The sequence below is a fragment of the Nocardioides marmoraquaticus genome (assembly GCF_054777915.1).
Genome location: NZ_BAAHAA010000029.1, coordinates 1 through 43,875 on the forward strand (window position 1 = coordinate 1; position 43,875 = coordinate 43,875).

Annotated in this window: 41 protein-coding genes and 1 pseudogene; 34 read left to right on the forward strand and 8 right to left on the reverse strand. The window is 74.3% G+C overall.

The window, feature by feature from the left end; translation table 11 throughout:
- From ACYU8I_RS16850 to ACYU8I_RS16860, 3 genes are all read right to left on the reverse strand, one after another.
- On the reverse strand, positions 1 to 223 hold a 223-nt coding region (locus ACYU8I_RS16850; RefSeq protein WP_460843062.1), incomplete at its 3' end, for a hypothetical protein.
- Positions 220 to 1,377 carry a DUF58 domain-containing protein gene (locus tag ACYU8I_RS16855; protein ID WP_460843064.1) on the reverse strand — a complete coding sequence of 386 codons (1,158 nt, stop codon included), beginning with the start codon at positions 1,375 to 1,377 and terminating at the stop codon, positions 220 to 222. The genes ACYU8I_RS16850 and ACYU8I_RS16855, both read right to left, overlap by 4 nt.
- Positions 1,378 to 1,384: 7 nt before the next feature.
- Positions 1,385 to 2,365: an AAA family ATPase gene (locus ACYU8I_RS16860; RefSeq protein ID WP_460843143.1), complete on the reverse strand. Its 981-nt coding sequence runs from the start codon at positions 2,363 to 2,365 to the stop codon at positions 1,385 to 1,387.
- A 225-nt stretch (positions 2,366 to 2,590) separates the two neighbouring features.
- On the opposite strand from ACYU8I_RS16860, the gene mraZ reads away from it, so the two are divergent.
- The 19 genes from mraZ to ACYU8I_RS16955 all read left to right on the forward strand — a co-directional run bounded on the left by mraZ (position 2,591) and on the right by ACYU8I_RS16955 (position 21,778).
- Positions 2,591 to 3,019: a division/cell wall cluster transcriptional repressor MraZ gene (gene mraZ, locus ACYU8I_RS16865; protein ID WP_460843066.1), complete on the forward strand. Its 429-nt coding sequence runs from the start codon at positions 2,591 to 2,593 to the stop codon at positions 3,017 to 3,019.
- A gap of 257 nt (positions 3,020 to 3,276) precedes the next feature.
- Positions 3,277 to 3,444, forward strand: a complete 168-nt coding sequence (locus ACYU8I_RS16870; protein WP_460843068.1) for a hypothetical protein — start codon at positions 3,277 to 3,279, stop codon at positions 3,442 to 3,444.
- Between the two features lie 5 nt (positions 3,445 to 3,449).
- The gene (gene rsmH / locus ACYU8I_RS16875; RefSeq protein WP_460843070.1) at positions 3,450 to 4,418 is read left to right on the forward strand and encodes a 16S rRNA (cytosine(1402)-N(4))-methyltransferase RsmH; all 969 of its coding nucleotides are present in this window, start codon (positions 3,450 to 3,452) and stop codon (positions 4,416 to 4,418) included.
- Positions 4,415 to 4,975 (forward strand): hypothetical protein, encoded by a 561-nt coding sequence (locus tag ACYU8I_RS16880; RefSeq protein ID WP_460843073.1) that lies wholly within the window; start codon positions 4,415 to 4,417, stop codon positions 4,973 to 4,975. The genes rsmH and ACYU8I_RS16880 overlap by 4 nt, the downstream gene beginning before the upstream one ends.
- A gap of 95 nt (positions 4,976 to 5,070) precedes the next feature.
- Positions 5,071 to 6,921: a peptidoglycan D,D-transpeptidase FtsI family protein gene (locus tag ACYU8I_RS16885; RefSeq protein ID WP_460843075.1), complete on the forward strand. Its 1,851-nt coding sequence runs from the start codon at positions 5,071 to 5,073 to the stop codon at positions 6,919 to 6,921.
- Positions 6,922 to 6,930: 9 nt separating this feature from the next.
- Positions 6,931 to 8,469 carry a UDP-N-acetylmuramoyl-L-alanyl-D-glutamate--2,6-diaminopimelate ligase gene (locus tag ACYU8I_RS16890; protein ID WP_460843077.1) on the forward strand — a complete coding sequence of 513 codons (1,539 nt, stop codon included), beginning with the start codon at positions 6,931 to 6,933 and terminating at the stop codon, positions 8,467 to 8,469.
- On the forward strand, positions 8,466 to 9,908 hold the full coding sequence (locus tag ACYU8I_RS16895) for a UDP-N-acetylmuramoyl-tripeptide--D-alanyl-D-alanine ligase (protein ID WP_460843079.1): 1,443 nt from the start codon (positions 8,466 to 8,468) through the stop codon (positions 9,906 to 9,908). The genes ACYU8I_RS16890 and ACYU8I_RS16895 overlap by 4 nt, the downstream gene beginning before the upstream one ends.
- Positions 9,905 to 10,975 carry a phospho-N-acetylmuramoyl-pentapeptide-transferase gene (gene mraY / locus ACYU8I_RS16900; RefSeq protein ID WP_460843081.1) on the forward strand — a complete coding sequence of 357 codons (1,071 nt, stop codon included), beginning with the start codon at positions 9,905 to 9,907 and terminating at the stop codon, positions 10,973 to 10,975. The genes ACYU8I_RS16895 and mraY overlap by 4 nt, the downstream gene beginning before the upstream one ends.
- Positions 10,972 to 12,453, forward strand: a complete 1,482-nt coding sequence (murD, locus tag ACYU8I_RS16905; protein WP_460843083.1) for a UDP-N-acetylmuramoyl-L-alanine--D-glutamate ligase — start codon at positions 10,972 to 10,974, stop codon at positions 12,451 to 12,453. Before mraY ends, murD begins: the two co-directional genes overlap by 4 nt.
- 57 nt (positions 12,454 to 12,510) lie before the next feature.
- Positions 12,511 to 13,782 carry a putative lipid II flippase FtsW gene (gene ftsW / locus ACYU8I_RS16910; RefSeq protein ID WP_460843085.1) on the forward strand — a complete coding sequence of 424 codons (1,272 nt, stop codon included), beginning with the start codon at positions 12,511 to 12,513 and terminating at the stop codon, positions 13,780 to 13,782.
- Positions 13,779 to 14,888 carry an undecaprenyldiphospho-muramoylpentapeptide beta-N-acetylglucosaminyltransferase gene (gene murG, locus ACYU8I_RS16915; RefSeq protein ID WP_460843087.1) on the forward strand — a complete coding sequence of 370 codons (1,110 nt, stop codon included), beginning with the start codon at positions 13,779 to 13,781 and terminating at the stop codon, positions 14,886 to 14,888. The genes ftsW and murG overlap by 4 nt, the downstream gene beginning before the upstream one ends.
- A complete protein-coding gene (gene murC / locus ACYU8I_RS16920; RefSeq protein WP_460843089.1) occupies positions 14,885 to 16,315 on the forward strand; it encodes a UDP-N-acetylmuramate--L-alanine ligase in 1,431 nt (476 codons plus the stop codon). The genes murG and murC overlap by 4 nt, the downstream gene beginning before the upstream one ends.
- Positions 16,308 to 17,159 (forward strand): cell division protein FtsQ/DivIB, encoded by an 852-nt coding sequence (locus ACYU8I_RS16925; RefSeq protein WP_460843091.1) that lies wholly within the window; start codon positions 16,308 to 16,310, stop codon positions 17,157 to 17,159. The genes murC and ACYU8I_RS16925 overlap by 8 nt, the downstream gene beginning before the upstream one ends.
- Before the next feature lie 213 nt (positions 17,160 to 17,372).
- The gene (gene ftsZ / locus ACYU8I_RS16930; RefSeq protein WP_460843093.1) at positions 17,373 to 18,626 is read left to right on the forward strand and encodes a cell division protein FtsZ; all 1,254 of its coding nucleotides are present in this window, start codon (positions 17,373 to 17,375) and stop codon (positions 18,624 to 18,626) included.
- Between the two features lie 45 nt (positions 18,627 to 18,671).
- Positions 18,672 to 19,343 (forward strand): peptidoglycan editing factor PgeF, encoded by a 672-nt coding sequence (pgeF, locus tag ACYU8I_RS16935; RefSeq protein WP_460843145.1) that lies wholly within the window; start codon positions 18,672 to 18,674, stop codon positions 19,341 to 19,343.
- A complete protein-coding gene (locus ACYU8I_RS16940; RefSeq protein ID WP_460843095.1) occupies positions 19,340 to 20,050 on the forward strand; it encodes a YggS family pyridoxal phosphate-dependent enzyme in 711 nt (236 codons plus the stop codon). Before pgeF ends, ACYU8I_RS16940 begins: the two co-directional genes overlap by 4 nt.
- Before the next feature lie 79 nt (positions 20,051 to 20,129).
- Positions 20,130 to 20,639: a cell division protein SepF gene (locus tag ACYU8I_RS16945; protein WP_460843098.1), complete on the forward strand. Its 510-nt coding sequence runs from the start codon at positions 20,130 to 20,132 to the stop codon at positions 20,637 to 20,639.
- Between the two features lie 44 nt (positions 20,640 to 20,683).
- On the forward strand, positions 20,684 to 20,977 hold the full coding sequence (locus tag ACYU8I_RS16950; RefSeq protein WP_460843099.1) for a YggT family protein: 294 nt from the start codon (positions 20,684 to 20,686) through the stop codon (positions 20,975 to 20,977).
- A 54-nt stretch (positions 20,978 to 21,031) separates the two neighbouring features.
- The gene (locus tag ACYU8I_RS16955; RefSeq protein WP_460843101.1) at positions 21,032 to 21,778 is read left to right on the forward strand and encodes a DivIVA domain-containing protein; all 747 of its coding nucleotides are present in this window, start codon (positions 21,032 to 21,034) and stop codon (positions 21,776 to 21,778) included.
- Positions 21,779 to 21,853: 75 nt separating this feature from the next.
- On the opposite strand, the gene ileS is transcribed toward ACYU8I_RS16955, so the two are convergent.
- Positions 21,854 to 25,024, reverse strand: a complete 3,171-nt coding sequence (gene ileS, locus ACYU8I_RS16960; RefSeq protein ID WP_460843147.1) for an isoleucine--tRNA ligase — start codon at positions 25,022 to 25,024, stop codon at positions 21,854 to 21,856.
- A 500-nt stretch (positions 25,025 to 25,524) separates the two neighbouring features.
- Here ileS and ACYU8I_RS16965 point away from each other — a divergent pair, with 500 nt between their 5' ends.
- The 8 genes from ACYU8I_RS16965 to ACYU8I_RS17000 all read left to right on the forward strand — a co-directional run bounded on the left by ACYU8I_RS16965 (position 25,525) and on the right by ACYU8I_RS17000 (position 35,675).
- On the forward strand, positions 25,525 to 26,349 hold the full coding sequence (locus ACYU8I_RS16965) for a TraR/DksA family transcriptional regulator (protein WP_460843103.1): 825 nt from the start codon (positions 25,525 to 25,527) through the stop codon (positions 26,347 to 26,349).
- Between the two features lie 28 nt (positions 26,350 to 26,377).
- Positions 26,378 to 26,926, forward strand: a complete 549-nt coding sequence (lspA, locus tag ACYU8I_RS16970; protein WP_460843105.1) for a signal peptidase II — start codon at positions 26,378 to 26,380, stop codon at positions 26,924 to 26,926.
- Positions 26,923 to 27,858 carry an RluA family pseudouridine synthase gene (locus ACYU8I_RS16975; protein ID WP_460843107.1) on the forward strand — a complete coding sequence of 312 codons (936 nt, stop codon included), beginning with the start codon at positions 26,923 to 26,925 and terminating at the stop codon, positions 27,856 to 27,858. Before lspA ends, ACYU8I_RS16975 begins: the two co-directional genes overlap by 4 nt.
- Complete coding sequence (locus tag ACYU8I_RS16980) at positions 27,845 to 28,639, forward strand: GNAT family N-acetyltransferase (protein ID WP_460843109.1); 795 nt, start codon at positions 27,845 to 27,847, stop codon at positions 28,637 to 28,639. The genes ACYU8I_RS16975 and ACYU8I_RS16980 overlap by 14 nt, the downstream gene beginning before the upstream one ends.
- A 16-nt stretch (positions 28,640 to 28,655) precedes the next feature.
- Positions 28,656 to 29,867: an MFS transporter gene (locus ACYU8I_RS16985; RefSeq protein ID WP_460843111.1), complete on the forward strand. Its 1,212-nt coding sequence runs from the start codon at positions 28,656 to 28,658 to the stop codon at positions 29,865 to 29,867.
- A gap of 112 nt (positions 29,868 to 29,979) precedes the next feature.
- The gene (gene dnaE / locus ACYU8I_RS16990; protein WP_460843113.1) at positions 29,980 to 33,540 is read left to right on the forward strand and encodes a DNA polymerase III subunit alpha; all 3,561 of its coding nucleotides are present in this window, start codon (positions 29,980 to 29,982) and stop codon (positions 33,538 to 33,540) included.
- Positions 33,528 to 34,082: a hypothetical protein gene (locus ACYU8I_RS16995; protein WP_460843115.1), complete on the forward strand. Its 555-nt coding sequence runs from the start codon at positions 33,528 to 33,530 to the stop codon at positions 34,080 to 34,082. Before dnaE ends, ACYU8I_RS16995 begins: the two co-directional genes overlap by 13 nt.
- 42 nt (positions 34,083 to 34,124) lie before the next feature.
- On the forward strand, positions 34,125 to 35,675 hold the full coding sequence (locus ACYU8I_RS17000) for a DUF3352 domain-containing protein (RefSeq protein WP_460843117.1): 1,551 nt from the start codon (positions 34,125 to 34,127) through the stop codon (positions 35,673 to 35,675).
- 16 nt (positions 35,676 to 35,691) lie between these two features.
- On the opposite strand, the gene ACYU8I_RS17005 is transcribed toward ACYU8I_RS17000, so the two are convergent.
- The 3 genes from ACYU8I_RS17005 to ACYU8I_RS17015 are packed head-to-tail and all read right to left on the reverse strand — an operon-like array spanning position 35,692 to position 37,648.
- On the reverse strand, positions 35,692 to 36,462 hold the full coding sequence (locus ACYU8I_RS17005; RefSeq protein ID WP_460843119.1) for an SDR family oxidoreductase: 771 nt from the start codon (positions 36,460 to 36,462) through the stop codon (positions 35,692 to 35,694).
- A complete protein-coding gene (ybaK, locus tag ACYU8I_RS17010; protein ID WP_460843122.1) occupies positions 36,459 to 36,971 on the reverse strand; it encodes a Cys-tRNA(Pro) deacylase in 513 nt (170 codons plus the stop codon). The genes ACYU8I_RS17005 and ybaK overlap by 4 nt, the downstream gene beginning before the upstream one ends.
- Positions 36,972 to 36,982: 11 nt before the next feature.
- Complete coding sequence (locus ACYU8I_RS17015) at positions 36,983 to 37,648, reverse strand: LON peptidase substrate-binding domain-containing protein (RefSeq protein ID WP_460843125.1); 666 nt, start codon at positions 37,646 to 37,648, stop codon at positions 36,983 to 36,985.
- An 89-nt stretch (positions 37,649 to 37,737) separates the two neighbouring features.
- On the opposite strand from ACYU8I_RS17015, the gene ACYU8I_RS17020 reads away from it, so the two are divergent.
- Genes ACYU8I_RS17020 through hisF form a run of 7 tightly spaced genes read left to right on the forward strand, consistent with a single transcriptional unit; the run spans position 37,738 to position 43,543 of the window.
- Positions 37,738 to 38,352: a TetR/AcrR family transcriptional regulator gene (locus ACYU8I_RS17020; protein WP_460843127.1), complete on the forward strand. Its 615-nt coding sequence runs from the start codon at positions 37,738 to 37,740 to the stop codon at positions 38,350 to 38,352.
- A gap of 24 nt (positions 38,353 to 38,376) precedes the next feature.
- Entirely contained in the window at positions 38,377 to 39,672 is a 1,296-nt protein-coding gene (hisD, locus tag ACYU8I_RS17025; RefSeq protein WP_460843129.1) for a histidinol dehydrogenase, read from the forward strand.
- Positions 39,669 to 40,784 carry a histidinol-phosphate transaminase gene (locus tag ACYU8I_RS17030; protein WP_460843131.1) on the forward strand — a complete coding sequence of 372 codons (1,116 nt, stop codon included), beginning with the start codon at positions 39,669 to 39,671 and terminating at the stop codon, positions 40,782 to 40,784. The genes hisD and ACYU8I_RS17030 overlap by 4 nt, the downstream gene beginning before the upstream one ends.
- Complete coding sequence (hisB, locus tag ACYU8I_RS17035; RefSeq protein WP_460843134.1) at positions 40,781 to 41,389, forward strand: imidazoleglycerol-phosphate dehydratase HisB; 609 nt, start codon at positions 40,781 to 40,783, stop codon at positions 41,387 to 41,389. The genes ACYU8I_RS17030 and hisB overlap by 4 nt, the downstream gene beginning before the upstream one ends.
- Positions 41,390 to 41,391: 2 nt before the next feature.
- A complete protein-coding gene (gene hisH / locus ACYU8I_RS17040; protein WP_460843135.1) occupies positions 41,392 to 42,048 on the forward strand; it encodes an imidazole glycerol phosphate synthase subunit HisH in 657 nt (218 codons plus the stop codon).
- The gene (gene priA / locus ACYU8I_RS17045) at positions 42,045 to 42,785 is read left to right on the forward strand and encodes a bifunctional 1-(5-phosphoribosyl)-5-((5-phosphoribosylamino)methylideneamino)imidazole-4-carboxamide isomerase/phosphoribosylanthranilate isomerase PriA (protein WP_460843138.1); all 741 of its coding nucleotides are present in this window, start codon (positions 42,045 to 42,047) and stop codon (positions 42,783 to 42,785) included. Before hisH ends, priA begins: the two co-directional genes overlap by 4 nt.
- Positions 42,782 to 43,543, forward strand: coding sequence for an imidazole glycerol phosphate synthase subunit HisF (gene hisF, locus ACYU8I_RS17050; protein ID WP_460843140.1), 762 nt, complete (start codon positions 42,782 to 42,784; stop codon positions 43,541 to 43,543). Before priA ends, hisF begins: the two co-directional genes overlap by 4 nt.
- On the opposite strand, the pseudogene ACYU8I_RS17055 reads toward hisF, so the two are convergent.
- Positions 43,540 to 43,770: pseudogene (locus ACYU8I_RS17055) on the reverse strand (integrase core domain-containing protein); the annotation flags it as partial. The gene hisF and the pseudogene ACYU8I_RS17055 overlap by 4 nt on opposite strands.
- Positions 43,771 to 43,875: the final 105 nt, after the last annotated feature.

The window sequence follows — 43,875 nt, forward strand, 5'->3', positions numbered from 1 at the left end:
GCTGCGCGGCGGCGACCGCGACGGGCGCGATGCGCAGCCAGCGCAGGCCGGCGCCGAGGAGCACCACGAGGAGGCCGGTGAGCGCCGCGGGCCGCAGGTAGCCGCCGGGGTCGAGGGTCAGCCCGCCCCACGCGGCGGCGGCCGACCACGCCATCACCAGGCCGAGCAGGGCGCTGGTGAGCCGGGGCCGCCGCGGGGGGACGTCGACGACGGTCGCGCTCATCGGCCGAGCTCCTGCCACACCGGCGCGAGCGGCTCGGCCGGGGCACGGGTGCCGGCCTGCCAGCCGGCCCGGCGCAGGTGGCCGGTCAGCGCCTCGCTGTCGCCGTCGCCCAGGTCGTGCACCACGGCGTACGCCGCGTCGGCCGCGGCGCAGAGCCGGGTCACCCGCGTCCGGTCCTCGCCCTCGAGCCGGCCGAGCACCGCCGCGAGGAGGCCGCCGTGGTGGGTGGTGCCGACCCAGCCGAGGTCGAGGTGGTGCTCCGAGGAGGGCGCCACGAGGGCCAGCTGCTCGAGCAGGTCCTCGGTGCCGGGGTGCAGCCCGGCCGCGGTGGCGAGGTGGACGGCGTACCCCCGGGCGCCGAGGTGCCGCACCAGGGACGCGGTCGCGCTGACCGCGGCCTCGAAGGTGCCGCCTCGCCCCGACCGGTGGGAGAAGCGCCGGTCGTCGAGCAGCAGGGTGCAGCGCAGCTGCCAGTCCTGCTCCTCGCGACGCACCATCAGCGTGTCGGTGCGGGCGCTGGTGGGCCAGTGGATGCGACGCAGGTCGTCGCCGACGCGGTACTCCCGCGTCGTCACGTCGGGGCTGCCGCCGCCCAGGACCTCGCGTGCACGTTGGTCGCCGGTCCCGGCGAGCCGGCCGAGCAGGGGGATGGTGGGCAGCGGCTCGGTGCGGGGGGTCACGAGCAGGGAGTCAGGGGTGCCGAGGGTGGTCGTCGCCTCGACCATGCCGAGCGGGTCGCCCCGGCGCAGCTGCACCGGTCCGACCGGGTAGCGACCGCGACGGGAGGTGCGCACCACGTAGGTCATCCGCACCTGCTCGCCGGGGGAGAGGGGTGCCACCCAGAAGCGGCGCGCGGTCCCGAGCGCGGGGGGCACCTGGTCCTGCACGAGCAGCCCGGGCACCCGTGCGTCGCGCGCGTCGAGCACGAGGTCGACGGGCGCCGTCGCCCCGGCCTCGACGCGGCGGTCGCCCAGGTCGCGCACCACCCGGGGACGGGGGTCGCGCAGCCGCACCACGGCCCAGGCCGCGAGCGGGACCACGAGCACGAGCAGCCCGATGCGGACGAAGTCGTCCTGCCCCAGCTGGATGCCGCACAGCACCGCCGCCAGGCCGGCACCGAGGAAGCACCGCCCGCGCAGCGTCAGGGCCCCCACCTCGACCTCAGGCCCGGGCCGCGCCGTGCGGCACGGGCACGTCGCCGAGCAGCTGCTCGACGACGTCGGCGGGGTGCCGGCCGCGCGAGGTGGCGTCGATGGTCGGCAGCAGCCGGTGCACGAGCACGCGGGGCGCTAGCTCGCGCACGTCGTCGGGCAGGCAGTAGTCGCGACCGTCGAGCGCCGCCCAGGTGCGGGCGGCACGCACCAGCTGCAGGATCGAGCGGGGCGAGGCGCCCAGCCGGAGGTCGGGGGAGCGACGGGTCGCGGTGGCGATCCCGACGGCGTAGCGCTGGACCGGCTCGGAGACGTGCACCCGGCCGGTGACCTCGATGAGCTTGCGCACCTCGGCGCCGTCGGTGACCGGCTCGAGCTCGGCGATCGGGTTGACGCCCTCGCGCGCCGCCAGCATCGCGACCTCGGCCGCCTCGACCGGGTAGCCCATCGACAGCCGCATCATGAACCGGTCGCGCTGCGCCTCCGGCAGCGCGTAGGTGCCCTCCATCTCGAGCGGGTTCTGGGTGGCGATCACCATGAAGGGGGCCTCGAGCTCGTAGGTCGTGCCGTCGACGGTGACCTGCCCCTCCTCCATGCACTCGAGCATCGCGGCCTGGGTCTTCGGGCTGGCGCGGTTGATCTCGTCGCCCACCACGACGTTGGCGAAGATGCCGCCGGGGCGGAACTCGAAGACCCGGGTCACCTGGTTGAAGACCGAGACCCCGGTGACGTCTGAGGGCAGCAGGTCCGGGGTGAACTGGATCCGGCGCACCGTGCAGTCGACCGAGCGCGCGAGGGCCTTCGCGAGCACCGTCTTGCCGACGCCCGGCACGTCCTCGATCAGCAGGTGGCCGCCGGAGAGCAGCGCCACCAGCGCCGCCCGGACCGTCTCCGCCTTGCCCTCCACCACGGTGGCGACGTTGGCCTCGATCCGCTCGGCCACCGCCCTGACCTCGGTGATGTCGGCGGTCCTCCCACCGGAGCTGTCGATGTCCACCCGGCTGCCCTTCGCTCGCGTCCGTCGCCGACCAGTGAACAGCACCGGTCCAGCCCCGCCCCCGCTCCGGCGGCAGGGGCGTGGGGGAGCGGTGGGGCGCGCGGTGGTGCATCCGGGGTGCGCCGTGGTGCGAATGTGGTTGACGGTGGTGGATTGTGGAGTAAAGTGGAGCGCAGTGGAGGACCCAGACGGTTCTGGGGTGGTGAGGGGGAGCAGGCGATGTTCTCCGGCACCCACACCCCGAAGGTCGACGACAAGGGCCGGCTGTTCCTCCCGGCGAAGTTCCGTGAGGCGATGAAGGAGGGCCTGGTGATCACTCGTGGTCAGGACCGGGCGCTCGACGTCCGCACCGCGGCCGACTTCGACGAGTTCTCCGCCAAGTTCCGCACCGCCTCGCAGACCGACGCCCGCCTCCGCGCCTACGGCCGGATGCTCTTCGCGCTGGCCTCGGAGCAGGTGCCCGACAAGCAGGGCCGCATCAGTCTGACCCCCGAGCTCCGGGAGTACGCCGGCCTCGGCCGCGAGGCCGTGGTGCTCGGCGTCTACGACCGGATCGAGATCTGGGAGCCGTCGGCCTGGCAGCGCTACACCGCCGCCCAGGAGCAGGCGTTCGCCGACCTCTCCGAGGAGATCTTCCCCAGCTTCTGACCGACCAGCAGCACCCGCACGACAACTCCACACGGTGATCGCAGGGCCAGGCCCACGTCCGCTCCACGGCGGGACCCCTCCACGGCGAGGTCCTCCCAAGCCCCGCCCGGTCGTCTGACGCACCTTCCCCGGCGCCAGAAGACCCTTCCCCTCCACCCCGCCGGGGGCGGACGAGGACCTGGCCCTGCGAGCACCGCTCCACCGCGCACCACCCAGCACGCACCGCCCAGCACGCACCACTCACCCGGGGAGGACCGATGAGCGCCACGCCGATCGAGACCCCCGGAGTGCTCCCCGACGGGTGCACCCCGCGGCGGCGCGTGCGCCACGAGGCCCGCGACGCCGTCGCCGTCATGGCCTTCTCGGCCGTGGCCTCCAGCGGCATCGCCCTCCTGCTGACCCTCGTCGTGCGGGTCGGGGGCTGATCGGCGTGACCGGTCCGGTCCACGTGCCGGTGATGCTGGAGCGCTGCGTGGCGCTCCTGGCGCCCGCCCTGGCGCGCCCGGGGGCGACGTACCTCGACGCCACCCTCGGCCTCGGCGGCCACGCCGAGGCCGTCCTCGAGCGCTTCCCCGAGGTGCACGTCGTCGGCGTCGACCGCGACCCCCACGCGCTGGAGCGGGCCGGCGACCGGCTGGCCCCCCACGCCTCGCGCCTCACCCTGGTGCACGCGGTCTACGACGAGATCCCCGACGTCCTCGCCGACCTCGGGCTCGCCTCGCTCGACGGCGTGCTCTTCGACCTCGGTGTCTCCTCGATGCAGCTCGACCTGCGCGAGCGCGGCTTCGCCTACGCCGAGGACGCACCCCTCGACATGCGCATGGACGACACCACCGGCCCGACCGCCGCCGAGGTGCTCAACACCTACCCGGTCAAGGACCTCGCCCGCGTCCTGCGCACCTACGGCGAGGAGCGCTTCGCGCTGCCGATCGCGCGAGCGGTCGTGCGGGCCCGTGAGGCCGAGCCGTTCACGACGTCGGGACGCCTCGTCGAGCTGCTGCGCGACACCATCCCCGCCCCCGCGCGCCGCACCGGCGGCCACCCGGCCAAGCGCACCTTCCAGGCGCTGCGCATCGAGGTCAACGACGAGCTGGGGGTGCTGCGCCGGGCGCTGCCCCGCGCCGTCGACAGCCTCGGCGTGGGCGGCCGGATGGTGGTGCTCAGCTACCACTCCCTCGAGGACCGCCTCACCAAGCAGGTCGTCGTCGCCGGCACCACCTCCACGGTGCCGCCCGACCTGCCCGTGGTGCCGGCGGGCATGGAGCCGCCGCTGCGCTCCCTGGTCCGCGGTGCCGAGCAGGCCACCGCCGAGGAGATCGAAGCCAACCCGCGCGCCGCCTCGGTGCGGCTGCGCGCCGTCGAACGTGTCAGCACCACCCGGGGGGACCACGCCGCATGAGCATGAACCAGCCGATCCGCGTCATGACCGCCGCCGTCGAACGGGCGCGGCTCACCGTCGTCCCCGCCCGTTCGCTGGCCCGCAGCCAGGCCGCCCGCACCCCCTTCGCGGTGCTGGTCATCGCGCTGCTCGTCGCCGGGGTGGTGGGCCTGCTGATGTTCAACACCCACATGCAGCAGACGTCCTTCGCGGCGACGTCGCTGCAGCAGCGCGCCGACGCGCTCACCGCGAAGGAGCAGTCGCTCGCCCTCGAGCTCGACGACCTGCGCCAGCCGCAGCAGGTGGCCCAGGCCGCCCAGGCGCTCGGCATGGTCGCGCCGTCGGCCCCCGCCTTCCTGCGGATCTCCGACGGCCGGGTCCTCGGGGTGACCGAGCCCGCCACTGGCGCCGACAACCTGCAGATCAACCCCGCCCCGGTCGAGAAGCCGGGCGCCCTGGTGCCGAAGGTCGAGACCGTCTACGTCGACGAGAACGGCAAGCCGATCGCCGCACCCGACGCCGCCGGCACGAGCACCTCGGGCGCCACCGGCGCTGCGTCCGGCGACCAGGGTCGCTGAGCCGGTAGAACGGACCAGCAGCCCGATCCGCCGCACGATCCGCAGCCCGATCCGCAGCACCGACCGCCCGACCTCCACCGCTGGGAGCACCACTCGTGAGCCGACCCCGCCGCTCCACCCGGGGAGTCCCGCAGCTGCGGCTGCGGGCCGGCCTGATCGGCATCACGGTGCTGCTGACGGTCTTCGGCGCCCGGTTGTTCCAGATCCAGGGCGTCGACGCGGCGACGTACGCCGAGCGCGCCGGCACCTCCGGCGTCGCCACCATCGACCTCCCGGCCGAGCGCGGGCGCATCGTCGACCGCAACGGCGAGCCGCTCGCCGAGTCGGTGAGCGGCCTGATGCTCGTCGCCGACCCGCAGACGACGGGCGCCAACGCCGAGGCCATCGCCACCGTGCTCTCCGAGCGCCTCGGGCTCGACTACTTCGACATGCTCGACCGGCTCACCCCCGACGACGAGACCACCCGCTTCGTCTACCTCGCGCGCCGCGTGCCGTCGACCAAGGCCACCCGGGTGGTCGAGGAGCTGCGCTCCAAGCAGTACGCCGGGGTGGAGACCGAGGCCGACCCGCTGCGCTCCTATCCGGCGGGCGACGTCGGGGGCAACCTCGTCGGGCTCATCAACGACGAGGGCCAGGCGGCGGGCGGGCTCGAGCTGGCCTTCGACGGCTCGCTGGCCGGAAAGGACGGCCACGAGACCTACGAGGTGGGCGGCGGCAACCGGATCCCCCTGGGCGACCGCAGCCGCGTCGACCCGGTCGACGGACGTGACCTGCGACTGACCATCGACCGCGACGTGCAGTGGTACACCCAGCGCGCGCTGTGCGCGGTCACCGAGCAGTTCGACGCCGACTGGGGTGCCGCGGTGGTGATGGACACCCAGACCGGCGAGCTCCTGGCGCTGGCCGACTGCCCGACGCTCGACCCCTCCCAGCCGGCCAGCGTCTCGCGCGACAACCTCGACAGCCGCGCGGTCACCGACGTCTTCGAGCCCGGCTCGGTCGAGAAGGCGCTCACCTTCGCCGGCCTGCTCGACGCCGGCGAGGTCAGCCCCGAGACCCGGCTCAACGTGCCGGGCGAGCTGCAGATCTACGACCGCACCATCAAGGACTACTGGGACCACGGCATGCTGCAGCTCACCGCGGCGGGTGCCCTGGCCAAGTCGAGCAACATCGGCACCTCGCTGTCGGCCGAGCAGCTGAGCCCCGAGGACCTGCGCGACTACCTCACCGCCTTCGGGCTCGGCACGCCCACCGGTCTCGGCCTGGCCGCCGAGGGCGCGGGCCAGGTGCCGCCGCTCGACGCCTGGAACGACCTGACCCAGGCGCAGGTGTCCTTCGGGCAGGGCCTGTCGGTCAACGCGGTGCAGATGGCCGCCGCCGTCAACACCCTGGCCAACGGCGGCCTGCGGGTCTCGCCCAGCCTGGTCTCCGGCACCCGCGAGAACGACGAGGGCGCCCGGGTCGGCAGCGGCACCGCCGAGGTGCGCCGCGTCGTCAGCGAGGAGGCGGCCCACGAGACCGCCCGGATGATGGAGCTCGTCACCGGCCCGGAGGGCAGCGCCCCCGGCACCGCGATCCCCGGCTACCGCGTCGCCGGCAAGACCGGCACCGCCCAGCAGGCCGGCACCAACGGCTACGCCAACGGCTACAAGACGGTGTCCTTCGGCGGCTTCGCGCCGGCCGACGAGCCGCGCTTCACCGTCTACGTCGCGGTCAGCAACCCGCAGAACGGCGGCAGCGGCGGCGGCACCGCCGGCCCGGTCTTCCGCAAGGTCATGGCCTACGTGCTCCAGCGCTACGCCGTGCCGCCTACCGGCCGCACCGAGCCGGCGTACCCCGTGCGCTGGTCGGGCAGTGCCGGCACCCCGCCGCTGCCGGGCCTGACCGGTGGCGCGGGCGCTGCCGTCGACGGGGACGCGACCGGCACGGACCCGGCCGACGGTTAGCCTCGACCGGTGCCACCCCCGCAGCCGGACCCGTCGCCCGCGTCGGCCCGACCGGCGGTGACGGTCCCCGTGCCCCTCGCCCAGGTCTGCGCCTGGACCGGCGCGCGGCTCACCCCGCCGGGTGCCGACGCGACCACGGTCACGGGTGTCACGCTGAGCTCCGCACGCGTCGTCCCCGGCGACCTGTACGCCGCCCTCCCGGGCGCCCGCGTGCACGGGGCGCGCTTCGCCGCCGACGCCGTCGCCCAGGGCGCCGTCGCGGTGCTGACCGACGTCGAGGGCGCCGCCCTGCTCGGCGACGCCCGGACGGTGCCGGTGCTGGTGGTCGAGCGTCCCCGCGCGGTGCTGGGCGACCTCGCCTCACGGGTGCACGCCGAGCCGTCGCGGGCGCTCACGCTGCTCGGCGTGACCGGCACGCAGGGCAAGACCACCACGACGCGCCTGCTCGAGGGGGCGCTCCGGGCCGCCGGCGTGCCCGCCGGGGTGGTCGGCACCGTCGGCACCCGGGTGCGCGGCGACGACGTCTCCACCGGCCTGACCACCCCCGAGGCGCCCGACCTGCACGCCCTCTTCGCCCTGATGGTCGAGAGGGGCGTCGTCGCCTGCGCCATGGAGGTCTCCAGCCACGCGCTGGTGATGGGACGGGTCGACGGGGTCGTCTTCGACGCGGCCGCATTCCTCAACCTGGGCCGCGACCACCTCGACTTCCACCGCGACGTCGACGACTACTTCGCCGCGAAGGCGTCGCTGTTCACCGCGGCGCGCGCCCGGCGCGGCCTGACCAACGTCGACGACGAGTGGGGCCGTCGGCTGCTGCGGGTGGCGGAGGTCGAGATGGCGACGTTCTCCGCGACCGGTGCCGACGCGCACTGGCGCGCGGTCGACGTCGAGCTGCACCCCGACCGCTCGCGGTTCACCGCCGTCGGCCCCGACGGCACGGCCCACCCCACCGAGGTCCCGCTGCCCGGCACCTTCAACGTCGTCAACGCCCTGTGCGCGCTCGCGCTGGCGGGCGAGGCCGACCTCGACGTCGCCGCGCTGGCGCGGGTGATGGGCAGCGCCGGGGGCGTCCCGGGCCGGCTCGAGCGCGTCGACGCGGGGCAGGACTTCCTCGCGGTCGTCGACTACGCCCACAAGCCCGACGCCGTCACTGCGGTCCTCGAGGCGCTGCGACCCTCCACGGCCGGGCGGCTCGTGGTGGTGATCGGCGCCGGTGGCGACCGCGACACCGGCAAGCGCCCCGTCATGGGCGAGATCGCCGCCCGGCTGGCCGACGTCGTGGTCGTCACCGACGACAACCCGCGCTCCGAGGACCCCGCCGCGATCCGTGCGGCCGTGCTCGCGGGTGCCGCCGGGGGAGCGGCCGAGCTCGTCGAGGTCGGCGACCGGCGCGAGGCGATCCGGCACGCCGTGGCGCTGGCGCGTCCGGGCGACGCCGTCGTGGTCGCGGGCAAGGGCCACGAGACCGGCCAGACGGTCGGCACCACGACCCACCCGTTCGACGACCGCGTCGAGCTGCGGCGCGCGCTCGAGGAGGTCGGGCGATGATCCCCACGACCCTCGGCGCCCTCGCCGACCTGGTGGGGGGCGAGGTGGTCGACGCCGATCCCGGACTGCAGGTCACCGGTCCCGCGTTCCTCGACAGTCGTGCCCCCGAGCCCGGTGGCCTGTTCGTGGCCCTCGCCGGCGAGCACGTCGACGGCCACGACCACGCCGCCGGAGCCGTCGCCGCAGGAGCCGCGGCCGTCCTGGCCGACCGGGCCACGGGCGCCCCCGCGGTCGTCGTCGACGACGTGCAGGCCGCGCTGCAGCTGCTCGCCCGGCGGGTGCTCGAGCAGCGCCGCGCCGGTCCCGGCGACCTGACCGTCGTCGCGGTGACCGGCTCCCAGGGCAAGACCAGCGCCAAGGACCTGCTCGCCCGCGTGCTGGGCGACGCCGGCGACACCGTCGCCACCGCGGGCTCCTTCAACAACGAGCTGGGCCTGCCGCTCACGGTGCTGCGGCTGACCGGACGCACCCGCTTCCTGGTGCTCGAGATGGGGGCCCGCGGCATCGGCCACCTGACCGAGCTGTGCCGCATCGCCCCGCCCGACGTCTCGCTCGTGCTCAACGTGGGCAAGGCCCACCTCGGCGAGTTCGGCAGCCAGGACAACATCGCCCGGGCGAAGGGCGAGCTGGTCGAGGCGCTCGACGCGGGCCGCGGCGTGGCCGTCCTCAACGCCGACGACCCCCGCGTCACCGGCATGGACGACCGCGCCCCAGGGGTGCCCACGGTGCGCTTCGGGGCGGGACCCTCCGCCGACGTGCGCCTCGACCGGGTCGTCCTCGACGACCTCGGTCGGCCCTCCTTCGACCTGCGGGTCGCCGACGAGGTCGCCCACGTCGACCTGCGGCTGCTCGGCGCCCACCAGGCCGCCAACGCCGCCGCCGCGGCCGCCGTCGGCGTCGCCGTCGGGCTGCGGCTGCCCGACCTCGCGGCGAGCCTGGCCGGCGTCGAGCGCCTGTCGCGCTGGCGCATGGAGCTCTCCGAGCGCGACGACGGCCTGGCCGTGCTCAACGACGCCTACAACGCCAACCCCGACTCGATGGCGGCCGCCCTCGAGACCCTCGCCGGCATCGGCGGCCGGTCCGGACGCCGCACCGTCGCCGTGCTCGGCGAGATGCGCGAGCTCGGCGCCGACGCCGACGACGAGCACGCCGCCGTGGGCGCGCTGGCCGCCGACCTCGGCATCGACGCGCTCGTCGTGGTCGGCGACGCGGCGGCGCCGGCCGCAGCGGCGTACGACGAGCGACGCGGCGCCGCCACGACGCGCCGGGTGGCGACCGCGGACGAGGCGACGGCCTGGCTGCGCCAGAATGTCGCGGGGCCCGACGTGGTCCTGGTCAAGGCCTCCCGGGGCGCCGCGCTCGAGCGCGTGGCCGTCGCCCTGCTCGAGGCCGCACCGTCCGCTGACCCCCAGCCCGCACGAGAGGAGCCCGGTCGTTGAGAGCGCTCCTGCTCGCCGGTGGCATGTCGCTGCTGCTCACCCTGGTCGGCACCCGCTACGCGATCGCGGTGCTGGCCCGGCGAGGCTACGGCCAGCTGATCCGCGACGACGGGCCGACCACCCACCACACCAAGCGAGGCACGCCCACGATGGGCGGCCTGGTGATCGTGGTCGCCACCGTGATCAGCTACTTCCTCGCCCTGCTGGTCACGGGCCGGGGCCCCTCGGCCTCGGCGATGCTGCTGCTCTTCCTCTTCGTGGGTCTCGGCACCGTCGGGTTCCTCGACGACTACATCAAGATCTCCCGCCAGCGCAGCCTCGGCCTGCGGAGCCGGGCGAAGCTCATCGGCCAGACCTTCGTGGCGCTCGCCTTCGGGGCGCTGGCGCTCTCGCCCTGGCTGGCCGACGACCGCGGCCAGACCCCGGCGGGCCAGACCATCTCCTTCATCCGCGACCCGCGTGACTGGACCCTGCCCGCCGTCGTGGTGGTGCTCTTCATCTGGCTGCTGATCGCGGGCAGCAGCAACGCCGTCAACCTCACCGACGGCCTCGACGGCCTCGCGGCCGGCGCCTCGGTCATGGTGTTCGGCGCCTACACCATCGTCGGCATCTGGCAGAACAACCAGTCGTGCGCGCTCTCCCCGGGGCCCGCCTGCTACGAGGTGCGCGACCCGCTCGACCTCGCCATCGTGGCGGCGGCCATCACCGGCGCCTGCTTCGGGTTCCTCTGGTGGAACGCCAGCCCGGCCAAGATCTTCATGGGCGACACCGGCTCGCTCGCGCTCGGCGGCGCGCTGGCCGGGTTCGCGGTGCTGACCCGCACCGAGCTGCTGCTGGCGGTGCTCGGCGGCCTGTTCGTCATCCAGACCCTCTCGGTCATCCTGCAGGTCGGCTTCTTCAAGCTCAGCAAGGGCAAGCGGCTGTTCCGGATGGCCCCGCTGCACCACCACTTCGAGATGCTCGGCTGGGAGGAGATCACCGTGGTGATCCGGTTCTGGCTGATCGCCGGCATCTTCGTGGCCGTGGGACTCGGCATCTTCTACGCCGAGTGGGTGGCGGGCGTATGACCGCGCGCGACGTCCCTCGTGACGTCCCTCGTGACGTCTCCGGCCTGCGCCGCGACTCCGACTGGGGCGGGCTGAAGGTCGTCGTCGCCGGGTTCGGCGTCTCCGGCTACGCCGCCGCCGACAACCTCACCTTCCTGGGCGCCGACGTGACGGCGCTCGACGAGTTGGTCACCGACGACCGACGTGAGCAGGCCGACCTGCTCGAGAGCCTCGGCGCCACGGTGCGGCTGGGGGAGGGCACCACGGCCACCCTGCCCCACGGCGTCGACCTCGTCGTGACGTCGCCGGGCTGGTCGCCCAGCGCCCCCCTGCTCGCCCAGGCGCTGGCGCGCGAGGTCCCGGTGTGGGGCGAGGTCGAGCTCGCCTGGCGGCTGCGCGACCTCACGGCCGAGGGCGGGCCCGCGCCCTGGCTCGCCGTGACCGGCACCAACGGCAAGACGACCACGGTGCAGATGCTCGAGGCGATGCTCCGGACAGCGGGCCTGCGCGCCGTCGCCGCCGGCAACGTCGGGCTCCCGCTCGTCGAGGCGGTGATGGATCCCGCCCCCCGCGACGTGATCGCCGTCGAGCTCTCCAGCTTCCAGCTGCACTGGACCCACAGCATGCGCGCGCAGTCGGCCGCGGTCCTCAACGTCGCCGAGGACCACCTCGACTGGCACGGCGGCCTGCAGCAGTACGCCGCCGACAAGGGCCGGGTCTACGCCGGGGTCGAGCGCGCCTGCGTCTACAACGTCGCCGACCCGGTGACCGAGCAGCTCGTGCGCGACGCCGACGTGACCGAGGGTGCCCGCGCCATCGGGTTCACCCTCGGCACGCCGGGCGTCGGCATGCTCGGCGTCGTCGACGACGTGCTCGCCGACCGTGCCTTCGTCGACGACCGGCAGCGCTCGGCCGCCGAGCTCGCCACCCTCGCCGACCTCGCCAGCGACGCCCCCCACTTCGTCGCCGACGCCCTGGCCGCCGCCGCGCTCGCCCGCTCCCACGGCGTGCCGCCGGTGGCGGTGCGCGACGCCCTGCGCGCCTTCCGCCCGGGCGACCACCGGATCTCGGTGGTCGCCGAGTCCGGCGGCGTCACGTGGGTCGACGACTCAAAGGCCACCAACCCGCACGCCGCCCTGGCCTCGCTGCGCGCCTACGACCCGGTGGTCTGGGTCGCGGGCGGCCTGGCCAAGGGCGCCCGCTTCGACGACCTGGTGCGCGAGGTCCGCGACCGGCTGCGGGGCGTGGTGCTGCTCGGCCGCGACGCCCCCGTGGTGGCCGAGGCGCTGCGACGACACGCGCCCGATGTGCCCGTGATCGACGTGGGGTCCGGGGAGGATGGGGCGCGACCCATGGACCTCGTGGTCGAGGGTGCTGCGTCGCTGGCCCGACCGGGCGACACGGTGCTCCTGGCCCCGGGGTGTGCCTCGATGGACATGTTCACCGACTACGGCGCTCGCGGCGATGCCTTCGCCGAGGCGGTACGCCGGCGGACCTGAGCTCGTCCGTCGGGTGGGGAGCAGGGAGCAACCGCCCGTCGGCCGGAGGGAGACCAGGTGAGCGTCACCGAGCTGAGGGCCTGGTGCACCGACCGCGGCGACGTCGTACGACGCACGCTCGAGCGGCCGCTGACCTCCTACTACCTGCTGCTCGGCGCGACGGTCATGCTGCTCGCCATCGGGCTGATGATGGTGCTGAGCGCCTCCAGCGTGCTCTCCTACCGGGTCTACGGCGACAGCTACACGATCTTCCTGCGCCAGGTCACCTGGGTGGCGATCGCGCTCCCCGCCGCCCTCCTCGTCAGCAAGGTGCCCCGTCGGCTGCTGCGGTTCCTGGCCTGGCCCGGCGTGGTGCTGGCGGCCGTGCTCATCGCCCTGACCGCGACCTCGCTGGGGGTCGAGGTCAACGGCAACCGCAACTGGCTGCGCCTCGGGCCGGTCCAGGTCCAGCCGTCCGAGGTGGCCAAGCTCGCCACGGTGCTCTGGGCGGCCGACGTCTACGCCCGCAAGGACCGCCTGCTGGCCAACCCGTGGCAGGTGCTGGTGCCGGTGGTGCCGGTGGTCGGGCTGGTGGCCGGCCTCGTCGTCCTCCAGAAGGACCTCGGCACCGCCCTGGTGCTCTTCGCCATCCTGCTCGGCATGCTCTGGGTGGTCGGGCTCCCGGCGCGGCTGTTCGGCATCGGCGTCTCGGTCGTCGGTGTCGCCGCCTTCTACCTCGCCGCCACCTCCAGCCACCGGCGTGAGCGCCTGACCAGCTTCGCCGACCCCTTCCAGGACTTCCAGGGCTCGGGGTGGCAGGCGGGCCACGGCCTGCTCGGCATGTCGAGCGGCGGCATCCTCGGCAAGGGCCTGTCGGCCTCCCAGCAGAAGTGGGGCACCCTGCCCGAGGCCCACAACGACTTCATCTTCGCCGTGCTGGGCGAGGAGCTGGGCCTGGTCGGCACCCTGCTCGTGCTCGTGCTCTTCGGCCTGATCGCCTACGCCGCCGTGCGCCTCGCCGTCACCACCGCCGACCCGTTCGTGCGCTATGCGTCCGCCGGCATCACCATCTGGCTCATGGCGCAGACCCTCATCAACGTCGGGATGGTGCTCGCGCTGCTGCCCGTCATCGGCATCCCGCTGCCGTTGATCTCAGCCGGGGGGTCGAGCCTGGTGCCCACCCTCGTCGCGCTCGGCCTGCTGGTGCGCTTCGCCCGCGAGGAGCCCGAGGCGGCCGCCGCGCTGCGCCACCGCCGTCGTCGCGACCGGGGCGCCGGCGAGGTGCCTGCCACGCTGGCCCGGGGCCTGCGCGGCACCCGCCGGCCGGTCCCGTCGGGGCGAGGCTCGTGAGCGGACCGCTGCGGGTGCTGCTCGCCGGCGGCGGCTCGGCCGGGCACACCTCGCCGCTGCTCGCGACCGCCGACGCGCTGCGCCGTCGCGACCCCGACACCCAGGTCACCGCCCTCGGCACCGCCCGCGGGCTCGAGACCCGCGTGGTGCCGGAAGCGGGCTACCCGCTCGAGCTGGTGCCCGCGGTGCCGCTGCCGCGCCGCCCCTCCGGCGACCTGCTGCGGGTGCCTGGCCGGGTGCGCGAGGCACTGAGGGCCACCACCGAGGTGCTCGACCGGGTGCGGCCCGACGTCGTGGTGGGCTTCGGCGGCTACGTCTCGGTGCCCGCCTACCTCGCCGCGCGCCGCCGCCGGCTGCCCCTCGTGGTCCACGAGGGCAACGCGCTGCCGGGCATCGCCAACCGGCTCGGCGCCCGCCTCACCAGCCACGTCGCCACCTCCTTCCCCGACACCGAGCTGCGGCACGGGGTCTTCGTCGGGCTCCCGGTGCGCCGCATGATCAGCGCCCTCGACCGCGCGGCCCTGCGCGACGAGGCCCGCGAGCACTTCGGGCTGCGCCCCGACCGGCCCGTGCTGCTGGTCACTGGTGGCAGCCAGGGGGCGCGCCGCCTCAACGACGCCGTCGCGGGCGCGGCGCAGGCCTTCTCCGACGCCGAGGTGCAGGTGCTCCACGTCGTCGGCCCCAAGGGCAGCGCGACCCCCGCCCTCGCGGCACCCTCGGCGGCCGCCCCCTACGTCGTCGTCGACTTCGTCTCCCGCATGGACCTCGCGTACGCCGCTGCCGACGCCGTGCTGTGCCGCGCGGGCAGCAACACCGTCACCGAGGTCAGCGGGGTCGGGCTCCCGGCGGTCTACGTGCCGCTGCCGATCGGCAACGGCGAGCAGGCGCTCAACGCCCGGCCCGTGGTCGACGCGGGTGGCGGGCTGCTGCAGCCCGACGCCGAGGTCACCGCGCCCTGGGTGGCCGACACCCTGCCCGACCTGCTCCGCGACGAGGCGCGCCTGGCGGCCATGTCGCGTGCCGCGCGCGACGTGGTCCCGCTGGACGCCGACGAGCGGCTCGCCGAGATGGTCGTGGCGGCCGCGCGGTCCGGGGGTGCCGCATGAGGGTCCCCGTCCCCGACGAGCTGCTGCCCGCCGACCGGCTCGGCGCCGTGCACTTCGTCGGCATCGGCGGCGCCGGCCTGTCCGGCATCGCCCGCATCATGCTCGCCCGCGGCCTCACCGTCTCGGGCAGCGACGCCAAGGCCTCGCCGACCCTCGAGGCGCTCGAGGCGCTGGGCGCCACCTGCCACGTCGGCCACGACGCCGCGCACGTCGAGGGCGCCGACACGGTCGTGGTGTCGACCGCGGTGCGCGAGACCAACCCCGAGGTCGTCGCCGCCCTCGAGCGGGGCCTGCGGCTGCTGCCGCGCTCCGCAGCGCTCGAGTCGGTGATGCAGGGCCGTCGGGTGGTCGCGGTCGCCGGCACCCACGGCAAGACGACGACGACCTCGCTGCTCACCGTCGCGCTCCAGCACTGCGGCGCCGACCCGTCCTTCGCGATCGGCGGCGACCTCAACGAGACCGGCTCCAACGCCCACGAGGGCAGCGGCGGGCTCTTCGTCGCCGAGGCCGACGAGAGCGACGGCGCCTTCCTCGTCTACTCGCCCCACGCCGCGCTGGTGACCAACGTCGAGGCCGACCACCTCGACAACTACGGCACGCCCGAGGCCTACCGCGACGCGTTCGACGCCTTCGCCGACCGCATCGAGCCCGGGGGGCTGCTCGTGGTGTGCGCCGACGACCCCGGGGCCGACCGGCTCGCCGGCGTCGCCGCCGACCGCGGGCTGCGCGTCGTACGCACCGGTGAGCGGGCGGACGCCGAGGTGAGGGCCGTCGACCTGCGCTTCGCCGGCACCACCTCGAGCTTCACCGTCGTCGACCGCGGCGAGACCCTCGGCGAGGTCGTGCTGCGGATCCCGGGCCGGCACTACGTGCTCGACGCCCTGGCCGCGCTCGCCTGCGGGCTGCGGCTCGGCTTCGACTTCGCCGACCTCGCCCGCGGCCTCGGGGCCTTCTCCGGCACCCGCCGGCGCATGGAGGCCAAGGGCGAGGTGGCCGGCGTGCGGGTCTACGACTCCTACGCCCACCACCCGCAGGAGATCGCGGGTGACCTCCAGGCCGCGCGGGCCGTGGCCGGCGACGGCCGGCTGCTCGTCGCCTTCCAGCCCCACATGGTCTCGCGCACCCGCATCTTCGGCGCCGACATGGGCCGCGCCCTGGGGGCCGCCGACACCGTCGTGGTGATGGAGATCTACCTCGCGCGCGAGGACCCCGAGCCCGGCGTCACCGGCGCGCTCGTCGCCGACGCGGTGCCGCTGCCCGCCGCCGACGTCGTCCTCGAGCCCTCGTGGTCGGCCGTCGCGGGCCACCTCGTCGACCGGGCGCGACCGGGCGACCTGGTCCTGACCCTCGGGGCGGGCGACGTCACGCTGCTCGGCCCGCAGGTGCTCGAGCTGCTCGCCGAGCGCCACGGGAGCGGACGTGCGTAGCCCGCTCGCCCGGGTGCGCCGGGGCGCCAGGCTGCCGTCGCAGCGCCGCAGCGGGGCCGGTGCTTCCGGCGCCGAGCGGGTGCCGACCAGCACCGGGCCCGACGAGCAGACGGTGCGGCTCGCGCGCGACGACTTCGCCAGGCGTCGCAAGGCCGGCCGACGTCGTCGCTGGCGCACGGTGGCCCTGGCGCTCCTCGTCGTCGTCGTGGTGGGTGCGGCCGGGTGGCTCGTGCTGGGCTCCCCCTACCTGCTGGCCGAGCGCACCCGCGTCGACGGCGCCGGTGAGGTCGGACAGGGCCGGGTGGTCTCGGCCGCCGACGTCCCGGTCGGCGTGCCGCTGGCGCGCGTCGACCTCGACGCCGTGCGACAGCGGGTCGAGGCGATCCCGGCGGTCGAGAGCGCCGACGTCTCGCGCAGCTGGCCGCACACGGTGCGCGTCCAGGTCACGCCGCGCACGCCGGTGGCGAGGGTCGCCGGCGGCACGGCGCCCGAGGGCGAGGTCGCCGTCCTCGACGCGTCGGGCACCACCTTCGCCGCCGCCCCGGTGCGGGCCGAGGGCCTGCCCGAGGTGCGGCTGGCCGACGGCGTCGACGCCGAGGGCGTCACCGAGGCCGCGGCCGTCGTCTCGGCCCTGCCCGCCGACCTCGGACGGCGCGTCGCGACCGTCGACGTCGCCAGCGTCGACGAGGTCGTGCTCGGCCTGCGAGGCGGCCGCACGGTGCAGTGGGGGAGCGCGGAGCAGTCCGCGACGAAGGCCGAGGTGCTGGGCGTGCTGCTCGCGCAGGTGCCCAGGAGCGTCGACGAGGTCGACGTCTCGGTGCCGGGCCGTCCCACCACCCGCTGACGACCTGTCGACAATTTCTCGACGCGCCGCGCGTGTCTGCGCGGTGCGGGACGGGGGAGCACCTAACTTCGTCTCACCGCCCCAGGTTGACATAACGTTAAGCCTCCACTGGAGGGTTAAGGTTCCGGGTCTCCCAGCAGGGCAGCGACGCGGGTCGCCTGGGCGGTACTTCCCCGGACCAGCCAGCAGACCAACCAGTGAGAGGCAACCGCCGTGGCAGCACCGCAGAACTACCTGGCCGTGATCAAGGTCGTGGGTATCGGTGGAGGTGGAGTCAACGCCGTCAACCGGATGATCGAGGTCGGTCTGAAGGGTGTCGAGTTCATCGCCATCAACACCGACGCCCAGGCCCTGCTCATGTCCGACGCCGACGTCAAGCTCGACATCGGCCGCGAGCTCACCCGTGGCCTCGGTGCCGGCGCCAACCCCGGCGTCGGCGCGCAGGCCGCCGAGGACCACGCGGAGGAGATCGAGGAGGTGCTCAAGGGCGCCGACATGGTCTTCGTGACCGCGGGCGAGGGCGGTGGCACCGGCACCGGTGGCGCGCCCGTCGTGGCCAAGATCGCCCGCTCCCTCGGCGCGCTGACGATCGGCGTGGTCACCCGCCCCTTCATGTTCGAGGGCCGTCGTCGCGCCACCTCCGCGGAGGAGGGCATCGCCACGCTGCGCGAGGAGGTCGACACCCTCATCGTCATCCCGAACGACAAGCTGCTCTCGATCAGCGACCGCAACGTCTCGATGCTCGACGCCTTCAAGCAGGCCGACCAGGTGCTGCTGCAGGGTGTCTCCGGCATCACCGACCTGATCACCACCCCGGGCCTGATCAACCTCGACTTCGCCGACGTCAAGTCGGTCATGTCCAACGCCGGCTCGGCGCTGATGGGCATCGGCTCGGCGCGCGGTGACAACCGTGCCGTCGAGGCCGCCGAGCTCGCCGTGTCGAGCCCGCTGCTCGAGGAGTCCATCGACGGCGCCCAGGGCGTGCTGCTCTCCATCGCGGGCGGCTCCGACCTCGGCCTGTTCGAGATCAACGAGGCGGCCGCCATGGTCGCCGACGCGGTGCACGACGAGGCCAACATCATCTTCGGTGCCACCATCGACGACGCCCTCGGCGACGAGGTGCGGGTCACCGTCATCGCCGCCGGCTTCGAGGGCGGCCGGCCGAAACGTCGCGACGAGGGCCAGAGCCTGCGTCCCCGCCCGGCCGCGCAGCCGCAGAGCCAGGAGGAGACCCGTGCCGCCGCCCGGGCGCTGGCCGAGCAGCGCCGCGCCGAGCAGACCGGGAGCGCCCCGCGGCGCGAGCCGGTGACGGTCGGCGCTCCGGCGGGCCAGGCCCACGGTCAGCAGGTCGAGCAGGCTCGCCCCGAGCCCACGTCCGCCCCGGAGCGGCCGGCGGCGCCGCGCAGCACCTCCGGGTGGGGCGCGCGTGACGACGACGAGCTCGACGTCCCCGACTTCCTGAAGTAGGGGCGCCCGCTGTACGCCTCGCGCGAGCGCACCGGCCCCGTCGAGCTGGCCTTCACCGACCGGCTCGGCGGGGTCAGTGCCGCGCCGTACGACGAGCTCAACCTCGCGCTCGTCGGCGGCGACGACCCGGTGGCCCTCGGGACCAATCTCGAGCGGCTCGTCGACGACTTCGCCCCCGGCGCAGCCGTGGCCGACATGAGCCAGGTGCACGGTGAGCGGGTCGTGGAGGCCGGGGGTCCGCGCGAGCGGTGCGACGGCATCGTCACCGACCGCCCCGACGTGGTGCTGCTGGTGCGGGTGGCCGACTGCGTGCCGGTGCTGCTGGCCGATCCCGATGCCGGCGTGATCGGGGCCGCCCACGCCGGTCGCCCCGGCATGGCGGCCGGGGTGGTGCCGGCCACCGTGTCGCGGATGCGCGAGCTCGGGGCGCACCGGGTGCAGGCGTGGCTCGGGCCCTCGGTGTGCGGGCGCTGCTACGAGGTGCCCGCAGCGCTGCGGTCGGAGGTCGCGGCCGTCGAGCCGGCGTCCGCGTCGACCACCAGCTGGGGCACCCCGGCGCTCGACGTGGGCGCGGGGGTCCGGGCGCAGCTCGAGCGCGACGGCGTCGAGGTGCACGACCGGGCCCGCTGCACGCGCGAGTCGCCCGACCTCTACTCCCACCGTCGTGACGGCGACCGGGCCGGCCGCCTGGCCGGCGTGATCCGGAGGCACCGGTGAGCCGGGAGCAGGAGCTCGCCGACCGCCTCGAGCGGGTGCGCGAGCGCATCCAGGGCGCGTGCGACGAGGCCGGCCGTGCGGTCGACGACGTCACCCTCGTGGTCGTGACCAAGTTCTTCCCGGCCTCCGACGTGCGGCTGCTCGCCCGGCTCGGCGTGCGCGACGTCGGCGAGAACCGCCACCAGGAGGCGGAGGCCAAGGCGGCCGAGCTCGCCGACCTCGACCTCGCGTGGCACTACGTCGGTGGCCTGCAGAGCAACAAGGCGGCGGCCGTCGCCCGCTACGCCGACGCGGTGCACTCCCTCGACCGGGCCAAGCTCGTGAGCGGGCTCGCGCGCGGTGCGGGGGAGCGCGGCCACGACCTCGACGTGCTGGTGCAGGTCAGCCTCGACCCGCCCGACGCCGACCACGGCCCCGGGGGCCGGGCCGGCGCCGACATCGCCGACGTGCCCGCGCTGGTCGAGCGGGTGCAGCAGGCCGAGGGCCTGCGGCTGCGCGGGGTGATGGCCGTCGCCCCGCTCGGCGCCGACCCCGACCCGGCGTTCGCGCGGCTGGCCGAGGTGGCCGCCGACGTACGCCGCCTCGAGCCCGCCGCCACCTGGATCTCCGCCGGAATGAGCGGTGACCTCGAGCAGGCCGTGCGCCACGGCGCGACACACCTTCGTGTCGGCTCCGCGGTGCTCGGTCCGAGACCTTCCAACCAGTAGCCTCCGAGACGTTCCTGCCCCGGCCGTGCCGGGGCCGGGGCACCGGTCGGCGGCATGACGAGAGCAGAGGAAACACATCATGAGTGCCATGCGGAAGATGGGCGTCTACCTCGGTCTGCTCGAGGACGCCGACGGCGCCTACGACGAGCCCGGGCGCGACGAGGAGCGTCGCGACACCCGCGTCGCCCCCGCCGCGCAGGCGTCGCCCGAGACCGAGCCCTCCGCGCCGGTCGCGCGCCTCGACGAGCGTCGTCGCCAGGTCCCGAGCCAGGCCGGACCCGGGGCCCGCCCGACGCCGTCGGTCGCGCCGCTGTCGCGCATCACGACGCTGCACCCGCGCACCTACAACGAGGCCCGGGTCATCGGCGAGAACTTCCGTGACGGCGTGCCGGTGATCATGAACCTCTCCGAGATGGACGACAACGACGCCAAGCGGCTCGTCGACTTCGCCGCCGGGCTGGTCTTCTCGGTGCGCGGCACCATCGAGCGCGTGACCAACAAGGTCTTCCTGCTCTCGCCGCCCAACGTGTCGGTCGCCGCGGAGGACAAGCAGCGGATCGCCGAGAACGGCTTCTTCAACCAGAGCTGAGCCCTGGTTCGCGAGGTGTTGGCGCGTTCTCCTAGGCTTCCCCCGTGTTCCTCATCGGCCAGATCATCAACCTGGTCCTCAACACCTTCATCGTGCTGCTGTTCGTGCGCCTGATCGTCGACTGGGTCCAGATCTTCGCGCGGTCCTGGGTGCCCAAGGGGCCCGTGCTCGTGGTCCTCGAGGTCGTCTACAGCATCACCGACCCGCCGGTGATGGCGCTGCGCCGCGTCATCCCGCCGCTGCGGCTGGGCGGCATGGCGCTCGACCTGAGCTTCATCGTGCTGCTCGTGCTGTGCTACGTCCTGCTGGGCGTCAACGGCGCGATCTTCCTGCGCTGAGCCGCCCCCGACGCGCTGCTCGGCGGGGGTCCACGCCCCGCTAGGGTGCGGACCATGCCGCTGACACCCGAGGACGTCCGCAACAAGCGCTTCCAGCCCGTCCGGCTGCGTCGCGAGGGCTACGACATGGGGGAGGTCGACGCCTTCCTCGACGAGGTCGAGTCCGAGCTGCAGCGGCTGCTGAAGGAGAACGACGAGCTGCGGCGCCAGGCGGGCGTCGAGGCGGGTGCCGCCGTGCCCGGGGGCCTGTCGGCCCCAGCCCAGGAGTCGAGCCAAGACGCGAGCGAGGACGCGGGCGAGGACGCGGGCGAGGACGCGGGTGAGGACGCCGGCGCGACGACGGCGGCGCCCGCGACCGAGCCGGCCGCGCCGCAGGTGGAGCAGGTCAAGGTCACCACGGCCGCCGAGGCGTCCGCCGCAGCGACCCGGCTGCTCGAGCTCGCGACCCGCAACGCCGACGAGGTCGTCGCGGAGGCCCGGGAGGAGGCGCAGCAGATCGTCTCCAGCGCCCGCGAGCAGGCCGACACCCTCGACCGCGAGGCCCGCACGCGTGCCGGCAACCTCGACCAGGAGACCGAGACCCGGCGCAGCGAGGCCACCTCGGCGATCGCCTCCGAGAAGCAGCGCCTCGACGAGGAGGTCGAGGGCCTGCGCGCCTTCGAGCGGGAGTACCGCAGCCGGCTGCGCAGCTACTTCACCCAGCAGCTCGACGCCCTCGACGGCAAGGGCGAGGGTGGGGAGCTGCCCGCCGCCCACGGCCACCCGCAGGACAGCGCCGACCACGGCGAGCACCAGGGCTGAAGCGGCGCCCTCCGACGCACGACGGGCCCACCGGGAGACCTCCCGGTGGGCCCGTCGCGTGTGTCCGGCGGCGTCCTAGAGCCGGGCGACCGCGAACCTGACCCCGAGCTCGTCGTCGCCGTGGGGCAGGTCGCCCCCCGCGTCGACGCGCTCCACCGACGTGGCGAGCACCTCGGTCGCGATGAGGTCGCCGTGCTCGGCGACCGCCTCGGCCGCCTCGCCGTCGGTCGCCGCCCAGGTCAGCGTGATCCGGTCGGAGACCTCGAAGCCGGAGCCCTTGCGGGCCTCCTGCACCATCCGCACCACCTCGCGGGCCAGGCCGGCGCGGCGCAGCCCGGCGGTGAGCTCGAGGTCCAGCGCCACGGTCTCGCCCTGCTCGTTGACCACCGACCAGCCCTCGCGGGGGCGCTCGGACAGGATCACCTCGTCGGCGAGCACCTCGACGGGGCTGCCGTCGACCTCGACCTCGGCCCGGCCGTCCCGGGCCAGGGCGTCGGCCAGGGCGCCCGCGTCGGCCGCCGCGATCGCGGCGGCGACGTGGGGGGTCTGCTTCGCGAAGCGCTTGCCCAGCGCCCGGAAGCTGCCCTTCGCGCTGTGGTCGACCAGGCCCTCGCCGGCGGCCGACAGCGGCTCGACGGCGTGCACGTTGAGCTCCTCGGCCACCTCCCGGCGCAGCTCCTCGCCGAGGCGGGCGTGGGCCGAGGTGCCCACCAGCGCCCGGCGCAGCGGCTGCCGGGTCCGCACCTTGGCCTCGGCCCGCGCCGCCCGGCCGAGCTCCACCACGCGCCGCGCGAGCCGCATGCCTGCCGACAGCTCGGTGTCGACGAGGTCCGTGCGCGCGCTCGGCCACTGCGACAGGTGCACCGACTCGGGGGCGTCGGCGTCGGTCGAGGCGACCAGGTCGCCCCAGACCCGCTCGGTGACGAACGGTGCCATCGGCGCCATCAGCTGCGTGACGAGCAGCAGGCACTCGTGCAGGGTGGCGTACGCCGCGTGGTCGCCGTCCCAGAAGCGGCGGCGCGAGCGGCGGACGTACCAGTTCGACAGGTCGTCGACGTACGCCGCCACCAGCTGGCCCGCGCGCTGGGTGTCGAAGGCCTCCATCGCCGCGGTGACGTCGGCGACCAGCCGGTGCGCCTCCGAGAGCGCCCAGCGGTCGAGCACGGGCCGCTCGGCGGGCGGGGCGGCCTCGGAGCCGGCCGGCGTCCAGCCGGCCAGGTTGGCGTAGAGCACCTGGAAGGCCACGGAGTTCCAGTAGGTCAGCAGGACCTTGCGGACGGTCTCCTGGATGGTGGCGTGGCCGACGCGGCGCGCGGCCCACGGGGAGCCTCCTGCGGCCATGAACCACCGGACGGCGTCGGCTCCGTGCTCGTCCATCAGCGGGATCGGCTCGAGGATGTTGCCGAGGTGCTTCGACATCTTGCGGCCGTCCTCGGCCAGGATGTGGCCCAGGCAGAGCACGTCGACGTAGCTCGACCGCTCGAAGACGAGCGTGCCGACCGCCATCAGGGTGTAGAACCAGCCGCGGGTCTGGTCGATCGCCTCGCAGATGAAGTCGGCCGGGTAGGCCTGCTCGAGGCGCTCCGCCGAGCCCTCGACGTGGGGGTAGCCCCACTGCGCGAAGGGCATCGAGCCGGAGTCGAACCACGCGTCGATGACCTCCGGCACCCGCCGCGCCTGCAGCACGCAGCCCTCGGCGGGGCACGCGAAGTCGACCTCGTCGACGAAGGGACGGTGCGGGTCGAGCCCGGCCTGGTCGGCGCCGGTGAGCTCGGAGAGCTCGGCGCGCGAGCCCACGCAGGTCTGGTGGCCCTCGGAGCAGCGCCAGATCGGCAGCGGGGTGCCCCAGTAGCGGCTGCGCGAGAGCGCCCAGTCGATGTTGTTCTCGAGCCAGTCGCCGTAGCGGCCGTGCTTGATGGTGGCCGGGTGCCAGGTGGTGCGCTCGTTCTCGCGCAGCAGGTCGTCCTTGACCGCGGTGGTGCGGACGTACCACGACGGCTGGGCGTAGTAGAGCAGCGCGGTGTGGCAGCGCCAACAGTGCGGGTAGCTGTGCTCGTAGGGCAGGTGGCGGAACAACCGGCCCCTTGCGGTGAGGTCGGCGACGAGGTCGGTGTTGGCGTGGCGGAAGAACTGACCGCCGACCAGGCCGATGCCCTCCTCGAACTCGCCGCGGGGCGTGATCGGGTTGACCATCGCCACGCCGTTGCGACGGCAGGAGGCGAAGTCGTCCTCGCCGAACGCGGGGGACTGGTGCACCAGCCCGGTGCCGTCCTCGGCGGTGACGTAGTCCTCGGCCACGACGTAGTGGGCGTCGGGCAGGTCGTCGGCGTCGGTGCGCGCGGGCCACTCGAGCAGGGTGAAGGGGCGCTCGTAGGTCCAGCCGACCATCTCGGCGCCGGTGAAGCGGTCCTCGACCTCCCAGCCCTCGCCCAGCGCGGCGCCGACCAACGACTCGGCGACCACGACGGTCTCGTCGCCGTCGGTGGCGGTGACGTAGGTCAGGTCGGGGTGCACGGCCACGAGGGCGTTCGAGACCAGCGTCCAGGGCGTCGTGGTCCAGATGAGCAGCGAGACGGCGCCGGCGTACGGACCGGAGGTGATCGGCATCCGCACGTAGACCGAGGGGTCGGTCACGGTCTCGTAGCCCTGGGCGAGCTCGTGGTCGGACAGGCCGGTGCCGCAGCGCGGGCAGTAGGGCGCGACCCGGTAGTCCTCGACCAGCAGGCCCTTGGCGTGGATCTGCTTCAGCGCCCACCACACGGAGTCGACGTACTCGGGGTCCATGGTGCGGTAGGGCTCGCGCATGTCGAGCCAGCAGCCCATGCGGTCGGTCATCTCCTCCCACAGGCCGACGTAGCGGGAGACCGACTCGCGGCAGCGCTCGTTGAACTCGGCGATCCCGAACGCCTCGATGTCGGCCTTGCCGGAGAAGCCCAGCTCCTTCTCGACGGCCAGCTCGACGGGCAGGCCGTGGCAGTCCCAGCCCCCCTTGCGGTTGACCTGGTAGCCCTGCATCGTCTTGAAGCGCGGGAAGACGTCCTTGAAGGTGCGCGACTCGATGTGGTGCGTGCCGGGGCGGCCGTTGGCGGTGGGCGGGCCCTCGAAGAAGGTCCAGGTGCCCAGCTCGCCGTCCTCGTTGCGGGCCACGGAGCGGGCGAAGACGTCGCGCTCGGCCCAGAAGGCCATCACCTCGCGCTCCATCGCCGGCAGGTCGACCTGCGGCGGTACGGCGCGGTAGCGGGGCACCTCGGCGTCGGCGACGTCGGCGGCGGCGTCGGTGGCGGGGGTGGTGTGTGACGGGGTCACGTGCGGTCCTCGGGTGGTCGGCCGACCGGTGGGTCGGGGCTGGTCGATCCCGAAGGGACGAGGCGCTCGTCGAGGCCCCGCGGTACCACCCTCCTTGCCCGGTCGCCGCCGTGGTGGGGCTGCGTCCGGGCCTCTCTTGCTCACCGCTGCCGGTTCTACTCCCGCCCCTCTCGGGGTGGTTTCCTCCGGCGGCTCCGGGTGATCTTCGTCGCCTGCCGTGCCACCGGGCTCCCACCGTCCCCGGCTCGCTCCTGGCCTGAGCAGGGGACTACTCGTCCCATCTCCGCCGTGCGGTACGCCGAGTCTAGCCCCGCTCGTGGCGTGCCCCCGCCACGAGGCACGGCCCGGAGGTGGTTGTCGCCGCCGACCGGGCCACATATCCTCCGGCCACCCGCGCACCGTCCCCGTGTGTGCGCGCCTCTCGCGAAGGGTGCCGCCCCATGGCCTCAGCCCGTTCGAAGTCCCTGGTCGGCCGGGTGGGTGCCGCTGCCCGCAAGGTGGCCGCCGGCGCCACGGGCGCGGCCACCGGAGCCGCCCGTGCCGCCGGGCTCGCCGGCGACGCCCCCGAGCCCGAGGAGGCGCCCGCGACGAAGGCGCCCGCGAAGAAGGCACCCGCCAAGAAGGCACCCGCCAAGAAGGCACCCGCCAAGAAGGCACCCGCCAAGAAGGCGACGGCCACGAAGGCACCCGCTGGAAAGGCGCCCGCGACGAAGGCACCCGCCAAGAAGGCGCCCGCGAAGAAGGCGCCCGCGACGAAGGCGCCCGCGAAGAAGGCGCCCGCCACGAAGGCACCCGCCAAGAAGGCGCCCGCGAAGAAGGCGCCCGCGAAGAAGGCGCCCGCGACGAGGACGGTCCCCGCCGCCGAGCTGGCCCCCCAGCTCGTCGTGCTCGAGCAGGAGAGCCCCTGGACGCCCGAGGAGCTGGAGGGGGTGCGCGAGCAGCTGCTCGGCGACGTCGAGCGGCTGCGCGGCGAGCTCACCGAGGTGGAGGGCGACCTGGCCGGCATGATCGAGAACTCCGGCGAGGGGTCGGGCCACGACCAGGCCGACGTCGGCTCCGCGTCGTTCGAGCGCGACCAGGAGCGTCAGATCGTCAACAACGCCCGTGACATGCTGGAGCAGAGCCAGCACGCGCTGGAGCGCATCGACGGCGGCACCTACGGCCAGTGCGAGACCTGTGGCCGGCCGATCGGCAAGAACCGCTTGATGGCGTTCCCGCGGGCGACGCTCTGCCTGAGCTGCAAGCAGCGCGAGGAGCGCCGCTGACCCGTCCGACGACCCCGAGGGGTGACCCGTGCCCGCACGTCCGCGCCGTACGACGCTGACGCTCCTGGTCGGGGCTCTCGGGCTCGCGGTCGACCAGGCCACCAAGGTCCTCGCCGTGCGCGAGCTCACCGGCCGCGAGCCGGTCGAGGTGGTCGGCAGCTGGCTCCGGCTCACCCTGGTCTACAACCCGGGGGCGGCCTTCGGCGCGGGCTCGGGCATCACGCCGGTCATCACGGTCGTCGCGATCGCGGCGACGCTGGCGGTGCTGTGGTACTCCTGGCAGGTGCGCCACCTCGGGTGGGCGCTCGCGCTCGGGCTGCTCCTGGCCGGCGTGACCGGCAACCTGGTCGACCGGCTGCTGCGCGACCCGGGGCCGTTCCGCGGCCACGTGGTCGACTTCCTCGCGCTGCCGAGGTGGCCGGTGTTCAACGTGGCCGACATGTGCATCAACGTCGCCGGAGTGCTGCTCGTGGTGCTGCTCCTGCGCGGCACCGGCCTCGACGGCGAGAACGTGCCCGACGGCCGCGAGGAGCCGACGGCGCAGCCCGGCCACCGCGCCGAGGAGGGGGGCCGGTGAGCGACGGCGACGAGCGGAGCCTCGAGGTCCCGGAGGGTCTCGCGGGAGAGCGCGTCGACGCCGGCCTCGCCCGCATGTTCGGCATCTCGCGCAGCAAGGCGGCCGACCTGGTCCTGGCGGGCCGGGTGCTGCTCGACGGGACGGGTGCCGCGAAGTCCGACCGGCTGCTCCCGGGTGCCCGCCTCGACGTGAGCTTCCCGGTCGAGAGCGACCCGCTCGAGGTGGTGGCGGAGGAGGTCGAGGGCGTCGGCATCATCCACGACGACGACGACCTGGTGGTGGTCGACAAGCCGGTCGGCGTCGCGGTGCACCCCTCCATGGGCTGGACCGGCCCGACCCTGGTCGGTCACCTGCGCGGTGCCGGCTACCGGATCGCCACGAGCGGAGCGCCGGAGCGCCAGGGCATCGTGCAGCGCCTCGACGTCGGCACCTCGGGGGTCATGGTGGTGGCCAAGAGCGAGCGCGCCTACGCGCTGCTCAAGCAGGCCTTCCGCGACCGCGAGGTCGAGAAGACCTACCACACCCTGGTGCAGGGGCACCCCGACCCGCTCGCCGGCACCGTCGACGCGCCGATCGGCCGCAGCGCGGGCTCCGACTGGAAGTTCGCCGTGCGTGACGACGGCAAGCACGCCGTCACCCACTACGAGACGCTCGAGGCCCACCGCTTCGCCAGCCTGCTCCAGGTCCGGCTCGAGACCGGCCGGACCCACCAGATCCGCGTGCACATGTCGGCGCTGCGCCACCCGTGCGTGGGTGACCTGACCTACGGCGCCGACCCCGTGCTGGCGCGCCGGGTCGGGCTCGGCCGACAGTGGCTGCACGCCGTGCGGCTGGGCTTCGTCCACCCGGGCACCGGGGAGCACGTCGACTACGAGTCCGAGCCGCCCGCCGACCTGGCCCACGCGCTCGAGGTGGTCCGTGACGGTGCCTGAGGCCGACGCCCGGACCGACGCCGGGACCCACGCCAGGACCCACGCCGGGGCCCACGAGCAGCCCGCGGTGCAGGTGCGCCCGGGGCGGGTCGACGACCTCCCTGCGCTGGCGGAGGTGCACCGGTCCGCCCGGGAGGGGGCCGGCATGCCGCCCGCGGCGGGTGACGTCGAGGCCTGGGTCCGCGGCTGGGACCTCGACGACGACGACCTGTGGGTGGCCGAGGTCGAGGGCGCCCCGGTGGCGTACGCCCGGATGCGCGGCGCCTGGCTCGACGACCTCTACGTCCTGCCGGCGCACCAGGGCCGGGGGATCGGCACGTTGCTGCTCGAGGTGGTGTGCTCGCTGCGGCCGCAGGGCTTCGGGCTCTGGGTCTTCGCGGGCAACCTCGCGGCACGCCGGTTCTACGTCGGCCAGGGGCTGGTGGAGCTCGAGGAGACCGACGGGTCCGGCAACGCCGAGCACGAGCCCGACGTGCGGCTGGTGTGGCCGGGGGAGCGTCCGCTGCGCTTCCTGCGCGAGGCGATCGACGACGTCGACGACGAGCTCGCCCTGCTGCTGGCCCGCCGGGTCGCGCTCGCGGGGGCGGTGCAGGACGTCAAGGCGGCCAGCGGGTCGCCCGCCGGGCTGGCGGGCCGCGACGTCGAGCGGGAGGCGCAGATCGTGCAGCGCATGACGGCGCTCGCGCCGGGGCTCGACCCGGCGCGGCTGCGCCGCATCGTCCACGTCGTGCTGGAGGAGGGGCTCTCCGCCTGGCACGACCGCACCTCCGACGCCGTCTGAGCGGGGTCCCCCACCGGTGATCGCACCGACCCTGCACCGCCCCGGCACCGAGGGCTACCGCCGGCTCAACCTGGCCATGGTGCTGGCGGGCCTCGCGGCCTTCGGCCTGCTCTACGCCCCGCAGCCCGTGCTGCCGCAGCTCGCCGCGACGTACGACGTCCGGCCCACGGCCGCGAGCCTGGCCGTGAGCGCCAGCACCGGGGCGCTGGCGCTGACCGTGGTGCCGGTCGTGCTGCTGGCGCGGCGCTTCGGGCGGGTGCGGGTGATGCTCGCGGGGCTGGTGCTCTCGGTGCTGCTCACGGTCGTGGCCGCGCTGGCCCCGAGCTTCGGGCTGCTGGTGGGCGTCCGTGTGCTCACGGGGGTCGTGCTGGCCGCCGTCGTCGGGGTCGCGATGGGTCACGTGGGCGCCGAGGTCCACCCGTCGGGGCTGGCGTCGGCGATGGGGCTCTACGTCGCCGGCAACTCCCTCGGCGGGGTCTCCGGTCGTCTGGTCACCTCCGGCGTCTCCGACGCCGCGGGCTGGCGCTGGGGCGTGCTCGCCCTGGCGGGCGCCGCGGCGGTCGTGACGCTGCTGCTCTGGCGGGCGCTGCCGCCGAGCGTCGCCGACGACCGGCCCGCCGGCGCGGCGTCCGGTGCTGCCGCTCCGCCGACCCCACGTCGACCACGGCCCGAGGTCTGGCTCGTCGTGGTGCTGCCGTTCACGCTCATGGGTGGCTTCGTCGCGGTCTACAACTACCTGGGCTTCCGCCTCTCCGCGCCGCCCTTCTCGCTCGCGCCCGGCGTGCTGGGCCTCGTCTTCCTCGCCTACCTCGCCGGCACGGTGTCGTCGACCGTGGCGGGACGTGCCGCCGGCCGCTGGGGCCGCCCGGGCGTCCTCGCGGGGTCGGTGCTCGTGATGCTGGGCGGGCTCGCGCTGACGCTGCCCGACCGGCTCGCGCTCGTCGTGGCGGGCTTGATCGTCCTCACCGCCGGCTTCTTCGCCGCGCACGCGACCGCGAGCGGGTGGGCACCGGCGGTGGCGGGCCCGGGCCGTGGAGGGCAGGCGAGCGCCCTGTACGTCGCGGCCTACTACGCCGGGTCCAGCGTCTTCGGGCTGGCCCTGGGGGAGGCCTGGACGCTGCAGGGGTGGGCGGGCGTCTCGGCGGGCGTCGCGGCCCTGGCGGGGGTCGCCCTGGTCGCCGGCCTGGCGCTCGCGCGGCGCTCCCGGGGAGCCCCGGGACCCGGCTAGGTGTGGCTGTCGGAGGGGCGTGCTTGGCTGACGTAGGGTGACGGTCCCCGCTCCACCGGCTCGTCCCGCGGACCTTCCCCACCGCACCTCGAGAAAGGTCGCACGCCCCCGTATGTCAGCAGCGCCAGGGTCCGACGGGTTCGTGCACCTGCACGTCCACACCGAGTACTCCATGCTCGACGGGGCCTCGCTGCTCGACGGCCTGTTCTCCCGCACCGCCGACCTCGGGATGCCGGCGATCGCGATGACCGACCACGGCAACCTCCACGGCGCCTACGACTTCTGGTCCAAGGGCCGGGCCCACGGGGTCAAGCCGATCATCGGCCTCGAGGCCTACCTCACCCCCGGCACGGGTCGGGGCGAGCGGCGCCGGGTGCGGTGGGGCCGGGGCGACGCCAAGGAGGAGGGCGGCGACGACGTCGCGGGCGGTGGCGCCTACACCCACATGACGATGTGGGCCTCGAGCACCGAGGGCATGCACAACCTCTTCCGGCTGTCGTCGCGCTCGAGCCTCGAGGGCTTCTACTACAAGCCGCGCGCCGACCGCGAGCTGCTCTCCGAGCTCTCGACGGGCCTGATCGCCACCACCGGCTGCCCCTCGGGCGAGGTCCAGACGCGGCTGCGCCTCGGCCAGTGGGACGAGGCCGTGAGGGCGGCGAGCGACTTCCAGGACATCTTCGGCCGCGACAACTTCTTCCTCGAGCTGATGGACCACGACATCAGCGTCGAGAAGCGCGTGCGCGACGACCTGCTGCGCCTGGGCAAGCAGCTCGGGATCCCCCCGGTCGCCACCAACGACTCCCACTACAACAACCCCGACGACGCCGCGGCCCAGGACGCCCTGATCTGCGTCGCGTCCGGCAAGCGGCTCTCCGACCCCAACCGGCTCAAGTTCGACGGCGGCGGCTACTACATCAAGTCGGCCGCCGAGATGCGCGAGCTGTGGGTCGGCAAGCACGGCATGCCCGAGGCCTGCGACAACACCCTCGCCATCGCCGAGCGGTGCGAGGTCGACTTCACCGAGTCCACCGGCGGCTACATGGCCCGGGCCGACGTGCCAGCGGGCGAGACCGAGGAGTCGTGGTTCGCCAAGGAGGTCTGGCGCGGCATCGAGGCCCGCTACCCCGGCGAGGCGCTGACGCAGGAGGTGCGCGACCGCGTCGAGATGGAGCTGGGCGTCGTGGCGTCCAAGGGCTACTGCGGCTACTACCTCGTGGTCGCCGACTTCATCCAGTGGTCCAAGGACAACGGCATCCGCGTCGGTCCCGGCCGCGGCTCCGGCGCGGGCTCGATCGCGGCGTACGCCTTGCGCATCACCGACCTGTGCCCGCTGACCCACGGCCTGATCTTCGAGCGCTTCCTCAACCCCGAGCGCCCCTCGATGCCCGACTTCGACATCGACTTCGACGAGCGCCGCCGCGGCGAGGTCATCAAGTACGTCGCCGACAAGTACGGCAGCGACCGCGTCGCGATGATCGCGACCTTCGGCCGGCTCAAGGCCAAGGCCGCCATCAAGGACGCCGCCCGCGTCCTCGACTACGGCTTCGGCGTCTCCGAGCGCATCACCAAGGCGCTGCCGGCCGACGTCATGGGCAAGGGCGTCCCGCTGGGCTCGTTGTTCGACGAGACCCACAAGCGCTACGGCGAGGGCGGCGAGTTCCGCTCGCTGCACGACTCCGACCACGACGTCCGCACCATCTACGAGACCGCCGTCGGCCTCGAGGGCCAGATCCGGCAGTGGGGCGTGCACGCCGCCGGCGTGATCATGTCGAGCGAGCCGCTCATCGACATCGTGCCGATCATGAAGCGCGAGCAGGACGGCGCGATCATCACGCAGTTCGACTATCCGATGTGCGAGTCGCTCGGGCTGGTCAAGATGGACTTCCTCGGCCTGCGCAACCTCACCGTGCTCGACGACTGCCTCGAGCACATCCGCAACAACCGGGGCGAGGAGGTCGTGCTCGAGGACCTCCCGTTCGACGACCCCGCCACCTACGACCTGCTCTCGCGCGGCGACACCCTCGGCGTCTTCCAGCTCGACGGCGGTCCGATGCGTGCGCTGCTGCGCAGCATGCGCCCCGACAAGTTCGAGGACATCTCCGCGGTCGGCGCGCTCTACCGCCCCGGACCCATGGGCGCCGACTCGCACAACAAGTACGCCCGCCGCAAGAACGGCCGGGAGCCGATCGAGCCGATCCACCCCGAGCTGGCCGAGGCGCTCGAGCCGGTGCTGGGCGAGACCTACGGCCTGATCGTCTACCAGGAGCAGGTCATGGCGATCGCCCAGGTGCTGGCGGGCTTCAGCCTCGGACAGGCCGACAACCTGCGGCGCGCGATGGGCAAGAAGAAGAAGGAGGAGCTCGACAAGCAGTACGCCGGGTTCCAGGGCGGCATGCTCGAGCGCGGGTTCAGCCAGAAGGCGATCACCGCGCTGTGGGAGATCCTGCTGCCGTTCTCCGACTACGCCTTCAACAAGGCCCACTCCGCGGCCTACGGCGTCGTGTCCTACTGGACGGCCTACCTCAAGGCCAACTACCCCCAGGAGTACATGGCCGCCCTGCTCACGTCGGTCAAGGGCGACAAGGACAAGTCGGCGGTCTACCTCGGCGAGTGCCGCCGGATGAAGATCCAGGTGCTGCCCCCCGACGTCAACGAGTCGTCGCAGAACTTCACGCCCGTCGGTGGTGACATCCGCTTCGGCCTCACCGCCATCCGCAACGTCGGCACGGGCGTCGTCGACCGGATCGTCGCGGCGCGGGAGGAGCACGGTCGCTTCGTCGACTTCAACGACTTCATGGACAAGGTCGACGCCCAGGTCTGCAACAAGCGGCTGATCGAGTCGCTGGTCAAGGCCGGCGCCTTCGACGACATGAAGCACCGTCGGCGGGCGCTGGTGGCGGTGCACGAGGACGCCGTCGACCGCTACGCCACCCTCAAGAAGGACGCCGGTGGCGGCCAGGACTCCCTCTTCGACGACCTCATGGGCGGCGTCGAGCCGATCTTCGACCTCACCGTCGCGATCCCCGACCTCGACGAGTGGGACAAGATGACGCTGCTCGGCCACGAGCGCGAGATGCTGGGCCTCTACGTCTCCGACCACCCGCTGACCGGTCTCGAGCACGTCCTGGCGAGCGCCGCTGACTGCACCATCGGCCAGCTCGTCACCGACGAGGACCGGCCCGACGGCATGCAGGTGACGATCTGCGGCCTCATCACCCAGGTCACCCGCAAGATCACCAAGACCGGCAACACCTGGGCCATCGTCACCGTGGAGGACCTCGAGGGCGCGGTCGACGTGTTGTTCTTCCCCAGCGACTACCAGCTCGCCGCGACCCTCCTCGTCGAGGACACCGTGGTGACGGTCCAGGGCCGCCTCGACAAGAGCAAGGACCAGCCCGAGGTGCGCGGGCGCCAGGTCACGACGCCGGTCCTCGACGACCGTGGCAGCGGTCCGGTCACGATCGCGCTGCCGTCCACCCGCTGCACCCCGCCCGTGGTCGACCGGCTCAAGGAGGTGCTGCGCGCCCACCCCGGCACCACCGAGGTGCGGCTGCGGCTGCAGACCCGGGCCGGCACCCAGCTGATGCGGGTCGACGACCGACTGCGGGTGACGCCCTCGCCGTCGCTGTTCGGCGACCTCAAGCAGCTGCTCGGCCCCGGGTGCCTCGGGTGATCGCCGGCCCGCAGCGCGACGTGGCCCGCGACGTGCTCGTCGCGGCCGTGTGGTTCGTCGTCGTCGGGGTGGTGGCGGGTGTCGCCTGGTGGCAGCTGAGCCCCGACGTGGTCGCCACCCGGGCCGACACCGGGGTGGTGCTCGAGGGCCCCCAGCTCGAGCGCCAGGTCGGCGCCGACGGCTGGTACGGCGCCCTGGCGGTCGCCGGCGGCCTGGTCAGCGGCGTGGCCCTGACGTGGTGGCGCTCGGCGCGGCCCACGCTGATGGTCGGCCTCGTCGCCCTCGGCGCCCTCGGCGCGGGTCTCGCCGCCCTCTGGCTCGGTGCCCTGCTCGGTCCCGACGACCCGCGCATGCTGCTGGCCTCGGCCCCGGTCGGCACGACGGCACCGGTCGACCTGCGCCTGCAGGCCGAGGGCCTGCTGTGGGCGTGGCCCGCGTGCGCGCTCGCGGGTGCTCTCGCCTTCCTCGTGGTGCGGGGGCCGCTCGACGTCGATCCCCGGGTCCGGAGCGAGACGGCGCCGGTCGACCCCGCGGCGCGGTAGCCTGCGACGACGCACCATCGCTCGACGTCTCACGGGGGATCCATGTCCGACTCGACCACGCCTGTCTCCGCACCCGACCCTGCACCCGAGCCCGCTCGCGGTCGCGGCCGTCGCACGGGTGTCGCGGTGGCGGCCGCCGCCGCGACCGTCGTCGTGCTCGTCGGCGGGGGCAGCGTCGCTGCGTGGCAGCTGATGAGCGGCGGGGGAGCCCAGCCGGCCGACGCCCTGCCCGCCGACACCCTCGGCGTCGTCAGCCTCGACCTCGACCCCTCGGGCGGGCAGAAGCTCGAGGCACTGCGCGCGCTGCGCTCGTTCCCGTCGCTGCGCGAGCGCGACGGCCTCGGCGACGACGACGACCTGGTCGGCACCCTGTTCGAGACCCTCCAGCGCGAGGAGGACCTCTGCCCCGACGTCGACTACGCCCGCGACCTGGGTCCGTGGGTCGGCCAGCGCTTCGCGCTCGCCGCGGTCCCGGGCGCCGACGAGCCCGAGCCCGTCTTCGTGGTGCAGGTCGACGACCCCGAGGCCGCGCGCGAAGGCGCCGACAAGCTCGCGGCGTGTGCCGCGCAGGAGGGCGGCGGCGAGGGCGGCGGCGAGGGCGGCTACGTCGTCGGCGACGACTACCTCGTCGCAGCCTCGTCCGAGAAGGTCGCCCAGGCGGTGCTCGACGGTGCGGCCGAGGAGCCGCTGAGCGCCGACGGCGCCTACCGCGAGTGGACCGACCGCGCCGGCGACGCCGGCGTTCTGACCATGTACGCCGCTCCCGAGGCCGCGGAGGCGCTGCTCGACCTCGCGCCCGCCGAGGAGCGCGACGCGGTCGGTGCGCAGCTCGCCGAGTTCGAGGGTGCCGCCGCCACGCTGCGCTTCGACGACGGCGGGCTCGTGCTCAGCGGCGCCTTCGACAACCCCTCGAGCGAGGTGACCGGCGGCTCGGTGTCCGACACCGTCTCGGCGCTGCCCGCCGACTCCGCGGCGGTGCTCGCGCTCGGCTCGAGCGAGGAGTCGCGCGACCGGGTGCGCGAGGAGCTCGAGCAGGTCGAGCCCGGCCCCGCCGACGACGTCCTGGGGCAGGCGGAGGGCTTCTTCGCCAGCGTGGGTCTCGACTTCCCCGACGACCTCCTGACCCTGCTCGGCGACACCTTCACGGTGTCGGTCGGTGGTGACGCCCCGGCCGACCTCTCGTCGCCGGTCGACGTCCCTGCGGGCATCCGGGTCGACGGTGACCCCGAGGCGGTCGAGGCCGTCATCGCCAAGGTCGAGCAGCAGACCGGTCAGTCGCTCGACGCCCAGGGCGTCAGCGTCGAGAGCGACGACGACTCCGTCGCGCTGTCGCTCGGCCCCGACTACGCCCAGGAGCTGCTGGGCGACGGTGGTCTCGGCGACAACGAGACGTTCCAGCAGGTCGTGCCCGAGCTGTCCCAGGCGCAGGCACTGCTCTTCGTGCGCTTCGACAGCAGCTGGCGCGAGCGGCTGCTCGACCTCGCCCCGGCGGGCGACGCCCGCGGTGACGTCGAGGCGCTGGAGGCGCTCGGCATCAGCGGCTGGAGCGACGACGGCGCGACGCGGTTCGAGGCCCGGCTCTCGCTCGACTGAGAGGCCGGGCGCGCCGTCAGCTGACCTGGCCGCTCGCCCGCATCAGCATCTCGTTGATGCCGTGGCGCGGGGGTCGGGTCAGCACGAACACGATGCTCGCGGCGACGTCGTCGGCGTGCAGGGCCTCGCGCTCGCCGAACTCGCGGCCCTCCTCCTGCGTCATCTCGGTGACGACGAAGCCGGGCTCGACGAGGCCAACGCGCACGCCCTGGGGGCCGAGCTCCTGCCGCAGCGCCTCGCTGAACGCGCAGACGGCGTGCTTGGTGGCGGCGTAGACGTTGCTCTCCGGCTTGGGCACGCGGCGTCCGCTGGCCGACGACACCGTGACGACGTCGGCCACCCCTCGCGCCTCGGCGGCGGCCAGGAGGTGCGGCACGGCAGCGTGGGTCGCGGCCAGCACGCCGCCGAGGTTGACGTCGACCATCTGCTGCCAGTCGGCGAGGTCGGAGTCGACGGCCAGCCTCGACAGCGCGACGCCGGCGTTGTTGACGAGGACGTCGATCCTGCCGTGCCGCTCGACCACCCCCGCGATCGTCGTCCGCACCGCCTCGGCGTCGGTGACGTCGACCGTCACCGGCTCGGCGGTGCCGCCGGAGCCGTCGATGTCGTCGGCGAGGGCCTGCAGCCGGTCGGCCCGGCGGGCGAGCAGCACGACGTGGGCGCCCTCGGCGGCGAGCGCCCGAGCGGTCGCCTCGCCGATGCCGCTGGAGGCCCCGGTGACGACGCAGACGGCGTCGGCCAGGTCGCGGGGGGCGTGGGGGGCGGCGGGGGCGTGGTGGGCGCTCATGCGCGGTCGGTACCCGATCGGTCGGGACGGCCCACGGCCGCCACACGGGCCCCGGTCAGCCGCACGAGGTCGGCCGGGGCCAGTCCGACGTCGAGCCCCCGGCGCCCAGCGCTGACGTAGACCCGGTCGTGCTCCAGGGCGGAGGAGTCGACCACCGTGGGCAGCCGGCTGCGCTGGCCGAGCGGCGAGATCCCGCCCACCACGTAGCCGGTCGCCCGCTCGGCCGAACGTGGGTCGGCCATCGTCGCCCGCTTGCGCCCCAGCGCCGCCGCGAGCGCCTTGAGGTCGAGGCTGCCGCTGACCGGCACCACCGCGACGACCAGGCTGCCGTCGCTCTCGGCCAGCAGGGTCTTCAGGACGGTGGCCGGGTCGAGCCCGAGCGCGGCGGCCGCCTCCGCGCCGTACGACGCTGCGCGCTCGTCGTGGGTGTAGGGGTGCAGCGTGTGCGCGACCCCGGCGCGCTCGAGCGCGAGCGTGGCGGGCGTGCCGCCGCCCCCGCGTCGTGCCACCGGTCCGGCGCCTAGTTCGGCGACCAGCGCGTGCGGGCCACCTGGGTGGCCGGCAGCGACGGGACGGCCCGCATGGCCCGCATCTCGGCGACGAGGGTGCGGCGCAGCTCCTCGAGGCGCCGGGCGGCGCTGTCGCACTCCAGCAGCGACTGGCGCTGCGGCAGCGTGAGCAAGCAGGTGCTGGCGAGCGCGTACGAGAGGTAGGCCGGGTCGCGGGGCAGGTCGCCGACCAGCACCGGGCCGCCGCGCAGCTCGGAGAGCAGCAGGCGGTAGGCCTCGAAGACCTCGAGGGCGTGGTCGGCCTCCCCCTGGGCGTCGGGCTCGTCGCGGTCGGGGAGCACGGCCACCTCGCCGCGCAGGAACGGGCCGGAGCCGTCGTGGTCGAGCACCCGCAGCCGCTCGCGCCCGAGCACCTCGATGTCGAAGCGGCCGTCCTCGTAGGGCGTCACCTCGGTGAGCTGCACCAGGGTGCCGACGCGGTGCACCGACTGGGTGCCGTGGTCGCCGACCTCGTAGCCCTCGCGGATGGCGACGACGCCGAACACGCGGTCGAAGACCTGCTCGACGGCCAGCAGCTCGCGCACCATCGCGCGGTAGCGGTCCTCGAAGACGTGCAGCGGGGTCGCGACCCCCGGGAAGACGACGGCGTTGAGCGGGAACAGCGGGACCGTCGGCACAGGGCCAACCTACGGCCTTGGTGTAGACCATCGGGCGAGGTCCGTGACCCGGTCCGAGTCGGTCGCGCACGATCGGTTACGGTGCACACGTGTCCAGCGACGTGGCGCGAGCCGACGGCCGAACCCTGCGCAAGGAGCGGAACGTGGCGGCGGTGCTCGACGCCGTCCACCAGCTCTTCGTGGAGGGTCATCACGAGCCGGCGGCGGAGGAGGTCGCGGCGCGGTCGGGGGTCTCCCTCCGGTCGATCTACCGCTACTTCCCCGACCGCGAGCAGCTGCTGGTCGCCGCGCTGCGGGGGCGGCTCGACGACTCCGCGCACCTCTACCGGCTCGAGGGCGCCGGCGTCGGCAGCCTGGACGAGCGCATCGCGAGGTACGTCGCCCAGCGCATCGAGGTCCACGACGTCATGGCCCCCACGGCGCGGGTGACCCTCGTCGCGATGCGGGGGATGCCGGAGCTCGCGGCGATGGTCAACGCCCGGCGCGAGCAGCTCGAGCGGCTGGCCCGCGAGCAGTTCGCCCCCGAGCTCGACGCCATGACGGCGGCGCAGCGCGAGCGCACCGCCATCGCCCTGGGCGTGCTGTGCCAGTTCGAGTCGGTCGAGGCGCTGCGGGCGACGCAGGGCCTGGACCGGGCCGAGACGGCCGAGGTGCTCGCGTCCGGCGTGCGCGCGCTGCTGAAGCAGCCCGTGGTCGGTGACTGAGTCCCGAGAACTACGATTGGCCCCATGATCCGGCGCATCGACCTGCGAGGACAGGCTCCCGACGACTACCGCACCGTGGTCCCCCGGTCGGACTTCGACGTCGAGGCGGCCGTGCACGTGGTCGGACCCATCTGCGACGACGTGCGCGAGCGCGGCGAGGTCGCCGTGCTGGAGTACTCCCGCCGCTTCGACGGCGTCGAGCAGAGCGGTGTGGCGGTGCCGCGCGAGGCGCTGCGCACGGCGCTCGCCGAGCTCGACCCGGCCGTGCGCGCGGGCCTGGAGGAGTCGGTGCGCCGGCTGCGCCTGACCTGCGCGGCCGAGCTCGAGGCCGAGGTCGTCACCGACGTGGCCCCCGGGGCCCGGGTGACCGCCCGGTCGCTGCCCGTCGACCGCGTCGGGCTCTACGTGCCCGGGGGGGTCGCCCCGCTGGTCAGCTCGGTGGTGATGAACGTCGTCCCCGCCCAGGTCGCGGGCGTCGGGTCGATCGCGCTCGCCAGCTCGCCGAGCAAGGCCCACGGCGGCCTGCCGCACCCGACCATCCTCGCGGCGTGCGAGCTGCTCGGCGTCGACGAGGTCTACGCCGCCGGCGGTGCCCAGGCCATCGCGATGTTCGCCCACGGCGCCGGACCGTGCCGCCGCGTCGACCTCGTCACCGGACCCGGCAACGTCTACACCGTGGCGGCCAAGCGCTACCTGCGCGGCGTCGTCGGCATCGACTCCGAGGCGGGGCCGACCGAGATCGCTGTGCTCGCCGACGAGACCGCCGACGCCGGCCACGTCGCGGCCGACCTGGTGAGCCAGGCCGAGCACGACCCGATGGCGGGCTCGGTGCTCATCACGCACTCGATGGCGCTGGCCGACGACGTCGAGGCCGAGCTCGACAAGCAGGTGGCCGTCACCCGCCACGCCGAGCGGGTGCGCACCGCCCTGGGCGGGCGCCAGTCGGCGATCGTGCTGGTCGACGACCTCGAGCAGGGCCTGATGGTGACCAACGCCTACGCCGCTGAGCACACCGAGGTGCAGACCGTCGACGCCGCCTCGGTCGCGCGCCGGGTCCGCAACGCCGGCGCCGTGTTCGTCGGCCCGTGGGCGCCGGTGTCGCTGGGTGACTACTGCGCCGGCTCCAACCACGTGCTGCCCACCGCGGGCTGCGCCTGCCACTCCTCGGGGCTGTCGGTGCGCTCGTTCCTGCGCACCGTGCACGTCGTCGAGTACACCTGCGAGGCACTCGCCGAGGTGGCCGGCCACGTCACGACGCTCGCGCACGCCGAGGACCTCCCCGGCCACGCCGCCGCCGTCGACGCCCGGTTCCCGTCGTGAGCGCGGGCGGCAGCTGGCCGCCCCTGCGCGAGGAGCTGCGCGGGGTCGAGCCGTACGGCGCCCCGCAGCTCGATGTGCCGGTGCTGCTCAACGTCAACGAGAACCCCTACGGCCCCTCGCCGGCCGTCGTCGACGACGTCGCGGCGTCGGTCGCCGCGGCCGCGGGCACCCTCAACCGCTACCCCGACCGCGAGTTCACGGCGCTGCGCGAGGGCCTGGCCGACTACCTGCTCCACGAGGCGGGCGTGCGGGTCGAGGCCGCCCAGGTGTGGGCGGCCAACGGCTCCAACGAGGTGATGCTGCAGCTGCTTCAGGCCTTCGGCGGCCCGGGGCGCACGGCGGTGAGCTTCGCGCCGACGTACTCGATGTATCCCGAGTACGCCCGTGACTCGCTCACGCGCTACGTCGTCGGCCGGCGCGAGGCCGACTTCTCCTTCGACCTCGACGAGGCGCGCCGCGTGGTCGAGGCGGAGCAGCCGAGCGTGGTGCTGCTGCCCTCGCCCAACAACCCGACCGGCACGGCGCTGCCGCACCGGGTGATCGGCACGCTGTGCGAGCTGGTCGGCGACACGGGCGTCGTGGTGATCGACGAGGCGTACGCCGAGTTCCGTCGCGCCGGCACCCCCTCGGCGCTCGAGCTGCTGGGCGAGCACCGCAACCTGGTCGTCACCCGCACCATGAGCAAGGCCTTCGCGCTGGCGGGCGCCCGGCTCGGCTACCTCGCCGCGGCGCCCGAGGTGTGCGACGCGCTGCGGGTGGTGCGGCTGCCCTACCACCTCTCCGCGGTCACGCAGGCGACGGCGCTCGCCGCGCTGCGGCACCGCGACGAGCTGCTCGGCCGCGTCGCCGACCTGCGAGGCGAGCGCGACGCCCTCGTGACGTGGCTGCGGGAGCGGGGTCACGAGGTGGCCGACAGCGACGCCAACTTCGTGCTCTTCGGACGGTTCGCCGACCGCGCCGCGGTCTGGCAGGCTCTGCTGGACCAGGGCGTGCTGATCCGCGTCACCGGCCCCGAGGGCTGGTTGCGCGTCTCGGTCGGCACCCCGGAGGAGATGGCGGCGTTCCGCACCGCGCTGGAGCACGCCACCGCAGCGAAGGAGACGCACCCATGAGCCGCACCGCGCGCATCGAGCGGCGTACGAAGGAGTCGTCGGTGCTCGTCGAGCTCGACCTCGACGGCACCGGTGCGACCGACATCAGCACCGGCGTGGGGTTCTACGACCACATGCTCGACGCGCTGGGCCGGCACTCCCTGGTCGACCTCACCGTGCGCAGCGAGGGCGACGTGCACATCGACGGCCACCACACCGTCGAGGACACCGCCATCGTGATCGGCGAGGCGCTGCGCGAGGCGCTGGGCGACAAGCGGGGCATCCGTCGCTACGGAGACGCCCTGGTGCCGCTCGACGAGGCGCTGGCCCAGGCCGTCGTCGACGTCTCGGGCCGTCCCTACTTCGTGCACTCCGGCGAACCCGACGCCCAGGTCTACGCCCTGATCGGCGGCTCCGGGGTGCCGTACGCCGGCTCGCTCACCGCCCACGTGCTCGAGTCGATCGCGCACCACGCCGGGCTGACCATGCACGTGCGGCTGCTCGGCGGCCGCGACCCCCACCACATCGTCGAGGCGCAGTTCAAGGCCGTCGCCCGCGCCCTGCGCGACGCGGTCGCGATCGACCCGCGCGAGACCGGTGTGCCGTCCACCAAGGGATCCCTCTAGGCATGTCCCCGTCCGTCACGGTGCTCGACTACGGGTCGGGCAACACGCGCTCGGCCGTGCGCGCGCTGGAGCGCGCCGGCGCCGACGTGACCCTGACCGCCGACCGCGAGGCGGCGATGGCCGCCGACGGCCTCGTCGTGCCCGGCGTCGGGGCGTACGCCGCCTGCATGGCCGGGCTGCGCGCGGTGCGCGGCCCCGAGACCATCGGCCGTCGTCTCGCCGGCGGTCGGCCGGTGCTCGGCATCTGCGTCGGCATGCAGGTGCTCTTCGAGCAGGGCGTCGAGCACGGCGTCACCACCGAGGGCTGCGGCGAGTGGCCCGGCGCGGTCACCCGGCTGCAGGCACCCGTGGTGCCGCACATGGGCTGGAACACCGTCGAGGTGCCCGCGGGCAGCCGGCTGTTCGCGGGGCTCGAGGGGGAGCGGTTCTACTTCGTGCACTCCTACGCCGCCCGCACCTGGGACCTCGTCACCAACGACCGCACCCGCGCGCCCCTCGTCACCTGGGCGGAGGCCGGGCCGGCGGGCACGGGCGACCGGTTCGTGGCCGCCGTCGAGAACGGCCCGCTCAGCGCCACCCAGTTCCACCCCGAGAAGTCCGGCGAGGCCGGCGCCCGGCTGCTCCGCAACTGGGTCGAGCACCTCCAGGAGTCCGCGTGAGCACCCCCTACCTCCAGCTGCTGCCCGCCGTCGACATCACCGAGGGACGCGCCGTGCAGCTCGCCCAGGGTGTCGCCGGCTCCGAGCGCGTCTACGGCGACCCCGTCGCCGCGGCCCGCCGCTGGCAGGACGCCGGGTCAGAGTGGCTGCACCTCGTCGACCTCGACGCCGCCTTCGGGCGCGGCACCAACCGCGAGCTGCAGGCCGAGATCGTCGGTGCGCTCGACATCGACGTCGAGATGAGCGGCGGCATCCGCGACGACGAGTCGCTCGACGCCGCCCTGGCCACCGGCTGCCGCCGGGTCAACATCGGCACCGCCGCGCTCGAGCAGCCCGAGTGGTGCGCCAAGGTCATCGCCGAGCATGGCGACCGCATCGCGATCGGCCTCGACGTGCGCGGTCGCACCCTGGCCGCCCGCGGCTGGACCCGCGACGGCGGTGACCTCTACGACGTGCTCGCCCGGCTCGACTCCGAGGGCTGCGCGCGCTACGTCGTCACCGACGTCAACAAGGACGGCATGCTCGCCGGCCCCAACCTGCAGCTGCTGCGCGACGTCTGCGCCGTGACCGACGCCCCCGTCATCGCCTCGGGCGGCGTCACCACCCTCGACGACATCGAGGCCCTGATGGGACTCGTCGATCTCGGCGTGGAGGGCGCGATCGCCGGCACCGCGCTCTACGAGGGCCGCTTCACCCTGGAGGACGCCCTCGCCATGACCCGCGGCGGCCGCACGTGACGCTCGCCGTACGCGTCATCCCGTGCCTCGACGTCGACGGCGGACGGGTCGTCAAGGGGGTCAACTTCGAGTCGCTGCGCGACGCCGGTGACCCCGTCGAGCTGGCCAGGCTCTACGACGCGGAGGGCGCCGACGAGCTGACCTTCCTCGACATCTCGGCCAGCCACCAGGGCCGCTCGACGACGATGGAGATCGTCTCGGCCACCGCCGAGCAGGTCTTCATCCCGCTCACCGTCGGCGGGGGCGTCGGCAGCGTCGTCGACGTCGACCGGCTGCTGCGCGCCGGCGCCGACAAGGTGGCCGTCAACACCGCCGCCATCCGTCGCCCCGAGCTGGTGGCCGAGATCGCCGACCGCTTCGGCAACCAGGTGCTGGTGCTCTCGGTCGACGCCCGCCGTGCCAGCGGCACCGACTCCGGCTTCGAGGTCACCACCCACGGCGGGCGGCAGTCAGCCGGGCTCGACGCGATCGCCTGGGCGGTCCGCGCCGCCGAGCTCGGCGCCGGCGAGATCCTGCTCAACGCCATGGACGCCGACGGCACCACCGACGGCTTCGACCTCGACCTGCTTCGCGCCGTACGCCGCGAGGTCACCGTCCCCGTCATCGCCAGCGGCGGAGCGGGCGCCCTCGAGCACTTCGCCCCCGCCGTCGACGCCGGCGCCGACGCCGTCCTCGCCGCCACCGTGTTCCACTTCGGCACCCTCCGCATCGGCCAGGTCAAGGACGCCCTCGCCTCCTCCGGCCACCCCGTCCGCTAGCTGTGATGTCCAGGCAGGTTGTTCAGTCTGCTGATGGGCGTGCCGCCGATCGCTGAGTGGGTCCGGTGGTGATTGTAGAAGTGCAGCCACCGCGGTAGGGCGTCGTTGCGTTCTGTGGTGGAGGGATAGAACCGGCGGTAGGCCCAGCCGTCGCCGAGGGTGCGGTGGAACCGTTCGATCTTGCCGTTGGTCTGGGGTCGGTAGGGCTTGGTCTTCTTGACCTTGATCCCGAGCTCGTTGACCTGTAACCGGTTTCCCGGACGGTTCTGGTGTGGTGATTATGCCGCCGGGACGGCGGCGGTGTGAACGCTCGAACTCGATGGGTGATCGGT

Excerpts from the sequence above, each read along its gene's own strand:
- mraZ (WP_460843066.1), top strand. The coding sequence starts at position 2,591 with ATGTTCTCCGGCACCCACACCCCGAAGGTCGACGACAAGGGCCGGCTG.
- ACYU8I_RS16870 (WP_460843068.1), top strand. The coding sequence starts at position 3,277 with ATGAGCGCCACGCCGATCGAGACCCCCGGAGTGCTCCCCGACGGGTGC.
- ACYU8I_RS16880 (WP_460843073.1), top strand. The coding sequence starts at position 4,415 with ATGAGCATGAACCAGCCGATCCGCGTCATGACCGCCGCCGTCGAACGG.
- ACYU8I_RS16895 (WP_460843079.1), top strand. The coding sequence starts at position 8,466 with ATGATCCCCACGACCCTCGGCGCCCTCGCCGACCTGGTGGGGGGCGAG.
- murD (WP_460843083.1), top strand. The coding sequence starts at position 10,972 with ATGACCGCGCGCGACGTCCCTCGTGACGTCCCTCGTGACGTCTCCGGC.
- murC (WP_460843089.1), top strand. The coding sequence starts at position 14,885 with ATGAGGGTCCCCGTCCCCGACGAGCTGCTGCCCGCCGACCGGCTCGGC.
- ACYU8I_RS16945 (WP_460843098.1), top strand. The coding sequence starts at position 20,130 with ATGAGTGCCATGCGGAAGATGGGCGTCTACCTCGGTCTGCTCGAGGAC.
- ACYU8I_RS16955 (WP_460843101.1), top strand. The coding sequence starts at position 21,032 with ATGCCGCTGACACCCGAGGACGTCCGCAACAAGCGCTTCCAGCCCGTC.
- ACYU8I_RS16965 (WP_460843103.1), top strand. The coding sequence starts at position 25,525 with ATGGCCTCAGCCCGTTCGAAGTCCCTGGTCGGCCGGGTGGGTGCCGCT.
- dnaE (WP_460843113.1), top strand. The coding sequence starts at position 29,980 with ATGTCAGCAGCGCCAGGGTCCGACGGGTTCGTGCACCTGCACGTCCAC.
- ACYU8I_RS17000 (WP_460843117.1), top strand. The coding sequence starts at position 34,125 with ATGTCCGACTCGACCACGCCTGTCTCCGCACCCGACCCTGCACCCGAG.
- ACYU8I_RS17005 (WP_460843119.1), bottom strand. The coding sequence starts at position 36,462 with ATGAGCGCCCACCACGCCCCCGCCGCCCCCCACGCCCCCCGCGACCTG.
- hisD (WP_460843129.1), top strand. The coding sequence starts at position 38,377 with ATGATCCGGCGCATCGACCTGCGAGGACAGGCTCCCGACGACTACCGC.
- hisB (WP_460843134.1), top strand. The coding sequence starts at position 40,781 with ATGAGCCGCACCGCGCGCATCGAGCGGCGTACGAAGGAGTCGTCGGTG.
- hisH (WP_460843135.1), top strand. The coding sequence starts at position 41,392 with ATGTCCCCGTCCGTCACGGTGCTCGACTACGGGTCGGGCAACACGCGC.